The sequence below is a fragment of the uncultured Amnibacterium sp. genome (genome assembly GCF_964244015.1).
Lineage (GTDB): Bacteria > Actinomycetota > Actinomycetes > Actinomycetales > Microbacteriaceae > Amnibacterium.
Genome location: NZ_CAXTHO010000006.1, coordinates 1 through 46,328 on the forward strand (window position 1 = coordinate 1; position 46,328 = coordinate 46,328).

The 46,328-nt window shown below is 71.4% G+C and carries 44 protein-coding genes and 3 tRNA genes; 23 read left to right on the forward strand and 24 right to left on the reverse strand.

The genetic code is table 11. From position 1 onward, the window contains the following. The 5 genes from ACFE67_RS01400 to ACFE67_RS01420 form a co-directional block, all read left to right on the forward strand. Positions 1–1,668 (forward strand): DNA gyrase subunit B (locus tag ACFE67_RS01400; protein ID WP_375405083.1); only part of this gene is annotated, 1,668 nt, incomplete at its 5' end. 137 nt (positions 1,669–1,805) lie between these two features. Then, a complete protein-coding gene (gene gyrA / locus ACFE67_RS01405; RefSeq protein ID WP_375405084.1) occupies positions 1,806–4,319 on the forward strand; it encodes a DNA gyrase subunit A in 2,514 nt (837 codons plus the stop codon). Then, the gene (locus ACFE67_RS01410; protein WP_375405085.1) at positions 4,258–4,710 is read left to right on the forward strand and encodes a DUF3566 domain-containing protein; all 453 of its coding nucleotides are present in this window, start codon (positions 4,258–4,260) and stop codon (positions 4,708–4,710) included. Before gyrA ends, ACFE67_RS01410 begins: the two co-directional genes overlap by 62 nt. A 38-nt stretch (positions 4,711–4,748) precedes the next feature. Next, positions 4,749–4,822, forward strand: a tRNA-Ile gene (locus tag ACFE67_RS01415). A 167-nt stretch (positions 4,823–4,989) separates the two neighbouring features. Beyond that, positions 4,990–5,062, forward strand: a tRNA-Ala gene (locus ACFE67_RS01420). A 40-nt stretch (positions 5,063–5,102) separates the two neighbouring features. On the opposite strand, the gene ACFE67_RS01425 is transcribed toward ACFE67_RS01420, so the two are convergent. The 3 genes from ACFE67_RS01425 to ACFE67_RS01435 all read right to left on the reverse strand — a co-directional run bounded on the left by ACFE67_RS01425 (position 5,103) and on the right by ACFE67_RS01435 (position 10,083). Beyond that, positions 5,103–5,651 carry a hypothetical protein gene (locus ACFE67_RS01425; protein WP_375405086.1) on the reverse strand — a complete coding sequence of 183 codons (549 nt, stop codon included), beginning with the start codon at positions 5,649–5,651 and terminating at the stop codon, positions 5,103–5,105. A gap of 180 nt (positions 5,652–5,831) precedes the next feature. Continuing rightward, complete coding sequence (locus tag ACFE67_RS01430; RefSeq protein ID WP_375405087.1) at positions 5,832–9,236, reverse strand: bifunctional proline dehydrogenase/L-glutamate gamma-semialdehyde dehydrogenase; 3,405 nt, start codon at positions 9,234–9,236, stop codon at positions 5,832–5,834. Positions 9,237–9,426: 190 nt separating this feature from the next. Further along, positions 9,427–10,083 (reverse strand): hypothetical protein, encoded by a 657-nt coding sequence (locus ACFE67_RS01435; protein WP_375405088.1) that lies wholly within the window; start codon positions 10,081–10,083, stop codon positions 9,427–9,429. Between the two features lie 212 nt (positions 10,084–10,295). Between ACFE67_RS01435 and ACFE67_RS01440 the strand changes: the two genes are divergently transcribed. Together ACFE67_RS01440 and ACFE67_RS01445 are read left to right on the forward strand one after the other, a co-directional pair. Continuing rightward, positions 10,296–10,838 carry a peptidylprolyl isomerase gene (locus tag ACFE67_RS01440; RefSeq protein WP_375405089.1) on the forward strand — a complete coding sequence of 181 codons (543 nt, stop codon included), beginning with the start codon at positions 10,296–10,298 and terminating at the stop codon, positions 10,836–10,838. A 7-nt stretch (positions 10,839–10,845) separates the two neighbouring features. Then, positions 10,846–11,574 (forward strand): rhomboid family intramembrane serine protease, encoded by a 729-nt coding sequence (locus ACFE67_RS01445; protein WP_375405090.1) that lies wholly within the window; start codon positions 10,846–10,848, stop codon positions 11,572–11,574. A 110-nt stretch (positions 11,575–11,684) separates the two neighbouring features. Here ACFE67_RS01445 and ACFE67_RS01450 read toward each other — a convergent pair whose 3' ends face one another. Then, positions 11,685–11,933, reverse strand: coding sequence for a cell division protein CrgA (locus tag ACFE67_RS01450; protein ID WP_375405091.1), 249 nt, complete (start codon positions 11,931–11,933; stop codon positions 11,685–11,687). 62 nt (positions 11,934–11,995) lie between these two features. Between ACFE67_RS01450 and ACFE67_RS01455 the strand changes: the two genes are divergently transcribed. Then, complete coding sequence (locus ACFE67_RS01455; protein ID WP_375405092.1) at positions 11,996–12,634, forward strand: aminodeoxychorismate/anthranilate synthase component II; 639 nt, start codon at positions 11,996–11,998, stop codon at positions 12,632–12,634. A gap of 95 nt (positions 12,635–12,729) precedes the next feature. On the opposite strand, the gene pknB is transcribed toward ACFE67_RS01455, so the two are convergent. The 7 genes from pknB to ACFE67_RS01490 form a co-directional block, all read right to left on the reverse strand. After that, positions 12,730–14,517, reverse strand: coding sequence for a Stk1 family PASTA domain-containing Ser/Thr kinase (gene pknB / locus ACFE67_RS01460; protein ID WP_375405126.1), 1,788 nt, complete (start codon positions 14,515–14,517; stop codon positions 12,730–12,732). Between the two features lie 2 nt (positions 14,518–14,519). Then, on the reverse strand, positions 14,520–16,358 hold the full coding sequence (locus ACFE67_RS01465) for a serine/threonine protein kinase (RefSeq protein ID WP_375405093.1): 1,839 nt from the start codon (positions 16,356–16,358) through the stop codon (positions 14,520–14,522). Continuing rightward, complete coding sequence (locus ACFE67_RS01470; protein WP_375405094.1) at positions 16,355–17,821, reverse strand: peptidoglycan D,D-transpeptidase FtsI family protein; 1,467 nt, start codon at positions 17,819–17,821, stop codon at positions 16,355–16,357. The genes ACFE67_RS01465 and ACFE67_RS01470 overlap by 4 nt, the downstream gene beginning before the upstream one ends. 208 nt (positions 17,822–18,029) lie before the next feature. Continuing rightward, on the reverse strand, positions 18,030–19,427 hold the full coding sequence (locus ACFE67_RS01475) for an FtsW/RodA/SpoVE family cell cycle protein (RefSeq protein ID WP_375405095.1): 1,398 nt from the start codon (positions 19,425–19,427) through the stop codon (positions 18,030–18,032). Then, entirely contained in the window at positions 19,420–20,676 is a 1,257-nt protein-coding gene (locus tag ACFE67_RS01480; protein WP_375405096.1) for a PP2C family protein-serine/threonine phosphatase, read from the reverse strand. Before ACFE67_RS01480 ends, ACFE67_RS01475 begins: the two co-directional genes overlap by 8 nt. Further along, positions 20,669–21,190 (reverse strand): FHA domain-containing protein, encoded by a 522-nt coding sequence (locus ACFE67_RS01485; protein WP_375405097.1) that lies wholly within the window; start codon positions 21,188–21,190, stop codon positions 20,669–20,671. Before ACFE67_RS01485 ends, ACFE67_RS01480 begins: the two co-directional genes overlap by 8 nt. A 3-nt stretch (positions 21,191–21,193) precedes the next feature. Beyond that, positions 21,194–21,865: an FhaA domain-containing protein gene (locus ACFE67_RS01490; RefSeq protein ID WP_375405098.1), complete on the reverse strand. Its 672-nt coding sequence runs from the start codon at positions 21,863–21,865 to the stop codon at positions 21,194–21,196. A 190-nt stretch (positions 21,866–22,055) separates the two neighbouring features. Here ACFE67_RS01490 and ACFE67_RS01495 point away from each other — a divergent pair. Beyond that, positions 22,056–22,139: transfer RNA gene (locus ACFE67_RS01495), tRNA-Leu, on the forward strand. A gap of 111 nt (positions 22,140–22,250) precedes the next feature. On the opposite strand, the gene ACFE67_RS01500 is transcribed toward ACFE67_RS01495, so the two are convergent. From ACFE67_RS01500 to nucS, 9 genes are all read right to left on the reverse strand, one after another. Then, on the reverse strand, positions 22,251–22,472 hold the full coding sequence (locus tag ACFE67_RS01500; protein ID WP_375405099.1) for a hypothetical protein: 222 nt from the start codon (positions 22,470–22,472) through the stop codon (positions 22,251–22,253). Between the two features lie 46 nt (positions 22,473–22,518). After that, positions 22,519–22,728 (reverse strand): DUF2945 domain-containing protein, encoded by a 210-nt coding sequence (locus ACFE67_RS01505; RefSeq protein WP_375405100.1) that lies wholly within the window; start codon positions 22,726–22,728, stop codon positions 22,519–22,521. A 29-nt stretch (positions 22,729–22,757) separates the two neighbouring features. Further along, a complete protein-coding gene (locus ACFE67_RS01510) occupies positions 22,758–24,020 on the reverse strand; it encodes a protein kinase (RefSeq protein ID WP_375405101.1) in 1,263 nt (420 codons plus the stop codon). A 182-nt stretch (positions 24,021–24,202) separates the two neighbouring features. Beyond that, positions 24,203–25,315: a Fic family protein gene (locus tag ACFE67_RS01515; protein ID WP_375405102.1), complete on the reverse strand. Its 1,113-nt coding sequence runs from the start codon at positions 25,313–25,315 to the stop codon at positions 24,203–24,205. A gap of 128 nt (positions 25,316–25,443) precedes the next feature. Beyond that, complete coding sequence (locus ACFE67_RS01520; RefSeq protein ID WP_375405103.1) at positions 25,444–25,788, reverse strand: hypothetical protein; 345 nt, start codon at positions 25,786–25,788, stop codon at positions 25,444–25,446. After that, the gene (locus ACFE67_RS01525; RefSeq protein WP_375405104.1) at positions 25,788–26,075 is read right to left on the reverse strand and encodes a hypothetical protein; all 288 of its coding nucleotides are present in this window, start codon (positions 26,073–26,075) and stop codon (positions 25,788–25,790) included. The genes ACFE67_RS01520 and ACFE67_RS01525 overlap by 1 nt, the downstream gene beginning before the upstream one ends. 112 nt (positions 26,076–26,187) lie before the next feature. After that, positions 26,188–27,663, reverse strand: coding sequence for a glucose-6-phosphate dehydrogenase (zwf, locus tag ACFE67_RS01530; RefSeq protein WP_375405105.1), 1,476 nt, complete (start codon positions 27,661–27,663; stop codon positions 26,188–26,190). A gap of 19 nt (positions 27,664–27,682) precedes the next feature. After that, positions 27,683–28,354: an HAD hydrolase-like protein gene (locus ACFE67_RS01535; protein WP_375405106.1), complete on the reverse strand. Its 672-nt coding sequence runs from the start codon at positions 28,352–28,354 to the stop codon at positions 27,683–27,685. Between the two features lie 123 nt (positions 28,355–28,477). Then, a complete protein-coding gene (gene nucS / locus ACFE67_RS01540; RefSeq protein ID WP_375405107.1) occupies positions 28,478–29,173 on the reverse strand; it encodes an endonuclease NucS in 696 nt (231 codons plus the stop codon). A gap of 87 nt (positions 29,174–29,260) precedes the next feature. Here nucS and ACFE67_RS01545 point away from each other — a divergent pair, with 87 nt between their 5' ends. Next, positions 29,261–31,204 carry a M13 family metallopeptidase gene (locus ACFE67_RS01545; RefSeq protein WP_375405108.1) on the forward strand — a complete coding sequence of 648 codons (1,944 nt, stop codon included), beginning with the start codon at positions 29,261–29,263 and terminating at the stop codon, positions 31,202–31,204. Beyond that, complete coding sequence (locus ACFE67_RS01550) at positions 31,168–32,109, forward strand: serine hydrolase (RefSeq protein WP_375405109.1); 942 nt, start codon at positions 31,168–31,170, stop codon at positions 32,107–32,109. The genes ACFE67_RS01545 and ACFE67_RS01550 overlap by 37 nt, the downstream gene beginning before the upstream one ends. Positions 32,110–32,203: 94 nt before the next feature. Here ACFE67_RS01550 and ACFE67_RS01555 read toward each other — a convergent pair whose 3' ends face one another. Then, on the reverse strand, positions 32,204–32,506 hold the full coding sequence (locus ACFE67_RS01555) for a hypothetical protein (RefSeq protein ID WP_375405110.1): 303 nt from the start codon (positions 32,504–32,506) through the stop codon (positions 32,204–32,206). Positions 32,507–32,598: 92 nt separating this feature from the next. Continuing rightward, positions 32,599–33,882, reverse strand: a complete 1,284-nt coding sequence (locus tag ACFE67_RS01560) for a glutamyl-tRNA reductase (RefSeq protein ID WP_375405111.1) — start codon at positions 33,880–33,882, stop codon at positions 32,599–32,601. A 112-nt stretch (positions 33,883–33,994) separates the two neighbouring features. On the opposite strand from ACFE67_RS01560, the gene hemE reads away from it, so the two are divergent. From hemE to ACFE67_RS01615, 11 genes are all read left to right on the forward strand, one after another. Next, the gene (hemE, locus tag ACFE67_RS01565) at positions 33,995–35,017 is read left to right on the forward strand and encodes a uroporphyrinogen decarboxylase (protein ID WP_375405112.1); all 1,023 of its coding nucleotides are present in this window, start codon (positions 33,995–33,997) and stop codon (positions 35,015–35,017) included. Next, on the forward strand, positions 34,999–36,354 hold the full coding sequence (locus ACFE67_RS01570; protein WP_375405113.1) for a protoporphyrinogen/coproporphyrinogen oxidase: 1,356 nt from the start codon (positions 34,999–35,001) through the stop codon (positions 36,352–36,354). The genes hemE and ACFE67_RS01570 overlap by 19 nt, the downstream gene beginning before the upstream one ends. A 99-nt stretch (positions 36,355–36,453) precedes the next feature. Next, a complete protein-coding gene (locus ACFE67_RS01575; protein ID WP_375405114.1) occupies positions 36,454–36,732 on the forward strand; it encodes a hypothetical protein in 279 nt (92 codons plus the stop codon). A 5-nt stretch (positions 36,733–36,737) separates the two neighbouring features. Beyond that, positions 36,738–37,148, forward strand: coding sequence for a phage holin family protein (locus tag ACFE67_RS01580; protein ID WP_375405115.1), 411 nt, complete (start codon positions 36,738–36,740; stop codon positions 37,146–37,148). Beyond that, positions 37,138–37,401 (forward strand): DUF3618 domain-containing protein, encoded by a 264-nt coding sequence (locus tag ACFE67_RS01585; RefSeq protein WP_375405116.1) that lies wholly within the window; start codon positions 37,138–37,140, stop codon positions 37,399–37,401. The genes ACFE67_RS01580 and ACFE67_RS01585 overlap by 11 nt, the downstream gene beginning before the upstream one ends. Positions 37,402–37,589: 188 nt before the next feature. Then, a complete protein-coding gene (hemQ, locus tag ACFE67_RS01590) occupies positions 37,590–38,252 on the forward strand; it encodes a hydrogen peroxide-dependent heme synthase (protein WP_375405117.1) in 663 nt (220 codons plus the stop codon). After that, a complete protein-coding gene (locus ACFE67_RS01595) occupies positions 38,249–39,424 on the forward strand; it encodes a ferrochelatase (RefSeq protein WP_375405118.1) in 1,176 nt (391 codons plus the stop codon). The genes hemQ and ACFE67_RS01595 overlap by 4 nt, the downstream gene beginning before the upstream one ends. Beyond that, a complete protein-coding gene (gene hemC / locus ACFE67_RS01600) occupies positions 39,421–40,362 on the forward strand; it encodes a hydroxymethylbilane synthase (RefSeq protein WP_375405119.1) in 942 nt (313 codons plus the stop codon). The genes ACFE67_RS01595 and hemC overlap by 4 nt, the downstream gene beginning before the upstream one ends. Further along, the gene (locus tag ACFE67_RS01605) at positions 40,359–41,147 is read left to right on the forward strand and encodes a uroporphyrinogen-III synthase (protein ID WP_375405120.1); all 789 of its coding nucleotides are present in this window, start codon (positions 40,359–40,361) and stop codon (positions 41,145–41,147) included. The genes hemC and ACFE67_RS01605 overlap by 4 nt, the downstream gene beginning before the upstream one ends. Continuing rightward, positions 41,144–42,121, forward strand: coding sequence for a porphobilinogen synthase (gene hemB / locus ACFE67_RS01610; protein WP_375405121.1), 978 nt, complete (start codon positions 41,144–41,146; stop codon positions 42,119–42,121). Before ACFE67_RS01605 ends, hemB begins: the two co-directional genes overlap by 4 nt. After that, positions 42,103–43,515: a glutamate-1-semialdehyde 2,1-aminomutase gene (locus ACFE67_RS01615; RefSeq protein ID WP_375405122.1), complete on the forward strand. Its 1,413-nt coding sequence runs from the start codon at positions 42,103–42,105 to the stop codon at positions 43,513–43,515. The genes hemB and ACFE67_RS01615 overlap by 19 nt, the downstream gene beginning before the upstream one ends. A gap of 190 nt (positions 43,516–43,705) precedes the next feature. Here the strand turns inward: ACFE67_RS01615 and ACFE67_RS01620 are convergent, their stop codons facing one another. Continuing rightward, complete coding sequence (locus ACFE67_RS01620; protein ID WP_375405123.1) at positions 43,706–44,641, reverse strand: zinc-binding dehydrogenase; 936 nt, start codon at positions 44,639–44,641, stop codon at positions 43,706–43,708. Positions 44,642–44,643: 2 nt separating this feature from the next. Next, the gene (locus tag ACFE67_RS01625) at positions 44,644–45,132 is read right to left on the reverse strand and encodes a pyridoxamine 5'-phosphate oxidase family protein (RefSeq protein WP_375405124.1); all 489 of its coding nucleotides are present in this window, start codon (positions 45,130–45,132) and stop codon (positions 44,644–44,646) included. 100 nt (positions 45,133–45,232) lie between these two features. Between ACFE67_RS01625 and ACFE67_RS01630 the strand changes: the two genes are divergently transcribed. Next, positions 45,233–46,189 carry a DNA-3-methyladenine glycosylase family protein gene (locus ACFE67_RS01630; protein ID WP_375405125.1) on the forward strand — a complete coding sequence of 319 codons (957 nt, stop codon included), beginning with the start codon at positions 45,233–45,235 and terminating at the stop codon, positions 46,187–46,189. Positions 46,190–46,328 lie beyond the last annotated feature (139 nt).

Sequence of the window (46,328 nt, forward strand, 5' to 3'; positions counted from 1 at the left end):
GGCAAGTTCGGCGGCGGCGGGTACGCGGTCTCCGGCGGCCTGCACGGCGTCGGCAGCTCGGTCGTCAACGCCCTGTCCCACAAGCTCGACGTCGAGGTGCGCCGACAGGGCCACGTCTGGCGGCAGTCCTACACGGACGGCGTGCCCGACGCACCGCTCGTGGAGAACGAGGCCTCCGACAGCACCGGCACGACCCTCACCTTCTGGCCCAACGCCGACATCTTCGAGACGACGGAGTTCGACTACGAGACCCTCCGGACCCGGTTCCAGCAGACGGCGTTCCTGAACAAGGGTCTGACGATCGCGCTCACCGACGAGCGATCCACCGCACCGGTCGACGGCGAGACCGAGGCGCCGGAGGTGCGCGCGCACGTCTTCCGCTACGACCGCGGCCTCGTCGACTACGTCGAGTACCTGAACAAAGCCAGCGCCAAGAAGGCCGAGCCCGTCCACGACTCCGTGATCGCGTTCGAGTCGGAGGACAAGGAGCGGGTCATGGCGCTCGAGGTCGCCATGCAGTGGACCGGCTCCTACACGGAGAGCGTGCACACCTTCGCGAACACGATCAACACCCACGAGGGCGGCACGCACGAGGAGGGCTTCCGGGCCGCGCTGACCGGGCTCATCAACCGGTACGGCCGCGACAAGGGCTTCATCAAGGACAAGGACGAGAACCTGACGGGCGACGACGTCCGCGAGGGCCTCACCGCCGTCATCTCCATCAAGCTCGGCGAACCGCAGTTCGAAGGGCAGACGAAGACCAAGCTGGGCAACACCGAGGCGAAGCCGTTCGTGCAGCGCGTCGTGACGCAGGAGCTGACGCACTGGTTCGAGTCGAACCCGAACCAGGCGCGGGACATCGTGCGCAAGGGCATCCAGGCGATGACGGCCCGGCTCGCGGCGCGGAAGGCGCGCGACGCGACCCGGAAGACGGCGCTGGACCGCGCCTCCATGCCGGGCAAGCTCAAGGACTGCCAGACGCGGGACGCGTCGAAGGCGGAGATCTTCCTCGTCGAGGGGGACTCGGCCGGCGGCTCGGCCGTGCGCGGTCGGAACCCCGAGACGCAGGCGATCCTGCCGCTGCGCGGCAAGATCCTGAACGTCGAGAAGGCTCGGCTCGACAAGGCGCTCGGCAACGCCGAGGTGCAGGCGATGATCACGGCGTTCGGCTCCGGCATCGGCGAGGACTTCCTCCCCGAGAAGGTCCGTTACCACAAGATCGTGCTGATGGCGGATGCCGACGTCGACGGCCAGCACATCACGACGCTGCTGCTGACGCTGATCTTCCGGTTCATGCGGCCGCTGATCGAGCTCGGCTACGTCTACCTCGCGCAGCCGCCGCTGTACCGCCTGAAGTGGAGCAACGCGAAGCACGACTACGTGTTCAGCGACCGGGAGCGCGACGCGCTGCTCGCCGACGGCCTCGCCTCCGGCAAGCGCATCCCGAAGGAGAACGGCGTCCAGCGCTACAAGGGGCTCGGTGAGATGGACTTCACCGAGCTGTGGGAGACCACGATGGATCCCGAGACGCGGACCCTGCGCCAGATCACCCTCGAGGACGCCGCGGCTGCCGACGAGGTCTTCGCGACGCTGATGGGCGAGGACGTCGAGTCCCGCCGCAACTTCATCCTGCAGAACGCGAAGGACGTCCGCTTCCTCGACATCTAGCAGTCCTCCTCCTCCCGCTGGTCTCGAGGCCGCTTCGCGGCACCTCGACCGGCGGGAGGAGGACCAGACCCTCTTCCGCTGGTCGAGGTGCGAGCGCAGCGAGCCTCGAGACCAGCCTCACCGAATAGGACCCATCCATGGTTGACAACATCGAGCAGGTCGACCTGCAGCTCGAGATGCAGCGGTCGTACCTCGACTACGCGATGAGCGTGATCGTGGCGCGGGCGCTGCCCGAGGTGCGGGACGGTCTGAAGCCGGTGCACCGCCGCGTGATCTACGCGATGTACGACGGCGGCTACCGCCCCGACCGCGGTTTCTCGAAGTGCGCGCGCATCGTCGGCGACGTCATGGCGCAGTTCCACCCGCACGGCGACTCGGCCATCTACGACACGCTCGTCCGCCTCGTGCAGGACTGGAGCCTCCGCTACCCGCTCGCGCTCGGGCAGGGCAACTTCGGCTCGCCCGGCAACGACCCGGCGGCCGCACCGCGGTACACCGAGACCAAGATGGCGCCGCTCGCCATGGAGATGGTCCGGGACATCGACGAGGACACCGTCGACTTCCAGCCCAACTACGACGGCCGGACGCAGGAGCCGGTCGTGCTGCCGGCGCGGTTCCCGAACCTGCTGGTGAACGGCTCGGCCGGCATCGCGGTGGGCATGGCGACGAACATCCCGCCGCACAACCTCCGCGAGGTGTCCGCCGCCGCGCTGTGGGCGCTCGACCACCCCGACGCGACCCGCGAAGAGCTGCTCGCCGGGCTGATGGAGCACGTCAAGGGACCCGACTTCCCGACCCACGCCACGATCCTCGGTACCCGCGGCATCACCGACATGTACCGCACGGGCCGCGGGTCGATCACGATGCGCGGCGTCGTCAGCGTGGAGGAGCTGCAGGGTCGCACCTGCCTCGTCATCACCGAGCTGCCGTACCAGGTCAACCCCGACAACCTCGCCGACAAGATCGCGACGATGGTCAAGGAGGGGCGGATGTCCGGCATCGCCGACATCCAGGACCACACCTCCGGCCGCACCGGCCAGCGCCTCGTGATCGTGCTGAAGCGCGACGCAGTGGCGAAGGTGGTGCTGAACAACCTCTACAAGCACACCGAGCTGCAGCAGAACTTCGGTGCGAACATGCTCGCGCTGGTCGACGGTGTGCCCCGCACGCTCGCGCTCGACGGCTTCATCTCCGCCTGGATCGAGCACCAGCTGGAGGTCATCCAGCGCCGCACGGCCTACCGCCTCCGGAAGGCCGAGGCCGATGCGCACATCCTGCGCGGCTACCTCAAGGCCCTCGACATGCTCGACGAGGTCATCGCCCTCATCCGCCGGTCGCCGACGCCTGACGACGCCCGCACGGGTCTGATCGACCTGCTCGACGTCGACGAGGTGCAGGCGAACGCCATCCTCAGCCTGCAGCTGCGGCGCCTCGCCGCGCTGGAGCGGCAGCGGATCATCGACCAGGCGGCCGAGCTCGAGCGGCTGATCGCCGACTACAAGGACATCCTCGCGAAGGTCCCGCGTCAGCGCGCGATCGTGGCGGAGGAGCTGACCGAGATCGTCGACCGCTTCGGCGACGACCGCCGCACCCGGATCCTGCCGGGCTACGACGGCGAGATGAGCATCGAGGACCTCATCCCGGAGGAGGAGGTCGTCGTCACCGTCACCCGCGGCGGCTACATCAAGCGCACCCGGACCGACCAGTACCGGTCGCAGCGCCGAGGCGGGCGCGGCGTGCGCGGCGCTCAGCTGCGCGCCGACGACGTCGTCGAGCACCTGTTCGTCACCTCCACCCACCACTGGCTGCTCGTCTTCACGAACGCCGGCCGGGTGTACCGGGTGAAGACCTACGAGGTGCAGGAGAGCGCGCGCGACGCGAAGGGCCAGCACATCGCGAACCTGCTCGCGATGCAGCCCGACGAGCGGGTCGCCCAGATCCTCGACATCCGCGACTACACGGTCGCGCCCTACCTGGTGCTCGCCACCCGCAGCGGGCTGATGAAGAAGACGGCGCTCGCCGAGTACGACACCAACCGCACCGGCGGCATCATCGCGATCAACCTGCGTGACGACGACGAGCTGATCCAGGCGCTGCTCGTCGAGGACACCAGCGACGTACTGCTCGTGTCCCGCAAGGGGATGTCGATCCGGTTCACCGCCTCCGACGACGCCCTGCGACCGATGGGTCGCAGCACCTCCGGTGTCATCGGGATGCACTTCCGCGGCGACGACCAGCTGCTCGCGGCCCGAGTCGTCTCGGACGAGGGCTTCGTGTTCGTCGTCACCGAGGGCGGCTTCGCCAAGCGGACCGCCGTGGACCAGTACCGGCTGCAGGGCCGCGGCGGCCTCGGCATCAAGGTCGCGAAGCTGCAGGAGGCGAGGGGCGACCTGGCCGGCGCGCTGATCGTCGACGAGACCGACGAGGTGCTCGTCGTGCTCGAGAGCGGCAAGGTCGTCCGCTCGAACGTGGCGGACGTTCCTGCGAAGGGCCGCGACACGATGGGCGTGGTCTTCGCACGCTTCGCCGAGAGTGACAGAATCATCGCGATTGCCCGGAACAGCGAGACGACCGTGGAGGCGCACGCAGATGAGCTCGGTGAAGAGCCCCAGCCGCCCGTCGGAGACGGGCCAGAAGGGGAGCGTGGCTGACAAGCTGTCCGACCGCTCGCCCCGTCCGTCCGCGGCGAAGCAGGTACGGCTGAAGCTCGTCTACATCGATTTCTGGTCGGCCGTGAAGTTCTCCTTCCTCATCGCCGTCGCGATCGGGATCGTGATCTTCGTCGCGGTACTGCTGATCTGGACGGTGCTCGCCTCCACCGGCGTGTTCGACCAGATCTCGACCCTGCTGAAGGACGTCTCCGGCTCGGACACCCTCACCGTCAGCAACGTCATCTCGTTCGCGCAGGTGATGGGCTTCACCCTCGTCATCGCAGCACTCAACGTCGTCGTCGGCACGGTGCTCGGCGCGATCGCCTGCGTGCTCTACAACCTCTCCGTGAAGATCACCGGCGGCATCCTCGTCGGATTCAAGAACGGCTGACGCCTCTGATACCCTCGTCCGCGGCCTTCGGGCCGGAGGGGGCTATAGCTCAGGCGGTTAGAGCGCTTCGCTGATAACGAAGAGGTCCCAGGTTCAAGTCCTGGTAGCCCCACGTGCCTATGGTTTTGGATCCGCGGGCGGATCCAAAACTGTGCCGTACCGGCGCGCTGGACGCGCGCTCGGCTGACGGCGCTTCGCACGTCGGGAACGCTTCGCTTGATGGCGCTTCGCGCATGGGGCGCGCGCGTGGATCGCAGTTAAGCTTCTTCTGTTTCGTTCGGGGGCTTAGCTCAGTTGGTAGAGCACCTGCTTTGCAAGCAGGGGGTCAGGGGTTCGAATCCCCTAGTCTCCACTCGGTCTGAATCCCGAAGACCCGTCGTGTCGTAGGACGCTCAGGCGGTCGCGAGTTCCTTCCGTACCGCGTCTGCGGTTCGGTCGACCGATGACCGCGACAGTGTGAGCAGCGACAGCACCTCGGACTGACGGCGGTCGGAGGAGTCGTTCCAACGCACGAGGTCGTACGCGCGGGCGGCCGTGACGCCGGGCGGCGTGCTCCAGTCGCCGGACGGGCCTCCACCGTGCAGGACGTTCCACATCGTGCCGATCGCCCGCTGCGCGACCGGGCCGGTGATGCTGCCGGGCAGTGCTTCGATCGCGACCGCGGCGACGAGGCAGGCGCGCTCGGCCTGCTCGCCGTCGTGCGCGCGGAGTGTGCCGACGTGCAGCTGCACGCCCTGGTCGTCGATCGTCGTGAACCACGCGTCCTGCACCCAGCCCTGCGCGAGGCGGTCATGCGCCCGCAGCAGCAGAGCGTCGACCGCGTCGAGTCGTGCGAGTCGGGCACCCAGCCGATCGATGCGCTGCAGACGACGGCGGTCGCGCCACCGGGTCCGAAGTCCGACCGGGGAGACGACGGTCTGCTGGAGAAGCGAGTCGGGCATGGATGAAACCCCTATCGACGGCGAGCGATAGAGGGAATTTTTCTCATCGACCTGGACTGCGGCTGTGGATTCCGCTCGTCGGGGCGCGCGGAGTGGCAAAACCTCGACGACACCCCGCATTCGCGTCTCGCACCTCGGGGTGTCGCTGAAGTCTCCGGATCCGCGAAGGCTCCACGAGCCTCAGATCACGCCGTCGGTGAGGCCGTTCGGGGTGCCGAACCGGTGCGCGGTGATGCTGATGGACTGCTCGCGCAGGAACGGCAGCAGCTCGAGTCGGCCGGCCGTCGTCACCTCGCCGGGCCAGATCGCGAGATCCGGATCGCCGCCCGCCGCCTCCAGCAACTCGGAAGCGGAACCGCTCACGAGCCGCACGCGGCCGGTCAGCACCGGCTCGGCGTCGACCCGGTGCGGTACCGCCAGGTCGTCGAGCGCCCGCGACAGCGCCTCGGGCAGCGCTGCTGCAGCGACGACGGTGATCGGGGCACCCGCCCGCGTCGCGGCTGCGACGACTCGGAGGACGGCTCCCGGCTCGGCGTCGATCGCAGCGCGGACGGTGACGGGGACGGCGCGGTACCGGAGGAGGTTCCGCTCGACGCCGAGCCCTGCCAGTTCGCGGGTCGATCCGAACTCGTCCTGCCAGGCCGCCTGGTCGCTCGCCGCACCGGCGGACACGAACGAGCGCGCGTCGTCCCCGAACGCCGACGCGGTGCGGACGACACGGGCCACCTTCGGGTCGAGGCGTGCGGTCGCCGGCGCGGCGTCCTCGCTGCGCAGCCACGACCCGAACCCGATGAGGTAGCTCGGGCCGCCCGCCTTCGTCCCCGTACCGACGGACGAGCGCTTCCAGCCGCCGAACGGCTGCCGCCCGACGATCGCCCCCGTGGTACCGCGGTTCACAAAGAGGTTGCCCGCCTCGACGCCGTCGATCCAGCGACCGATCTCATCCGGTTCCAACGACTGCAGCCCCGCGGTGAGCCCGAATTCGACCTCGTTCTGGATCGCGATCGCCTCGTCGAGGTCGGTCGCCGTCATGATGCCGAGCACCGGGCCGAAGTACTCGGTCAGGTGGTAGGCGGAGCCGCGGCGGACCCCGGTGCGGATCCCGGGCGTCCACAGCCGGCCCTGCCGGTCGAGCTTCCTGGGCTCGAGCAGCCAGCGCTCCCCCGCGCCGAGGGTGGTCAGACCCTCCAGCAGCTTCCCGCCCGCCGGCTCGATGAGCGGACCCATGCGGGTCGTGGAGGTCCATGGCGCCCCGACCTCGAGTGAGCCGACCGCGTCCACCAGCTGACCGACGAACCGCTTCGACGTCGCGACCGGTCCGACCAGGATCGCCAGGCTGGCGGCGCTGCACTTCTGGCCCGCGTGGCCGAACGCGCTCACGACGAGATCCTTCACCGCGAGGTCGAGATCGGCGGAGGGGGTGATCACCATCGCGTTCTCCCCGCTCGTCTCGGCGAGGATCGGCAGGTCGTGGCGGAAGTCCCGGAACAGCCGAGCGGTCTCCCACGCCCCGGTCAGCACGACCAGGTCGATCGTCCGGTCGGCGACCAGCCGAGGGCCGAGGCCGCCTTCGTCGACCTGCACGAGGGTCAGCACGTCGGTCGGCACCCCGGCGGCCCAGAGCACCTCCGCCAGCACGGCCCCGCAGCGGCTCGCCGGCCCCGCGGGCTTCAGCACGACGCCGCTGCCGGCGGCCAGGGCGGCGAGCACGCCGCCTGCGGGGATCGCGACCGGGAAGTTCCAGGGAGGCGCCACGAGGGTGAGCGCGGCGGGCACGAACCGCGCCCCGCCGACCTGCTCGAGCTCGGTCGCCCGGCCGGCGTAGTACCGGGCGAAGTCGATCGCCTCGCTCACCTCCGGGTCCGCCTGATCCATCGTCTTCGCGGCCTCGCCGACCATCACCTCGACGAGGAGGCCCCGCGCCGCTTCGAGCGCGTCGCCCGCTCGTTCGAGGATCGCGGCGCGCTCGGCGGCCGGTCGCCGACCCCACTCGCGGCCCGCCGCGCGCGTCGTCGTCAGTAGCGAATCCAGCACCGCGGGATCGCTGACCGTGTGCTCGGCGAGTGTGCGGACACCCGCATCGGAGCGTGCCGCCCGATCGAGGATCGCCGTGGCCCATGCCCGGTGCGCGGGTACGGCGGGGTCCGTGTCCACCGCGTTCCGGAACGGCGATCCGGATCCGGTCGCCGTCGCGATGCGCGGCACGCGGTGCGTCAGCGGAACCGCGGTGCCGAGTCGCCCCATCGATTCCGCGAAGCGGTCGCGCTCGCGGATGAACAGGCGCTCGCTCGAGGCGAGGTCGAACACGCTGGACATGAAGTTGTCATCGCTCGCGCCCTCCTCCAGCCGACGGACGAGGTACGCGATCGCGACGTCGAACTCGTGCGGATGGAGGACGGGCGTGTACACCAGCAACCCGCCGACGTCCTTGCGGACCGCCTCCGCCTGCCCGGTGGCCATCCCCAGCAGCATCTCGAACTCGACCGCGTCGCGCACGCCGCGCTCGCCGGCGAGCAGCCAGGCGTGGGCGACGTCGAAGAGGTTGTGGCCGGCGACGCCGATCTGCACCGCGTCCGTGCGCTCCGGCCTCAGCGCCCACTCGAGGACGCGCTTGTAGTGGGTGTCGCTCTCGACCTTCTCGTGCCACGTGGCCAGCGGCCAGTCGTGGACGGCGGCCTCCACGCGCTCCATCGGCAGGTTCGCGCCCTTCACGAGCCGTACCTTCACGGGCGCGCCGCCGCGGGCCCGCCGGTCGGCACTCCATGCCTGCAGACGCATCATCGCGGGCAGCGCGTCCGGCAGATATGCCTGCAGGACGATGCCCGCGCGGTGGTCGAGGAACCGCGGGGCGTCCAGGATCCGCTGGAACACCGCGATGGTGAGGTCCAGGTCCTTGAACTCCTCCATGTCGAGGTTGATGAAGGTCCCGGTGCGCCGGGCGGCCTCGTACAGCGGCGTCAGCCTGCCGACTACGTCATCGACGGCCGCGTCGAAGGCCCATGGGGCGTGCGGAGCGACCGCGGCGGACACCTTGATGGAGACGTAGTCGACGTCCGGCCGCTCGATCAGCGCGAAGGTGCCCGCGAGGCGGCGGTCCGCCTCCTTCTGCCCCAGCACCGCTTCGCCGAGCAGGTTCAGGTTGAGCCGTACCCCTCGCGACCGGATCCGGGCGATCGTCCGGCCGAGCCGCGCAGGGGTGGCGTCGATCACCAGGTGGTCGACCATCCGCCGCAGCGCGATCCGCGCCAGGGGAACGACGACCCAGGGCAGGAGCGGCGCGGTGAGACCGCCGACGCGGACGGCGAGCCGGAGCGGCAGCGGGAGGAAGCGGGGGACGTCGGGCGCGAGCGAGGCCAGCCGACGAGCCGCCGCGCGCAGATCCTCCGGCCGCACGACGCCGTCGACGAAGCCGACCGTGAAGGCGAGTCCTTTCGGATCGCGGAGCACGCCGGCCAGGCGGGCCGCCGCCGCATCCGTGGGCGCGTCGGCGGCTTCCGCCAGCCATCGCCGGACCAGGGACTCGACCTGATCGATCGAGGAGGCCGGCCCCGTGGAGGAGCTGGGCGCGACCGCTGATCCGCTCATGCAGGCAGTATCCGTCTGACGATGCGTCGGGAACGGTGATGAACCGTCACGAGTACCGCTCCGACTGCTGAACGAGCCGGCGGAACACGGGACCCTCGCGGCGGCGCTGAACCCAGTCCGTCGTCCGTCGCGAGACGACGAGGAGGACAGGCCGCAACGGCCGGTCCCCCTCGTCAGGCTCTTCGAGTGGTCAGCTCGTGGTCTCGGTGTCCTCGTCGGCGACCCAGAGGTCGTCGTCCGCACGGAGCGTCTGCCACACGGCGTACCCGATCCCGACGAGCAACCCGACGCCCAGCAGGATGCCGAGCACCCCGCCGACGCCGATGCCCTGCTTCGTGCCGGTCGCCTTGGCGACCTGCTTCGACCCCTGCTTCGCGGCCACCGAGCCTGCCGCGGCGGCGGCCTTGAGCTTGACGCCCGCCTTCGCCTCCGACTTGTAGCCGGACTTCGTCACCGACGCGAGCTTGTCCGTCACCTTCGTGCCCTGCTTCGCGACGGTGTCAGGAAGACCGAGTCGTTCGCCCGCCTCCCCGGCTAGGGCGACCGCTGCCACAGCCGCACTCGAGACCGCGGGGATGAAGAGTCCGGACAGCGCGTCCTTGGTCGTCGATGCGGCGTAGGTTCCGGCAGCCTTTCCCGCCTTGCCCACCGCCGGAGCGACCTTCTCCGCGACCAGCGTCGTCGCGCCGGGAACGGCCTTGCTCAGGCCGTCCTTGGCGAAGCCCTGCACGTGGGGCAGCGCGTCGCGCCCGACGGAGTTCGCGCGCGTCAACAGCGCCTGCTGGTCGCTCCAGAGACGCTGAGCGTCCTTCTTCAACCGCTTCACCTGCTTCTTCGTCGAGACCATTCGCGCGCTCCTCTGCGTCATCGTGGGACGCCGACGAGAACGTCGACGCAGTGGTGATCATCCTTTCATCGAGTGCGCTGCGTACGACCTGACAGTCGCCGAACAGGCGGTGGGCGTCGCGGGATCGGCCGGCGGCTGGACGAGTGCTTGGACCCCGCTGAGCACGTGGTCCCCAGCGCGAGCAGACGGCGTGTCGATGCCAGACTTGCAGGATGCCCGACGTCACCGCGACCGCCGTCCTTCACACCACGCAGGGGGACATCACGGTCAACCTCTTCGGCCTGCACGCTCCCAAGACTGTAAGGAACTTCATCGGTCTCGCCACCGGCGAGCTGCCCTGGCGCAACCCCTCCACCGGTGCGGAGGAGACCGGTCCCCTCTACAAGGACCTCGTGTTCCACCGGATCATCCCGAACTTCATGATCCAGGGCGGCGACCCGCTCGGCACCGGAACGGGTGGACCCGGGTTCGAGTTCGACGACGAGATCGCGCCCGACCTGGACTTCCGCAAGCCGTACATCCTCGCGATGGCCAATGCCGGCAAGCGCGGCGGGCGGGGTACGAACGGCTCGCAGTTCTTCATCACCACCGCCGCGACCACCTGGCTGCAGGGCGCCCACACGATCTTCGGTGAGGTCGCGGACCAGGCGTCGCGCGATGTGGTCGACGCGCTGGGTGCCGTGCCCACGGACCGATCCGACCGGCCGGTCGAGCCCCAGGTGCTGACGAGCGTCGACATCCGCCAGGGCTCCTGAGGCGCCGGTGAGCGACGCCCGCGCCGACCTCCGACGCGTCTGGCGCAGGTCGGCGCGATACCGTCCGCAGACCGCGACGGGTTGGATCGCCGTCGTCACGATCGCGGCGTACGTGGTCCAGCTGGCGAGCGGCGCGAGGCTGGAGCAGGCCTGGCAGTACGCCGCCGCCTACTCGCTGCCCTCCACCGGCATCCCGTTCGAGCCGTGGCGGATGCTCACCTCCGCGCTGCTGCACCAGCCGATCTCGATTCCCGGATCGGTGATCGGCATCACCCACATCGCGTTCAACATGATCGCCCTCGTCTCCTTCGGGCGGGCACTCGAGCGGGTCATCGGCGCACCGCGGCTCGTCGCGATCTACGTGCTGGGCGCGCTCGGCGGGTCGGTCGGTGTGCTGTTCGCGTCGTTCTTCGGCCTGATCTCGGTCGGCACCGCCGTGTTCGGTGCCTCCGGCGCGGTGTTCGCCGTGCTCGGGGCGGTGGCCGTCGTGCAGCGGCGGCTCGGTATCGACGTGCGCTCACTCGTCGTGCTCATCGCGATCAACCTCGCGCTCGGCTTCGTCGTCAGCGGCATCGCCTGGCAGGCCCACGTCGGCGGCCTGATCGTCGGTGCGGCCACCGGATGGCTGTTCGTCGCGAACCGGGGTCCGCGCCGCGACCGTCGGGCCCGGTTCGGTGCCGCTGCGATCACCGCCGTGCTGCTCGCGCTGGCGCTCGTCCCGGCCGCCGTCGTCTGAGGGCGTCCACCCGGCGGGTCCCTCCTCCACGGCCCGTCCACGCAGTTATCCACAGGTTTGTGCACCGTGTGGAGAATCACAGGCGTGTGTTTCGCCGGTGTGCGAGGAGGTCAGCGCCACCAGAGCGTCATGAGGAACCCGACGAATGCGATGCCGAAGCCGATCAGGATGTTCCAGCTCGACTGCTCGGGGGCGAACGGGATGGGCAGCGTGCCGCTGGAGATGTAGAAGACGACGATCCAGAGCAGGCCGAGCAGCATGAACCCGAACATGATGGGCTTGAACCAGACGGGGTTGGCACCGTCGCGGGTGGCCAGGCGGTCCTCCCGACGCACGGGAGAGGTCTTCACACGGGCCATGGCCGACAGCGTACCGGCCGCACCGCTTCGAGGCGGGGTCCGCGGTGCGTAGGATCACGAGGATGACCAAGGTCCTCGTGGTGGACAACTACGACAGCTTCGTCTACACGCTGAACGGCTACCTCCGTCAGCTGGGCGCGCAGACGGACGTCGTCCGCAACGACACCGTGGCGGTCGACGAGCTGTCCGAGCGGATCCGCAGCTACGACGGCGTGCTCGTCTCCCCCGGTCCCGGCAAGCCGTCCGACGCGGGTGTGTCGATCCCGATCGTGCACGCGGCCGTCGCGGCCGGCGTGCCGCTGATCGGCGTGTGCCTCGGGCATCAGGCGATCGCGGAGGCGTTCGGCGGCGTCGTGACCAACGCCGAGGAGCTGATGCACGGCAAGACCTCTCGCGTGGTGCACGACGACAGCCCCATCTTCGAGGGTCTGCCCGACACCTTCACCGCGACCAGGTACCACTCCCTCGCCGTCGTCGATGGCACCGTGCCGCCCGAGCTCGCGGTCACGGCGCGGACTGAGGGCGGCGTGATCATGGCGCTGCAGCATCGCGACGCGCCGGTGTACGGCGTGCAGTTCCACCCGGAGTCCGTCATGACGGAGGGGGGCCACCGGATGCTCGCCAACTGGCTGGCCGTCGTCGGCGACCCGGACGCGGTACGGAAGGCCCAGGGGCTGAGCCCCCGCATCGCCCAGCAGTGATGGCTGCGCCGCCGCCGCTGCGGCGCAACTGCCATACCGACGGGCCTGAACGGCCCTTCGGCTGACGGCGGTGTACCGGCTGGGGCCTGCGTCGGCTACCCGGCGGTGGGGGAGTCGGTGGGGGTCGGCTCGCTCGGGTCGGTCGAGTCGCCCGCGCACTGCTGCAGGGTGACCGTGGAGCCCTGATCGACGGCGCCGGCCTTGTTGACCTGGTAGTAGACGATGTCGCTCGCCGCGCCGCAGCCGCTGGTCTGCTGCTGCACGTCGGCGGTGAGGCCGAGGCCCTTGAGGGTCGCCTCCGCGTCGGCGATGGACTGGCCGGTCAGATCGGGCAGCAGCACCTCGCCGTCCGAGACGACGAGGTCCACCGCGGTGCCGGTGTCGATCTCGTCGCCGGCCTTCTGCGACGCCGAGATGACCACGTCCGCCGGGACGTCCGTCGAGTGGGCCGTCGTGACGTCGCCGACCTTCAGATCGGCCTGGGCGAGTGCCTGCTGCGCGTCGTCCTTCGTCGCCCCGACGACGGTCGGCACCGTCGCCTGCGCCGTGCCCGTCGAGACCCACAGGCTGACCGCGTCGCCCTTGGTCAGCACGGTCCCACCGGTCGGGGTCGCTCGGATGACGACGCCCTTGGCGACCGAGCCGCTCGACTCCTGATGGAGCAGCGGGCGCAGGTCCAGATCGTGCAGCGTGCGCTCCGCGCTGGCCTGCGTCGAGCCCTGGAGGTTCTCGGGCACCGTGCGGTTGTCGGCGCCGAACCCGCCGGTGGCGAGCGAGACCACCCACAGCGCGACCGCGAGCACGATCGCCACGACGACGATGACGCCCGCCCAGATCCAGCCCGCCGGTGGGCGGCTGGAGGTGGACGACGGCCCGGGGTCGTCGAACGCGAGCTGCCGCACCGTCGACTCCGGCGTCGACTCGGCACCTCCGAAGAGGTCTCGCTGGATCTCCACGGTCGGGAGCCGCGCGGTCGGCGTGCGCCCCGCGAGCACGGCGTCGACGTCCTCGCGGAACTCCTCCGCGGACTGGTACCTGCGGGACTTGTCCTTCTCGAGCGCGCGGAGGACGACGGCGTCCATCGGCTCGGTGAGCGCGGGGTTGATCCGGCTCGGCACCTCCGGCCGTTCGGACACGTGCTGGTAGGCGACGGAGATCGCGCTGTCCCCGGTGAAGGGTGCGCGGCCGGTCAGCATCTCGAAGAGCACGACACCGGTCGAGTACAGGTCGCTGCGGAGGTCGACCGTCTCGCCCTTGGCCTGCTCGGGGGAGAAGTACTGCGCGGTCCCGAGGATCACGCTGGTCTGTGCGACGGTCGCCGACGAGTCGCTGATCGCACGGGCGATGCCGAAGTCCATGACCTTGATCTGGCCCGACCGGGTGACCATCACATTGCCGGGCTTGATGTCCCGGTGCACGACGCCGGCGCGGTGCGAGTACTCGAGCGCCGTCAGGATGCCGCCGATGATGTGGCCGGCCTCCTGGGCCGTCATCGGACCGTCCTTGATCAGGTCCTTCAGCAGCTTGCCGTCGACGAACTCCATCACGATGAACGGCAGCTGCGCCTCGCCGCCGCCGGACTCGAGCACCGTCTCCTCGCCCGCGTCGAAGACGCGCACGATCGTCGGGTGCGTCATCCGGGACGCGGCCTGCGCCTCCTTCCGGAACCGCATGCGGAAGGTCGGGTCGTTGGCGAGGGAGGACTTCAGCAGCTTGATCGCGACCTTGCGGCCGAGGCGCGTGTCCGTGCCGACGTGCACCTCCGCCATCCCGCCTCGGCCGATGAGCTGCTCGACGCGGTAGCGGCCCGCGAGCAGGCGCTCGCCGCCGGTCAGCGCGAGAATCGGCCCCGTGAGAGCGGTGGCCGGGCTGCCCTCCTCCATGCTCACTGCACCGATGCGGTGTCGGTCGGGACGGGGGTCTCCGCCGGCGCCGCGGGCGGCGCGGGCGTCTCAGGAGCGGACGACTCCACCGGCGCTTCGACCGTCACCTTCAGCGCGGCCGAGTCCGGGGTCTCGCTAGGCCCGCAGTTCGCCGAGTACCGGATGGTGATCGTGCCCGCGCTCGCGCCCGCGGTGATCTCGGTGCTCTGCACGGCCCCGAGGGCTCCGTCGTTGTCCAGCGGTACGACGGCGCCCGAGGCCTTGACCGTGTAGCCGGACAGCGAGCCGCCCGTGCCGGACTTGCAGGTGTACCGCGGCCACGTGACCGTGAATGTCTGATCTGTCGTCACGGTCTTCGTCGTCGTGGTCGGCGCGGATGACGGCTTGTCCGGCGTCGACGGGGCGCCGTAGTACCTGACGGTGACCGTGCCCCCGGTCTGCGTGTTCAGCGGATCGATCGAGATGACCTTGCCCGCGTCCGAGGAGTCGTTCGCCGGCTGCTCGTCGGGTACGACCGTGAGGTCGAGCGCCTCCAGCTGTGCCTGCACGACCGTGAACTGCTTGCCGGTGTACGTCTGCGGGTCGAGCAGGATCGGCGTCGCGGAGGCGGCGGAGCTCACGGCAGGCGCGCTGCTGGTGCTGGGCGACTTCGGCGGCACCCCCGAGCCGGGGTTGGACTTCTTCCCGGTGCTCATGACCAGGAACACGACCAGCAGCACCGCGAGCAGGACGATCAGGATGATCAGCGGGATCGTCCAGGCGCTGCGCTTGCGGGGCCCGTCGTCGTGCGGGCCGTCGCCGGTGCCGTACGGGCCGGTGACCGCCGGCGGACCCTGCTGAGAGGCGGGGTAGGCCGAGGTCGTCGAGGTCGGCGCGCCGCCGGGCACGCCCATCAGCATCGTGTCGAAGCCGGGCGCCGATGAGGGCAGCACCGTGGTCGACGACTCGGTCTGCATGGCCATCGTCGGCGCGGCGACCCCGGCGGGCAGCACCGCGGGTACCGCGGATGCCGCCGCGAGCACGTCGCCCCGGCGCAGCGCGGTCGCCGCGCGGGCGAGCAGCGCAGCGGTGGTCGGCCGGTCGGACGGGGCCTTCGCGATGCATGCGAACACGAGACGGCGGATCGGCTCGGGCACGGAGTGCGGCAGGTCGGGGGCGGTGTCGTTGATCTGCGCCATCGCGATCGCGACCTGCGACTCGCCGGTGAAAGGTCGATGGCCGGCCAGCGCCTCGTACGCGACGATGCCGAGCGAGTAGATGTCGGTGGCCGGTGACGCGGGCTGCCCGCTCGCCTGCTCCGGCGACAGGTACTGCACCGTCCCCATCACCTGGCCGGTCGCGGTCAGCGGCACCTGGTCGGTGATCCTGGCGATGCCGAAGTCGGTGATCTTCACCCGGCCGTCGGGCGTCACGAGCAGGTTGCCCGGCTTGATGTCGCGGTGCACGAGCCCCGCCGCGTGAGCGGCGTGCAGCGCCATCGCGGTCTGCGCGACCACGTCGAGCACGCGATCGGGCGGCATGGTGTGCGCCCGCTCGAGGATCGACGACAGGGGCTCGCCGGGGACGAGCTCCATCACGAGGAAGGCGGAGCCGTCCTCCTCGCCGTAGTCGTAGACGTTCGCGATGCCCTCGTGGTTCACGAGCGCCGCATGCCGGGCCTCGGCCCGGAAGCGCTCGAGGAACCCGGGGTCGCCGAGGTACTCGTCCTTCAGGATCTTGATGGCGACGGGTCGACCGATCACGAGGTCGGTGGCTTCCCACACCTCGCCCATCCCGCCGATCGCGATCCGCGACGACAGCTCGTAACGGCCCCCGAAAGTGAGCCCGGACACCGGTCTCATCCCTGCAGCACCGCCTCCATGACCTGCCTGGCGATCGGGGCGGCGACACGGTTGCCGTACCCCGACTGGCCCAGTCCCCCACCGTTCTCGATCACCACGGCCACGGCCACCTGCGGGTCGTCCGCAGGAGCGAATCCGGTGAACCAGAGCGTGTACGGATCATCCGCACCGTTCTGCGCGGTCCCCGTCTTCCCCGCAACCGTGACGCCGTCGATTCTTGCATTGGTCGCCGCCCCGCCGGCGACCGACGCCACCATCATCGCCTTCACCTGCGCTGCGGTGTCGGCGCTGACGGGGTTCCCGAGGGTCTCTGCACGGAACTGCTCCAGGTTCGCCAAGGAGGGCGACACCACCTTCTCGACGAGATTCGGCTTCATCTCCGCCCCACCGTTCCCGATCGCGGCCGCGACCATCGCCATCTGCATCGGCGTGGCCCGATCCTCGAACTGCCCGAATGCGGTCTGCGCGGTCTCCGCGCTGTTCAGATCGCCGTCAGCACGGCGGGCCGGATACGTGCTCGGCGTGACCGTGAGCGGGATGGACAGCTCCTTGTCGAAGCCGAACCGCTCGGCCTGCTCCCGCAGCGCGGCCGGCCCAAGCTTGGCGCCCAGCTGGGCCATCGGGATGTTGCAGGAGAGCTTCACCGCCGTCGCGATGGACGCCTTCTTGGACGACCCGCAGTACCCGCCGTCCGCGTTGCGGATCACCGTGCTGGTACCCGGGAGCGTGTACGCAGGAGGGTTCGAGAAGCTCGACGACGGGGTGTACTTGCCGCTCTCGAGCGCCGCGGACGCCGTGATCAGCTTGAACGTGGAGCCCGGGGGGTTCAGGTTCCCGGCGATCGCGCGGTTCACGAGCGGGTTCACGGTCTCCTCGGTCAGCGCGTCGTAGGCGCTGACACCGGTCGAGTGGTCCGCGATGAGGTTCGGGTCGTAGGACGGCTTCGACACCAGCGCCAGCACCTTGCCGGTCTTCGGCTGGATGGCCACCACGGCGCCGCGATAGCCCCCGAGGGCGTCGTACGCGGCCTTCTGGATCTTCCGCTCGATCGTCAGCTGCACGGAGGCGCCCTTCGGGTCCTGGTTCGTCACGATGTTCTGGAGGCGGTCGAGCACCTGATCGGACGACGTGCCGGCGAGCTGCGCGTTCAGCGCGCCCTCGATGCCGGTCGGGGCGCCGATCGGGTTGTAGTACCCGGTGACGGCGGCGTAGAGCGCGCCGTCGGTGTACCGGCGGTCGAACTGGAACGTGTCACCGGACTTCGGCGAGGTGACGATCGCCTTCCCGTCAGCGGTGAGGATCTGACCGCGCCGGATCTCGTACTGGTCGGCGCGGGCGCGCTGGTTCCGGGCGTCCGCGTCGAGGTTGTCGGTCTGGAACACCTGGATGACACTCGTCGCGACGAACAGCGCCGTGAACATCAGCAGCACGAGCGCGCTGATCCGCTTCAGCTCCCTGTTCATGGGCTCACGCTCGATTCATGGACACCCGCTCGGCGCGATGAGGACACCGTCTGCATGGCGCCGGAACGAGGCCGAAGGCCGACCGGCGCCTCATGGCGCCGAACTGCGCGGGCGCGAGGAGCGCAGCGACGAGCCTGCCCATGGCGTCGCGAGCGGGCCCCGGAGGGGTCCGTGAGCGGCGGCATCCGCGCGGAGACGAACAGGAGCATCAGATCACCGTCTTGGGGCCGCTGCGGATGGTGTTGGAGATGCGGAGGAGGAGGGCCGCGATCATCCAGTTCGCGACCAGCGACGAGCCGCCGGCGGCGAGGAACGGCGTCGTGAGACCGGTCTCGGGGATCACCCGCATCACGCCGCCGACCACGATGAACACCTGCAGCGCGAACACGAAGGCGAGGCCGACCGCGAGCAGCTTGCCGAAGTCGTCGGGGCCGGAGAACCCCACCCGGAACCCGCGGGAGACGAGCAGCAGGTAGAGGCTGAGGATCGCGAAGACCCCGACCAGGCCGAGCTCCTCGCCGAGCGAGGCGATGATGAAGTCGCTGTTCGCCGCCGGGGTGAAGTCGGGCCGCCCCTGGCCCAGCCCGGTGCCGAACAGCCCGCCGTGGGCCAGGCCGAAGACCCCGTTGACGACCTGGTAGCTGCCCTGCCGCGCGTCGTAGAGAGTCGGGTCGAACGCATCCAGCCAGTTGTCGATGCGCCCCTGGACATATGTGAGGATGCGCGTCGCGGCATATGCGCCGGCCGCCGCCATCACCAGGCCGATGACGATCCAGCTCGTGCGACCGGTCGCGACGTAGAGCATCGCGACGAACATGCCGAACAGCAGCAGACCGGTGCCGAGGTCGTGCTCTCCCACGATCACCCCGAGGGCCAGCAGCCACACCACGACGATCGGCCCGAGGTCCCGCGCCCTCGGCAGCCGGACGAAGAGGACCCGCCGCCCGACCATCGCCAGCGAGTCCCGCCTCGCGACGAGGAAGCCGGCGAAGAAGATCGCCAGGGTGATCTTCGCGATCTCGCCGGGCTGGAAGTTGAGGGGTGAGCCGGCCGGACCGATGTGCACCCACACGTAGGCGGCGGCACCGCGGAGGCGCAGGCCCGGCACCAGCGGCAGCACCAGCAGCACGATCGACGCGAGCATCGCGATGTACGTGTAGCGCTGCAGCATGCGGTGGTTGCGGACGACGAAGAGGATCACGATCGCGGCGCCGATACCGAGCGCGGTCCACAGGATCTGGCTCGATCCGTCGTCGGAGTCCAGCCTCACCCCGGTCGGGCTGAGGTCGATCCGGTAGATCTCCGCGATCCCGAGGCCGTTCACCGCCGTCGCGATCGGGAGGATGAACGGGTCCGCGTCCCGGGCGGCGAACCGCAGCACGACGTGCAGCGCGAGGGCGAGCACACCGACGCCGCCCGCGAGCTTGACGATGTCGAGGTCGAGGTGGCCGAGCGCGCCGAGCTGCACGAGCAGGATCGCGCCGGCCGCCACCGCGAGGGCCAGCAGCAGCAGCCCGAGCTCGATGTTCCTGAGCCGCGTGGACGGCCGCACGCCCGAGACGCGGTCCGCCTCCAGCCGGGACAGCGTCGTCGTCGCGTCAGCCACTGCCGTCGGTCCTCGCGTTGGCGACGACCGCGTCCGCCTCCGCGCGCGACGGCGTGGAGATGGTCTCCGCGATCTGCGAGCGGGTGAACGGGCTGAGCTCGGACCGGGTGACGTCGGTGACCTCCACGACGTGGCTCAGCCGGATCGGGCCGATGGTGCTCTGCACACCCTGGTAGATCGCGACGTTCCCGCCGTCGAAGCCGACGTAGTAGCGGGTCTGCGTGTACCGGTAGCCGAGCAGTGCGGCGCCGACGATGGCGCCGACCAGGAGTGCGACCGCGGCGAGCCAGATGCCCCGCCGCTTCCAGAGCCGCTTCCTGTCCTCCTTGATGAGGGCGTCGAGGTAGTCCTCCGACTCCGGCTGGAAGCTCGCCTCGGGCGCCGACGTCCTGATCGGGTGCAGCAGCAGCGCGGGGAGCCGGTTGTGCTGCCGGCTGGACGCCGCGAGCTCCGGGTCGAGACCGCTCGCCGCGGACCCGACGATCTGCGCGGCGGAGGGGCCGCTGCCGGGGCGGTCGATGTCGACGACGATCGCGGTCACGTTGTCCGGGGCGCCGTGCTCGAGCGCCTCGAGGACGAGCGCGTTCGCGGCGTCGACGGGGGTGCCGGGCCCGGACATCGCGATCAGGATCCGCTCGTGCGGCACGTAGCTGGTCAGCCCGTCGGAGCAGAGCATCCAGCGGTCGCCCGGCACCGTGCCGAGCACCGACGTGTCGATCTCGGGGGACTGGTCGATGTCGCCGAGCACCCGCATCAGCACGCTGCGCCTCGGGTGCACCGCGGCCTCCTCCGGCGTGATCCTGCCGGTCTCGACGAGTCGCTGCACGAAGGTGTGGTCGTTCGTGATCTGGGACAGCTCGCCGTCGCGCAGCAGATAGATGCGCGAGTCGCCGATGTGGGCGGTCGCGATCACGTCGCCGACGCGCACCAGCGCGCTGACGGTCGTGCCCATGCCGGTCAGCTCGGGCCGGTCCTCCACGGCGGCGCTGATCTCCTGGTTCGCCGAGAGCATCGCGGACTGCAGCGCGAACTCCGCCTCCTGGGGGGTGGCGAAGTCCAGCCCGTCCGTCTCCGCGATGCGTCGGACGGCGATCGCGGAGGCGATGTCGCCGCCGGCGTGCCCACCCATCCCGTCCGCGACGACGAACAGGGCGCTCCCCGCGTAGCCGGAGTCCTGGTTCTGCGAGCGGACCCGGCCGACGTGGCTGACGGCCGCGCCCGTGGTGATCGTCGCCACGCGGTCAGCCACGAAGCTCGAACGTGGTCGCGCCCACCTTCACCGGCACCCCGACGGGCACCTGGGTGGGGGTGTCGATCCGCGCGCCGTCGACGAAGGTGCCGTTGGTCGAGTCGAGGTCCTGGATCACCCAGTCCGACCCCCAGAGCAGCAGCCGGGCGTGGTGGGTGGAGGTGTAGTCGTCGCGGATCTGCAGGCCCGCGTCGCTGGCCCGCCCGATCATCAGCGGCTCGGCGCCGAGTGGGATCTCGAGGCCCGCCTTGCCACCGGAGGTGATCACGAGCACGGAGGCGGGACCGCGGGACACGGCCGCCCCGCCGGACCCGGGGGTCGCCAGGGAGGGGAGGGACTGCACGGCCGGTGGCGCGCTCACCGGCGCCGCCGCCGCGGGTGCCGACTCCTGCGGCACCCGGCGCACCCGACCGCCGAAGAGATCGCTGCGCAGCGCGTAGACGACGGCGAACACGAAGACCCAGAGCAGCGCGAGGAACGCGACGCGCAGCACGAGCAGGGTGAGCTCGCTCATGCCTCAGCTCCCCTGCGCCTTCGCCACCACGCGGAACACCATGCGGGTGCGACCGATCTGCAGCACCGATTCGTTCGGCAGCACTGCGCGGGTCAGCCGGGCGCCGTTCAGCGTCGACCCGTTCGTCGACCCGAGGTCGCGTGCCTCCGCGCGCCGGCCGTCCCACACGATCTCGAGGTGCTTGCGGCTGATCCCGGTGTCGTCGACGGTGATGTCCGCCTCCGACCCGCGGCCGATCACGGTGCGGGCGCCGAGCGGATGCCGCTTCCCGTCGAGCTCGAGGACCGGTGCCCAGGACACCTCGACCCGCTCGGAGGAGGAGCGCACGTCCAGCAGCCCGACGGTGATCGACGCGTCCGGCTCGAGCACGATCACGGGCGGCGACACCATCTGGTAGCGCTGCTGCGCGGCATAGGTCGTCAGCAGCTCGCCGAGCTCGTCGATCAGCCCGTCGCCCAGCGCGGTCATCGCGGTGTGATCCTCGGGACTCATGCGCACGACGAAGTGGTTGGGCACGAGCACCCGGTCGCGGGCGACCGGCGACGCATGGGTGTCGAGTTCTCTGCGGAGCGCGGCGGTGATCTCGACAGGGGCGATCCCCGACCGGAACGTGCGGGCGAACGCACCGTTCACGGCACGCTCCAAGCCGCGCTCGAAGCTGTCGAGAATGCCCACCCGCTGGAACCGTCCGTGATCGTGAATGCGTACGGAGGGCCCGCCCGCGAATGGCCCAGGGTAACGCGGGGCGCTCGGACGGGGTTCAGCGGCGTGCGCGCGCCGGGGTATCGCCGGTCTGTGCACCCGAGGCCGTACCCGCCTGCGTGCTAGGCTCCACGGGCCTTCGGCGCCCTCGGGAGCCGAGCACGCGCGAGTGGCGGAATAGGCAGACGCGCACGGTTCAGGTCCGTGTGCCCGAAAGGGCGTGGGGGTTCAACTCCCCCCTCGCGCACCGTCAGCGGGCCCCGACTCATCGAGTCGGGGCTCGCTTCGTCGTCGGACTGTGTTCATGGATCAGGGGATTTGGTCGACCGAATCCCCTGATCCGTGAACACGACGTCGGTCAGCGTCGGTTGACCCAGTCGGCGACCGAGCCGTGACCGTCCTGCAGCTCCCACGGGACGGGGTCGGCGAGCTCGACCGGCTCGGCTGGAGGCGCGTCGAACGGGCCCTCGCGGCGGGTGGCGCCGTAGACGTCGATCTGCGCAGCGTTCCTGAGGCTGGACGACATCGCGCTACCGGCCCGGATGCCGACCAGGGCCCGGAGGCGCGCGTTGAAGCTCACATCCTGATCCTGCCCGAATCCCGAGCGGTTCCGCGACCCTCGGCGTTCAGCCCTTCTCGAGCGCGTCCGGCTTGTGGACGGCCTCGCCGCCGGACTTCTCGCTCTTCACCAGATACTGCGGCTCGTCCTTCGACGCCTTAACATGTCGGCCGCCCGCGTCGGTCTCGGTCGTGATCTTCTTCTCGACCGTTCCCTCCGCCTCGCCGCCGTGCGACTTCCACGTCACGTGGTCGCCCTTCTTCACGTCATCAGCCATCCGGCGACCGTAGCCGCGGCTCCTGCGCGTCAGCGGAACGGGTGATACCCGTGGAGGCGCTCGCCGAAGCGGTCGAACCACCGCTTCGTCCGCTGCTCGAGCTTCGACGGGTCGGCGACGCCGGGGTCCTGCGTCGGCACGGACGCAGGAGCAGCGACGGGCGAGGTCGCAGTCGCGGTCACCGCGCGTGTGGTCACCGAGGGGGCCGGCGACGGCCTGTGCGTCGCTGTCGTGCTCGGGGACGGCGAACCGACGGTGACCGCAGCGGCATTCGGTCCGCCTCCGCCGGTCAGAGCGGTGAACCAGCCTCCGGCGGCGACGAGCGCCAGCAGCAGGCAGACGACGGCGAGCAGGTGCCGCCGCGGCCGCTGCCGAACCCGATCGGACGGGGCGAAGGAGGGCATCACCGCGGTCGGAGCGTCGCCCGCACTGCTCAGGTGCTGCGTCGGGAGGTCGGCCGCCGTGGACGACTCCGTGTCGTCGGGCAGGCGTGCGACCAGGCCCCGGAGCACGCCGACGGATGGCCGATCGGCGGGATCGACGGCGGTCATCGCGCTCAGCACCGTGCGCCAGGCCGGTGCCAGGTCGCGCGGAAGATCCGGCCCCCTGACCAGCCGCGCGGTCGCCGACTCCGCCGGGCCGCCGGGGAACGCGATGCTGCCGCTGATCGCCTCGATCGCGAGCAGCCCGAGCGCGTAGACGTCGGTCGCGGGTCCGATCTCCCTCCCGCGGACCTGCTCCGGACTGAGGTAGGCGGCGGTACCGACCACCTGGCCGGTCGAGGTCAGGTGGTCGGTGCGGATGTGCTGCGCGATCCCGAGGTCGACGAGCTTGACGTCCCACCTCCCGGATGTCGGCTCGGCGGTGAGCAGGACGTTGGCCGGCTTCATGTCCCGGTGCACGACGCCGGCGGTGTGCAGCGCGTCGAGCGCGGCCAGCAGTCCCGTCAGCACGCGGCGGACAGCGGCTCCGCGCATGGGCCCGTCCTGCCGGAGCACGGTCCGCAGGTCGGGGCCGTGCACCAGCTCCATCGCGAACCAGACGCTGTCGGTGCGGCGCAGCACGTCCTCGCCGGCATCGAGCACGGCGACGAGGTTCGGGTGATCGAGGTGGGCGAGATACTGCGCCTCGCGGCGCAGGCGCTCCTTCTCCACGCCGCCGGAGCGCACGATCTTGATCGCGACCTCGCGCTCGAACCGTTCGTCCCACGCGCGATGCACAGCCCCCATGCCGCCCGACCCGATCTCCGGACCGAGCCGATAGCGGCCGCCGAGCACCGGGATCGTCTGCATGACGGCGACCCTAAATGGGCCTCCGTGGTTCAGGAGGAGCGCCATACCGCTTCCGCCCATCCCACGCCGTCCGAGCCACGCCCGCGGCAGATGCTGGGGTGGCGCGCGCAACGTCATCGGCCGCTCAGGGCCCTCGGAACGCGGAGTGTGGAGCAGGGCCGGTCGCTCCCGCGGGCGTGCCGTCAGGGTGACGTCGTCGACCCGTTCTGGTCGTCCTCCGCGAAGAGGACGTCGAGCAGCCGATGATTGACGAAGAGCCGATCCCGGCCGACATGCAGTTCCTTCAGCACTCCTGCCGTCACCAGTGCGTCAAGCCATTTCGTCGCCGTCGGGCGGGAGACCCTGCAGCGCTCCCGAACGGTCCTGATCCGGAGGTACGGCTGCTCGAACAGGGCCGCGAGCAGATCCGCATCCACACCTCGCGGGAGCGTGGCAGCCATCTCGTCGTGGACCACGGCCTGCAGGGCGCGGATCCCGTCGATCTTCGCGAGGGTGAAGTCGGCGGTCTGACGCACGCCCTCGAGGATGTACAGCACCCAGCCCTGCCACGCGCCGTCGCGGGTCACTGCGAGGAGCAGGTCGTAGTACTGCTGCTTCGTCCGGATGATGTAGCGGGACAGGTACAGGATCGGCAGGGACAGCAGACCGGCTTGGACGAGCACCAGTACGTTCAGGATCCTGCCGGTACGGCCGTTCGCGTCGGCGAAGGGGTGGATCGCTTCGAATTGGTAGTGCGTCAACGCCATCACCACGAGCGGGTCCAGATCGGTCGCGGAGTGCAGGAATCGCTCCCACTCCGCAAGCTTCGTCACGATCACCTCCCGCCCCTCCGGCGGCGTGTACACACGTCGACCGTGCGGGCCACCGATGTACGTGCCCGATCCAGTCCGGTATCGCGTGTCGTGCCCTCGGACGCGGGAGCAGATCTCGGCGGCCGCCGCCGCGGAAAGCGGTCGCTCGATGACCGTCTCGAAGCCGGCGCGCAGCGCGCTGCGATATCGAAGCGCCTCACGGGTCGCCGGATCGGTGGCCTTCGCCTCGTTCTCCGCCCACCGGAAGAGTTCGTCCGTCGTCGTGACGATGTTCTCGATCTCGGAGCTGGCTTGCGCTTCGAGCAACGGGATCGTGTTGATCAGCACGGACGGGTCAGGCAGCGTCCGTGCCGCCTCGTCGAGACGCGCCAGCGCGGCCCGTGCGGCCACCGTCGCCTTCAGGATCGTCTTCGTCTCGATCTCCACCTGCGGTGGAAGGCTCGAAAGCGAGTTGTACGGTGCCTCGGGGTCCCATTCGGTCACGTCTGCTCCGTTGTAAAGTAATCGCCGCAAACTTTACAATGACGACGGGGGTTGTCAACAACGTTGGCGTCGGACGCCGGCCGGCATCGCATCGCGCGGTCGCGCGGCGTCGGTCGGCACGACGGCGATCAGTCGGCGGTCGGGCTTCGTCCGAGGTTCTGCGCGGCGCGGAGGTACGCGTCGAGTCCCTCACGCCTCCCGACCGCGACGGGCTGAACGGGCACCACCTGCAGTTCGCTCGATCGGAGCCGGTACACCAGCCGGAACCGTGGCTTCGTACCCCCTCGGGGATCGAAGTAAACCTTGAAGCAGTCGGAGAGATCGCCCGTGGACGCGCGACGTTCGAGCGGTACCCCGTGGACCTTGCCGTCCCGGATCGACTGGGCGAGCAGCAACGCCATGCGCCGTGTGCTGTCGTCGGGCAGTGCGTCCATGTCCGCCTGGAAGCCGGCCGGGGGACGATCGAACCGCATCACTCGAAGGTGGAAGGGTCGAGCCCGAACTCCCGCGCATAGTCGGCCATCGTCTTCTCACCCTCGCCGGCCGACAGCCGGCTGGTGACCTCGGGAGCGATGGCGATGTCCTCCAACAGGCCCTCGAGTCGTTCCAGGAGCTCGGCGGGCACGATCGCCGCGACCGGCTTGCGATGCGATCCGAACAAGACGGGTTCGAATGCGAGACCGACCCGCTCGATCTCGTCGGCGAGCCCGGGAAGGGCCGTGCGGGCCTCGGTGCTCGTGAGAACTTTCGGGCTGACCATGAGGAAAGCGTACCAGAACACGTACGTCTTTACGTACGACGACTGGAACGGTCCCTCTCGACACGTCGTTCTCCTCCTGCGGATCCGCGAAAAGGTCCGGATCCGCGAACACTCAGCTGCTGTGCGATTCGCGCCAGACGCGCTCGAAGGGGAGGCGCCAGGCGTACGGCGCGATCAGCTGGTGGATCGCGTTCGGTCCCCAGCTGCCGACGGCGTACGGACGTACCGGCGTCGGGTCGTCCAGCAGCGGCTGGCTGACCTCCCACAGGCGCTCGATGCCCTCGGCGGAGGTGAACAGCGTGTGGTCCCCGCGCATCGCGTCGAGGATCAGGCGCTCGTACGCCTCCAGCACGTCGCCCGCGTTCGCGGTGTCCTGCATCGCGAACTGCATCGACATCTTGTCGAGGCGCATGCCGGGTCCCGGGCGCTTGCCGTAGAACGACAGCGACATCTTGGAGGCGTCGGCGAGGTCGAACGTGAGGTGGTCTGGGCCCTTCGCGCCGATGCCCGACCCGGCCGGGAACATCGACTGCGGCGGCTCCTTGAACGCGATCGAGACGATGCGCTGCCCCTCCGCCAGCTTCTTGCCGGTGCGGAGGTAGAACGGCACGCCGGCCCAGCGCCAGTTGTCGATCTCGCACTTCAGGGCGACGAACGTCTCGGTCTCGCTCTCGGGCGAGACGCCGGGGATGTCCTTGTAGCCGACGTACTGGCCGCGGACCACCGACTCGGGATCGATCGCCTTCATCGAGTTGAACACCTTGTTCTTCTCGAGGCTGATCGCCTTCGGCTCCAGCGCCGTCGGCGCCTCCATCGCCACGAACGCGAGGATCTGGAACAGGTGCGTGACCACCATGTCGCGGTAGGCGCCGGTCGCCTCGTAGAAGGAGGCGCGCTGCTCGAGCCCGAGGGTCTCGGGTACGTCGATCTGGATCTGCGAGATGAAGTTGCGGTTCCAGATGGGCTCGAACAGGCCGTTGCCGAACCGGATCGCGAGGATGTTCTGCGCCGGCTCCTTGCCGAGGAAGTGGTCGATCCGGAAGATCTGGCTCTCCTGGAAGGTGTCGTGGAGGCGGCGGTTCAGCTCCACGGCGCTCGCGAGATCCGTGCCGAACGGCTTCTCCATGATGATCCGGGAGCCCTCGACGAGACCCGCGTCGCGGATCGTCTCGACTGCGGCGAGGGCGGCCTTCGGCGGCACGGACAGGTAGTGGATGCGCCGGGCGGAGGGGCCGAGGCGTCCGGCGGCGGCGGCGACGGCCTGCGCGAGGGCCTTCGGACCCGCCTTGCTCGGCACGTAGTGCAGCTTCTCGGCGAAGTTCTTCCACTCGTCGTCGCTGAGGTGACGGCGGTCGAACTCGTCGAGCGCGGCCTTGGCTTGCTCGCGGTAGCTCTCGTCGTCGAGGTCCTCGAGGGAGGTGCCGACGATCTCGATGTCGGGGGCGAGCGACGACAGGACCAGGTTCGCCATCCCCGGGAGGAGCTTGCGCTTGGCCAGATCACCCGCCGCGCCGAAGAGGATCACGACGTGCGGGGCCGTGGACTGGGCGGCCTTCTGGTACTGCCGCTCCACCTGGGTGAGGGTCATGCGGGAGATTCTTCCCCACTCACGGCCGGTGGAGGGAACCCGCCGCGACGAGCGCGGGCAGGTCGGCGGGCGATGCCGCCACCGCGATGGCGCCGGCGGCCTCCTCCGGTGCCCCGTATCCCCACCCTGCGACGATCGTCGGGATGCCGTGGGCGGCCGCGCCCTCGACGTCGTGGAAGCGGTCGCCGATCATCACCGGGCGCGCGGTGTCGACGCCGGCGGCGGTGAGCAGCTCGAGGGCGCGGGTGATCACATCCGCCTTCGCGCTGCGCGTCTCGTCGTCGGAGGCGCCGGCGAGCACCGTGAACAGCGGGGCGAACCCGAAGTGCTCGAGGATGCTGGTCGCGACCGATTCCGGTTTGGAGGTGGCGACGGCGAGCGGCGCCGAGCGCCTCAGCTCGACCAGCGCCTCCCGCACGCCCGCGTAGGGCTCCGCTTCGAAGGCGCCGTTCGCCCGGTAGAGCTCGCGGTATCGGTCGAGCACGGTCACGGCTGCGTCGTCCTCCAGCCCCACGACGTCCCGGAGGCCGTCGAGGATCGGCGGGCCGACGAACTCGACCAGCCGCGAGGGCGACGGCACCGGGTACCCGAGCTCCTCCAGCGCCATCGACAGCGTGCGGGTGATCCCGAAGGCGGAATCCATGATCGTCCCGTCGAGATCGACGAGGACGACCGTGAAGGGGATGCTCATGACGCCGCCGATCGGAGGGGTGGGCTCAAGAACCGTAGCGGGATGTCCGTTTTGAAGGAACTTCCGTGCACTCCGCGCAGAAACTCCTTCAAAACGGAATGCTCTTGGCGTGGCGTAATGAACTCAGAACAGCCTTGCGGGGCCGCCCTCGACGCCGCGCATGCTGTCGTAGTCGAGCACCACGCAGCGGATGCCCCGGTCCTCGGCCAGGGTGCGGGCCTGGGGCTTGATCTCCTGCGCGGCGAACACGCCGCTCACCGGCGCGAGGTGCGGGTCGCGGTTCATCAGCTCGAGGTACCGCGTCAGCTGCTCGACGCCGTCGATGTCGCCGCGGCGCTTGATCTCGACGGCGATCGAGATGCCGCCCGAGTCCTTCGCCAGGATGTCGACGGGTCCGATCGCGGTCATGTGCTCGCGGCGGACCAGGGTGTGACCCGTGCCGAGCAGGTCGATCTGCTCCGCCAGGAGGCGCTGCAGGTCCGCCTCCACGCCGTCCTTCACGAGGCCCGGGTCGACGCCGAGCTCGATCGTCTCGTCGACGAGCAGCTCGTGGATCCGGATGATCAGCACGTCACCCGTCTTCGCGTGCGCCACCCGCCAGATCTGCTGCACGCCGGAGGCGGCCAGCGTCTCATCAGGCTCCTCCACCGACAGCGAGCACGGCGGGCTCATCCAGTTCAGGGGCTTGTAGGAGCCGCCGTCGGCATGCACGAGCACACTGCCGTCGGCCTTCAGCATCAGCACCCTGCGCGCCGGGTCCAGGTGCGCCGACAGCCGCCCCGCGTAATCGACCGAGCACTCCGCCACCACGAGTCGCACGGGCCGAGAGCCTACGGAACCCGCGCGATCGAGGCGGTGCGCGCGCGTCCCCCGCTCGTGGGGGACCGGCACTTCTAGACTCGCCGCGTGTCCGAACCCGAAGGCGCGGTCGTTCCCGCGCGCATCCAGGACGACCTCTACCGATCCGTGAACGGGGCGTGGCTCGCGACCGCGGAGATCCCGCCCGACCGGGCCCGCTCGGGCGCGTTCCTCGACCTGGTCGACGGCGCCGAGATCGCCGTGCGCAGCATCATCGAGCTCGCCCAGCAGGCGGAGCCCGGCACCGAGGCGCGCAAGATCGGCGATCTGTACACCTCGTTCATGGACGAGGCGCGGGTGGAGGCGCTCGGCGCGGCCCCGCTCGAGGAACCGCTCGGTCTCGTGGCGGCGGCGGACTCGGTGGCGACCGTGCTCGCGGTGCTCGGCACGCTCGAGCGGCGCGGCGGGGGCAGCCTGTTCCGGCTCTTCGTCGACAACGACCCGGGCGACCCCGGCCGCTACCTCGTCTTCTTCGAGCAGGGCGGCCTCGGCCTGCCCGACGAGCGGTACTACCGGGAGGACGACTTCGCGACCTACCGCGACGCGTACCGCACCTTCCTCGTCGCGATCTTCGGCCTGGCCGGTCTCGACGAGCCCGAGGTCCGCGCGGACCGCGTGCTCGCGCTCGAGACCGAGATCGCGCTGACGCATTGGGACGCGGTCGCGACGCGGGACGTGCAGGCGACCTACAACCCCGCCTCCTGGGCGGACCTCGTCGCGGGTGCCGGCGACGGCGGCGCGCTGCTCGACGCCTGGGCGGCCGGCCTGGACGCTCCCGTGGGGGCTCTCGACACGGTGGTCGTGCGCGAGCCGAGCTTCGTCTCCGGCGTGCTCGGGCTGCTCACGGCCGATCGGCTCGACGCATGGCGCGACTGGCTCGCCGTCCGCGTGATCCGCCCGCTCGCCCCCTACCTCTCCTCCGCGTTCGTCGACGCGCAGTTCGCCTTCACCGGCACCGCGCTCACGGGCGCCCAGGAGCTGCGGGCCCGCTGGAAGCGCGGCGTCGGCGTCACGGAGGGCGCGATGGGGGAGGCGGTCGGCCGCCTCTACGTGGACGAGCACTTCCCGCCGGTCGCGAAGGTGCGGATGGACGTGCTGGTCGCGAACCTGGTCGCCGCCTACCGCGACTCGATCACCTCCCTCGAGTGGATGAGCGACGAGACGCGGCAGCGCGCCCTCGAGAAGCTCGGGAAGTTCACCCCGAAGATCGGCTACCCGTCCGTCTGGCGGGACTACTCGAACCTCGAGATCAGCGCCGACGATCTGGTCGGCAACGTCCGGGCGTCGAGCGCGTTCGAGTTCGATCGCGAGCTCGGCAAGATCGGCCGGCCGGTCGACCGCGACGAGTGGTTCATGACCCCGCAGACCGTGAACGCGTACTACAACCCGGGCATGAACGAGATCGTGTTCCCCGCGGCGATCCTGCAGCTGCCGTTCTTCGACCCCGACCGTGACGACGCGGCGAACTACGGCGGTATCGGCGCGGTGATCGGTCACGAGATCGGCCACGGGTTCGACGACCAGGGATCGCAGTTCGACGGCGACGGCCGCCTCGAGAACTGGTGGACCGAGGCGGACCGGGTCGCGTTCGAGGAGCGCACGAAGGCGCTGATCGCGCAGTACGACGCGCTCGTGCCGCAGGGGCTCACCGATCACGTCAACGGCGCCCTCACCATCGGCGAGAACATCGGCGACCTCGGCGGCCTCACGATCGCCTGGAAGGCCTACGTGCTCTCGCTGGACGGTGCCGAGCCCCCCGTGATCGACGGGCAGACGGGTGCGCAGCGCTTCTTCATCGCCTGGGCCACCGTGTGGCGGGAGAAGCGGCGCGAGGCCGAGGCGAAGCGCCTCCTGACCATCGACCCGCACTCCCCGCCGGAGTTCCGCTGCAACCAGATCGTGAAGAACCTGGACGAGTTCGCGGCGGCGTTCGACCTCACCGAGACGGATGCCCTGTGGCTGGATCCGACGAGCCGGGTCACGATCTGGTGACCGCCGCTCCGGCCCCGTCCAGGAGGACCCGGCCGAAGGGCGGCGACGAGCAGGCCAGGCACCGGGGCGACGCGGTGCGCGCGGACTTCACGGACGGCTTCACCGCGCTCGCGCACCTGGCGCTCGACGGCGCCCAGGTGTCCGCGCGGGTGATCGACCTGCTGTCCGGCAAGGCGCTGTTCTCCGTCGACGACCACGTCGTGCTGCCGACCGCGAGCGTCGGCAAGGTGCTGCTGCTCCTCGAGATCGCGGCGCGTCTCGAGGAGCAGGTCAACACCCGCTTCGACCTGTTGGACCGCGCACCGGAGGACCTGGTGTCCGACGCCGGGGTCTGGCAGTACCTGCACGCGCCGAGCCTGCCGCTCAGCGACCTCGCGGCGCTGGTCGCGGCGACGAGCGACAACCTCGCCACGAACGTGCTGCTGCGCGCCGTCGGCCTGGACGCCGTGCGGGCGCGCGCCGAGTCGCTGGGGCTGAAGCGGACCGCGCTGCTCGACCGGGTCAGGGACCGTCGCGGGCCGGACGACGCCCCCCAGCTGTCCGTCGGCTCGGCCGCGGAGCTGACCACGCTGTTCGCCCGCATCGCACGCGGCGAGGCCGTGAGCCGCGCGGTCTCCTCCCGCGTCTCCGACTGGCTCGCGCTGAACGCCGACCTGTCGCTGGTCTCCTCCGCGTTCGCGCTCGATCCGCTGTCGCACGTGCGCAGCGACCACGGCCTCAGCCTGCTGAACAAGACCGGTTCGGCCAAGGGCGTGCGCAGCGAGGCCGGCGTGCTGCGGGGCCCGCGCGCCTCCGTCGCCTACACCGTCACCATCGCGTTCGATGACGCGGCGCACACCCGCCGGCTCGCGGTGCTGCAGGCGATGCGCACGATCGGCATCGGCGTCCTCGAGTACGTCTGCTGACGCCGGAGCACGACAGCAGGACTGTGGCGCTTCAGCAGGACGGAAACAGCGCTTCGGTCCTGCCAGGCGTGCTGAGTCCTGCTGTTGAACTCGGTTACGCGACGTGTCCGCGGGCGAGCGGGCGCTGGACCGTCTCGACCCAGCCGCCGCGGCCCATGAAGGGGGCGTGGATGCGGGTGCCGGAGAGCAGCTGCTCGAGATCCCGCTCGAGGGCGGGGACCTCGGCGGGCTCGGGCAGCTCGTCGACCACGCGGAGGAACTCCACGACGAGGTGGTCCGGCTGCGCGACGTCGCGACCCGCGAGACGGGTGCTGTACCCGCGCCTCCACACCTCGCGCTGCACTCGGTTGGAGTCGGCGAACGGGATGCTGCGTGGAATCACGACGCGATACGTCATGTCCGGAGGATACGCAGATGTTTCGGCGGAGTTACGTCGAATCGCACGTCTCTCGAGAGATTCATGAGAACCGTGCTATCCGGATTCGGCCCTCAGCCGGCGAGCGTCGTGTCCGTCCGCGTCGCCGCCTGCTCGTCGGAGGTGGCCGGCACGATGCCGTAGAGCGTCTCCACCGCGTCGGCGAAGCGCTCGGCCTGACCTGCGGAGGCGAGGTCCCGGGCCCTGGCCGACGGGGTGTGGACCAGCACGCCGGCCAGATGGCGCATCGCCCGCTCGACCGCCTCGGTCGACTCCCCACGGCGCCGCAGCCGCTCGAGCTCCCGGTCGACGAGGTCGAACACGTGGGCTCGGTATGCGACGACCGCGGGACTGGCCGCGGTCGCCCGCTGGTCCGCCCCGTACTCCTCCACAGCCTCCGCGATGAGGGCGCGGGCGTCGTCGGTCGCCTGCAGCTCGGGCAGCGGCGCGTGCAGGCCGATGGTCTCCAGGTCGAGCAGCGCGACGTCCGGCAGCAGCCCGACGTCCGGCTCGATGTTGCGCGGCATCCCGAGGTCCACCACGAGCTGGCGCGCGGGCTCCGCGACCACGGCACGGGCACGCCGCAGCATGTCGGCGTCGAGTATGGGCGCCGAGGCGATGCTGCACGAGATCACGAGGTCCGCGAGCGCGAGCCGGTACGGCAGCTCCGCGCGGGTGACCGCGACGACGCCCTCCCGCTGGGCGAAGCGCACCGCGCGGCCGCTCGGGGAGTACACCGCGATCTCCTCCACCCCGCGTTCGCGGAGCGCGGCGAGCGTCGCGCGCGCGTACGTGCCGGTGCCGATCAGCAGCACCCCCGTGGTGGGCCAGTCGGTGAACCGGCTGCCGGCGAGATCGAGGGCGAGCCGGACGATGTTCCTGCCGGCCGTGCCGACCATCGTGTGCTGCTGCACCGCGCTGGAGGTGCGGGAGGCGCGCTGGAAGAGGCGCTCGAGTGCGGGCGTCGTCGTCCCGAGGCTGCGCGCCGTCTCGAGCGCCCGGGAGACCTGCCCTGCGATCTCCGCTTCGCCGACGACGAGCGACTCGAGCCCGCTCGAGACCGCGAACAGATGTCCGGCGACCTCCAGCTCCTCCCGGTGCACGGCCGCGCCGGCGAGCAGGTCGCGGTCGACCCCGGCGGTCGACGTCGCGAAGTCGATCAGCGCCTCGATGCTCGCCGGGTCGCCATCGGTGTCGAGGTAGGCCTCGAAGCGGTTGCAGGTCGCCAGCAGCACCCCGCCCCGCACCTCCGGTCGCTGCTGCGCGAAGCGGGCGAGCGAGTCCGCCGAGACCGTGGCCAGCCGCTCCAGGACCTCGAACCCCGCGCTGCGGTAGTCGGCGGTCAGAGCGGTGATCACGAGCGGAGATTCTACTAGCCGTCGAATCCTGCCCGGTCGGCGTCGCGCGCAGACCGTCAGGTCGTGCGCATCCGCCGGGGGTGTCGAGCGCGACCTGGCAGGATTCCGCTCCGTGCCTGAGCAACCCGCCCTCCTGCAGGCCTTCGGCGGCGTGCGACCCGAGCGCCTCCCCGTCTGGTTCATGCGCCAGGCGGGGCGCTCGCTCCCCGAGTACCGCGCGACCCGCGCGGGCACCGCGATGCTCGACGCCTGCCTCACGCCCGACCTCGCGGCCGAGATCACGCTGCAGCCCGTTCGCCGTCACGGGGTCGATGCGGCGATCCTCTTCAGCGACATCGTCGTGCCGCTGAAGCTCGCGGGCGTCGACGTCGACATCGTGCCCGGGCGAGGCCCGGTGTTCGCGAGGCCGGTCCGTGACGCCGCCGACCTCGCGGATCTCGTCGCCCACGACCTGTCGGAGGAGCCGCTCGCGCCGATCGAGGCCGCCGTCACCCGGACCGTCGCGGCACTCGGCGACGTGCCGCTCATCGGGTTCGCGGGCGCGCCGTTCACCCTCGCGGCCTACGTGGTCGAGGGTGGCCCGTCCAAGGACCAGCTGCGCGCCAGGACGCTGATGCATGCGGACCCCGCCGCATGGCGGACGCTGACGGAGTACCTGGCCGAGATCTCGGGCGCGTTCCTCGCGGCGCAGGTGCGGGCGGGCGCCGCGGCGGTGCAGCTGTTCGACTCGTGGGCGGGCGCCCTGTCGGAGGCGGACTACCGCGCCGATGTGCTCCCGGCCTCCGCTGCGGCGCTTGCGCAGGCGGGGACGGCGGTGCCCCGCGTGCACTTCGGCACAGGGACCGCCCACCTCCTGCCCGCGATGCGGGATGCGGGCGCCGATGTGATCGGGGTCGACCACCGCATCCCGCTCGATGCCGCCTCCGCCGCGCTCGGCGGCAGCACGCCGCTGCAGGGCAACATCGACCCGGCGCTGCTCGACGCGCCGTGGCCGGTTCTCGAGCGGCACCTCGAGCAGGTGGTCGCGGCGGGCGAGGCGGCGCCGTCGCACGTGCTGAACCTGGGGCACGGCGTTCCGCCGACGACCGATCCCGGCGTGCTGACCCGCATCGTCGAGTGGGCGCACACCCGCTGATGCGGGCCGTCGTGATCGGCGGAGGCGTCGCCGGGCTGGTCGCCGCGCGCCGGCTCGCCCTCGCCGGTGCGAGCGTCGTCCTGCTCGAGGCGTCCGACCGGCTCGGCGGCCGCGTCGCGTCGACCGAGATCGGCGGGGTGCCGGTGGACAGCGGCGCGGAGAGCTTCGCCGTGCGCGGCGGCGTGGTGCGGGCGCTCGTGGAGCAGCTGGGGCTCGGCGGCGACGTGCGGGATCCGGCCGGGTCCGCGTGGGTGGCGCTCGCCGACCGCACGGTCCCCCTGCCGGCGGGCGGGCTGCTCGGTATCCCGTCGTCACCGCTCGCGACGGACGTGCGCCGGGTCATCGACACGGCCGGTTCCGTCCGGGCCTACCGGGACCGCGTGCTGCCGGTGCTGAAGGTGGGGCGGTACGAGCGGCTCGGCCCGCTCGTCCGCAGCCGGATGGGCGAGCTGGTGCTCGAGCGCCTCGTCGCACCCGTGGTGCAGAACGTCTACGGCGTGGATCCCGACGACGTCCCGATCGACGCGATCGCACCCGGGCTGAACGCGGAGATCACCCGGACGGGCTCCCTGTCCGGCGCGGTCCTCCGGCTGCGCACCGCGGCCCCGCCCGGCGCCGCGGCACAGGGCCTGGTCGGCGGGGTCCATCGGCTCGTCGCGGCGCTCACCGACGCGGTGCGCGGCCTCGGCGTCGACGTCCGGACCGGCACGGAAGCGCTCGGCATCCACCCCGCGCCGTTCGGAGGCGGGATCACCGTGACGACCGCTCGGGAGGACCTCGCGGCCGATCGCGTCGTGCTCGCCGTCGACGGCGCCGCCGCGCTCGGCCTGCTCGCCGACGCCGCACCGGACCTCGCCACGATGCCCCGCCCCGCCGTCGCCGACAGCAGGGCGGTGCTGCTGCGGATCGACGACCGCCGTCTGGACCCCGCGCCGCGGGGCACCGGCGTGCTGCGCGCTGCCGGCCGTGCGGGTGTGCAGGCGAGCGCGCTCACCCACCTCACGGCGAAGTGGCCGTGGCTGGGCGAACGCGCCGGATCGGGTCACCACCTGGTCCGGGTCGCCTACCGCGGCGCCGCTCCCGTCTCGGACGCGGTGGTGCTCGCCGATGCGTCCGCACTGCTCGGCCTCGAGGGACTGAAGCCCGCCGATCGTGCCGATGCCCTGTGGTCGGATACGGCGCCGGCACTCGCCCCGGAGACGCTCGCGATCCGGGCCGCCCTCGCGGGGGCCGAGCTGCCGCAGGGCCTGGTCGTCGCAGGATCGTGGGTCGCAGGGACGGGCTTGGCATCGGTCGTGGCGTCGGCCGAGCGCGCAGCCACGCATGGAGGCTCCTGATTATTCATCGTGAAGTTCCTGGGCACACAGTCGCCGGTCGATAGTGTGACCGCCAGCCCTTTCCGAGGAGAGAGGGACTTCCGAGCAAAGAGGTGAACCATGCAGGGTCGAGTCCTTTTCGTCGCCGGTGCAGCGATCGGCTACGTCCTCGGCGCGCGCGCCGGGCGTCGCCGCTACGACCAGATCAAGGCCACCGCTGATCGGGTCTGGAACGACAAGAACGTCCAGAAGAGCGTGAACGACGTCGTCGGCACGGTGCAGGGCTTCGTCAAGGACAAGGCGCCCGAGGTGCAGGGCGCGGTCGTCGGGCAGGCGAAGAAGGTCGTGGCGAGGGTCAAGAAGTCCGATGACGACGGCGTGCCGTCGCCGTCGATCTGACGCCGATGGCGGACGACAAGAAGGACGGCCGCAAGTCCGTATTCGGTCTGATCGGCGACCTGCCCGGCATCATCAGCACGCTGATCCGCGACGAGATCGAGCAGATCAAGCGCGAGGCGATCACCCGGCTGAAGAGCGCGGGCATCGGCATCGCCCTGTTCGCGGTCGCGGCGGTCTTCCTCTACTTTGCGGTGTTCCCGCTGATCGCGGCCGCCGTGCTGGGCATCGGCGAGGCGCTGCCGTACTGGCTCGCCGCGCTCATCGTGGGCGTGTTCCTGCTCATCATCGCGGTCGTGTTCGCTCTCATCGGGCTCTCCCGGGTGAAGAAGGGCGTTCCTCCGGTACCGAAGGAGACGATCGACAGCGTGAAAGACGACGTGAAGGCGTTCAAGGGGGTCCAGCAGTATGACCGATGACAAGGAACGCGCGCTTTCGGAGATCCGATCCGACATCGAGGCCACCCGCCAGCGGCTCGCGGAGACGCTCGACGCCATCGAGGACCGCCTGGACGTGCCGAAGCGGGTCAGGACCGCGCTGCAGGACGCGATGGATCGCCTCGACGCGCTGCGTCAGGAGCGCCCCGAGGTCGTCTACGGCGTCCTCGCCGGCATCGCCGCGCTGCTCGCGTCGGTCACCGCGCTGATCGTCCGGGCCGCCACCCGCAAGTGACACCGCTCTCCTCCGGGGTCGATGGACCCCGGAGGAGAGCGCTGTGCGCAGGCACCGATCCGCACTGAGGCACACTGTTCTCGGGCCGCGCAGTGGCGCCTCCGGAGGTGCGAACCGTGCGCCGCCCGTCGCGCGGGTCGCAGCAGCCCGCATACGACGCCTGCACTGCTGCCAGCAAGGACTGCGCGATGACGAACGGCGGCTGGGCCCTCTGGGCCGTGTTCCGCAGAGCGACCTCGGGCCAGGTGCCCGGAGACGTGTCCGCCGACCACCTGAAGACCGTGATCGCCGACCTCGAGGGGCAGGGCGTCACGACGCGCGGCGTGTACGACGTGTCGGGCCTCCGCTCGGACGCCGACGTCATGTTCTGGCTGCACGGTGACGACGCGGCTGCGCTGCAGAGCGCGCTGCGCCGGATCCGCAGAACCGCGCTCATCGCCCCCCTTCTGCCGACCTGGAGCGCGCTCGGCGTGCACCGGGATGCGGAGTTCTCGACGAGCCACGTGCCCGGGTTCCTGCGCGGTGAGCGGGCTCGCGACTGGCTGTCGGTCTATCCGTTCGTCCGCGGGTACGACTGGTACGTGCTGCCGGAGGAGGACCGCAGGCGCATGCTCGCCGACCACGGCAGGAAGGGTGCGGCCTTCACCTCGGTCGTCGCCAACACCGTGGCCGCGTTCGCGCTCGGCGACTACGAGTGGATCCTCCCGATGGAGTCCGATTCGCTGACCGATCTGGTCGACATGATGCGCGCGCTCCGGGCGACGGAGGCGCGTCTGCACGTGAACGAGGAGACCCCGTTCTTCACCGGCCGCCGAATCGGCCTCGACGAGCTGCCCGAGGTGCTGTCATGACCATCGTCAACCTGAACGCCGTCCGGAACGCGAGCGAGCCCGCTTCCTCCGGACCGGAGTACGTGACCGAACCCGTCGACTACGACGGGATCCTGCTCGCGAGCTTCGGCGGGCCCGAGGGGCAGGACGACGTCATCCCGTTCCTCCGCAACGTCACGCGGGGCCGCGGCATCCCGGACGAGCGCCTCGAGGAGGTCGCCCACCACTACCGGCACTTCGGTGGCGTGTCCCCCATCAACGCGCAGAACCGCGCGCTGAAGGCGGCGCTCGAGACCGAGCTGGCCGCACGAGGCGTGGACCTGCCGGTCTACTGGGGCAACCGGAACTGGGGCCCCTACCTGGCGGACACGCTGCGCGAGGCGGCCGAAGCCGGGTCGACGCGCCTGATCGCGGTCGCCACCAGCGCGTACAGCTCCTACTCCTCCTGCCGCCAGTACCGGGAGGACTTCGCGCGCGAGCTCGACGCCACCGGGCTCGCCGACACGATGGTGATCGACAAGGTGGGGCAGTACTTCGACCACCCCGGGTTCGTGGGGCCGTTCGTCGCCGGTGTCGAGGACGGGCTGCGCGAGCTCGAGCAGCGCGTGCCGGGTATCGACCTCGCCACGCAGGCGCACGTGCTGTTCTGCACGCACTCGATCCCGACGGGCGACGCCGATCGAAGCGGTCCCGCCGCCCGCGGCTTCGGCGAGGGCGGCGCCTACGCGGCTCAGCACCGCGCCGTCGCGGAGGTCGTGATGGCGCGCGCCGGGCGCGACGTGCCCTGGGATCTCGTCTTCCAGTCCCGCAGCGGCCCGCCGACCCAGCCGTGGCTCGAGCCCGACGTGAACGACGCGCTGCGGCAGCTCGCCGCCGACGGCATCCGGGCGGTGCTCCTCGTGCCGCTCGGCTTCGTCTCCGACCACATGGAGGTCATGTGGGATCTCGACGAGGAGGCGACGGAGACGGCGCAGGAGCTCGGGATCGTCTCCGTGCGCACCCCGACCCCCGGCGTCGACCCGGCGTACGTCGCCGGGCTCGTCGACCTCGTCCTCGAGCGCGTGCACGGGACGCCTCCCTCCGCCCGCACGCGCGAGACGGGCCTCGGGCCCTGGTACGACGTCTGCCGGCGCGGTTGCTGTGAGAACGCGCGCCTGGGCTTCCGGCCCGCGGTAGCGGGTCTTCTCCCGTGACGGTGCGGCTCGGCACCAGGGGGAGCGCGCTCGCGCTCGCCCAGGCCGGGCTCGTCCGCGACGCCATCGCGATGCTCGGCGAGCACTGCGAGCTGGTCACGGTGACCACCGTCGGCGACGTCTCGAAGGCGTCGCTCGCGCAGATCGGCGGCACCGGCGTCTTCGCCGGTGCCCTGCGCACGGCCCTCACGGCCGGCGACGTCGACCTCGTCGTGCACTCCCTGAAGGACCTGCCCATCGCTCCCGCCCCCGGGCTCGTCGTCGCGGGGATCCCGCAGCGGGAGGACGCCCGCGACGCGCTCTGCGCCCGGGACGGGCTCGGACTCCAAGCGCTGCCTCCCGGTGCCGTGGTCGGCACCGGGTCGCCCAGACGGGTCGCGCAGCTGCTCGACCGACGACCCGATCTGCAGGTCGTCGACCTCAGGGGCAACGTCGACACCCGCCTCCGCCAGGTCCGGGACGGGCACCTCGATGCGGTCGTGCTGTCCCGGGCGGGGCTGGCGCGACTCGGCCGGCTCGACGCGGTGACGGAGGTGCTGCCGCTCGACGCCTGGCCCACCGCAGCCGGCCAGGGTGCGCTCGCGCTCGAGGTGCGGGAGGCGGACGCGGACCCCGCGACGGGCCTGGGCAGGATCGTCGAGGCGCTGACCGACCCAGCGGCCGCCGACGGCGCGATCGCCGAGCGCCGCGTGCTCGGGCTGCTCGAAGCGGGCTGCGCGGCACCGATCGGCGTCGCCAGCGAGGTCGGCGCGACGCACGCCGTGCTGTGGGCGAGCGTGCACCGGCCCGGCGGCCGCGAGCGGCTCGACCGCCGTCGCGCGGTCGACTACCCCGCTGGGGGCCGAGCGGCTGCCCTCATCGCCGCCGCCGAGGACCTGACGAGGGAGCTGCTCGACGCCGGTGCGGCGCGGCTCGCACCGCTCGGAGCGGCGTCGTGACGACGACGAAGCCGCTGCGCGGGTGGCGCGTGCTCGTGCCCCGCGGGGGTCCGTGGGGTCACGGCGTCGCAGCCGAGCTGCGGTCCCGCGGCGCGGTCCCGGTCGTCGCCCCCTCCATCAACTTCGCCGGCACCGCCGACGAGCCGGCGCTGAACGAGGCGGTCGCGCGCCTCGCGGCCGGCGAGTACGACTGGATGTCGGTCACGAGCGCCACCACGGTCGACGTGCTCGCCGCGCACCGGGTCGAGATCCCCGAACGCACCCGCATCGCCGCTGTGGGCGAGACCACCGCGGCGGCGCTCGGCGCGGCGGGATACGGCGTCGACTTCGTGCCGCGCCGGGACAACTCGGCGAGCGGGCTGCTCGCGGAGTGGTCCGAGGCGACCGATGGCATCGTGCCCCTGCGGATCCTCGCGCTGCGCAGCGACATCGCGAAGCCCGTGCTCACCGACGGGCTCCGGGCCGCCGGGCACGACGTCGACTCCGTCATCGCCTACCGCACCGTCGGCGTGCCGATCGCGCCGGACACGGTCGCCGCGGTCGCGTCCGGACAGTTCGACGCCATCCTGATCACCTCGGGCAGCGTCGCGAACCAGATCTCCGTGCAGATCGGCCTCGTGCCGTCGCGGACCGTGATCGCGTGCATCGGACCCCGGACCGCCGTCGACGCCGAGGCCGCCGGCCTCCGCGTCGATCTCGTCGCCCGCTCGCGCAGCAGCGAATCGCTCATCGACACCCTCGAAGAGCTCGCCGCGCACCGATCGGTGCAGGGACCGCTGCAATGACCCAGGTGATCCGGCCCCGACGCCTCCGGCAGACGTCCGCGGTCCGTCGACTCGTCGCCGAGACCCGCCTGGATCCCGCCCAGCTGGTGCTGCCGATGTTCGTGCGCGAGGGCCTCGCCGAGCCGAGGGCGATCGAGTCGATGCCCGGCGTGCAGCACCACTCGATCGACAGCCTGCGCCGCGCGGTCACCGCCGCGGCGGAGACCGGCGTCGGCGGGGTGATGCTCTACGGCGTTCCCGAGACCCGCGACGCGGTCGGCTCGGGCGGCACCGACCCGGACGGCATCCTGAACGTCGCCACCCGCGCGGTGGCGGAGGAGGTCGGCGACGCGCTGGTCGTGCAGACCGACCTGTGCCTCGACGAGTTCACGGACCACGGCCACTGCGGCGTGCTGGCGGCCGACGGCTCGGTCGACAACGACGCGACCCTCCTCCGCTACCAGGAGATGGCGCTGGCGCAGGCCGCCGCCGGATCGCGGATGCTCGGGCTGTCCGGGATGATGGACGGCCAGGTCGCGGCGGTGCGCGCGGCGCTCGACGGCGCCGGCCGGGCGGACGTGCTGGTGCTGGCCTACTCGGCGAAGTACGCCTCGTCGCTGTACGGGCCGTTCCGAGACGCGGTCGAGTCGACGCTGCAGGGCGACCGCCGGACCTACCAGCTCGACCCGGCGAACCGGCGGGAGGGGCGCCGGGAGGCCGTCCTCGACATCGAGGAGGGCGCGGACGTCGTGATGGTCAAGCCCGCGTCGTTCTACCTCGACGTGCTGGCCGACGTCGCGGCCGCAAGCCCCGTGCCGGTGTGGGCGTACCAGGTGTCGGGCGAGTACGCGATGATCGAGGCCGCCGCCGCCAACGGCTGGATCGACCGCGATCGCACGATCCTCGAGTCCATCACCGCGATCCGCCGCGCCGGAGCCGACGCGGTGCTCACCTACTGGGCTGCGGAGGTGGCGGGATGGCTGCGGACCCGGTGACCTCGACCGCGGGGGCGCATCTCGCGGACGCGCCGGATGCGGAAGGCGCGGTGGCGCCGGTGCAGGAGGCGTTCGACGGCAACGCGCGCCTCTTCGAGCGCGCGCAGCGGCGGATCCCCGGCGGCGTCAACTCCCCCGTCCGCGCCTACCGGTCCGTCGGCGGCGCGCCCCGCTTCATCCGGCGCGCCTCCGGTCCCTACGTCTACGACGCGGAGGACCGGGAGTACGTCGACCTCGTCGCGAGCTGGGGTCCCGCGCTGCTCGGGCACGGCAACCCCGCCGTGGTGGCGGCGGTGAAGGCGGCGGCGGATCGCGGGCTGTCCTTCGGCGCCCCGACGGAGGGCGAGGTGGAGCTGGCCGAGCTCGTGCACGAGCGCGTGCACCGCGACGGCCGCTCCCCGATCGAGCGCCTCCGGCTCGTGTCGACCGGCACCGAGGCGACGATGACCGCGGTGCGGCTCGCGCGCGGCGCGACCGACCGGCCGCTGATCGTGAAGTTCGCCGGGCACTACCACGGGCACTCCGACGGCCTGCTCGCGGATGCCGGGTCGGGCGTCGCGACGCTCGCGCTGCCCTCCTCCGCCGGCGTGCCCGCCGAGATCGCCGCGCAGACGCTCGTGCTGCCGTACAACGACGAGTCCGCGCTGCGCCTGGCGTTCGAGCGCCACCCCGGCCGGATCGCCGCGGTGATCACGGAGGCGGCGGCCGCGAACATGGGCGTCGTCGCTCCGGACGCCGGGTTCAACCGCGTGCTCGTCGACGTCGCGCACGCGCACGGCGCCCTCGTCATCCTGGACGAGGTGCTGACCGGCTTCCGCGTGCACGCGGGCGGCTGGTGGGCGCTCGACCCCGCCGGCGCCGTCGACGTCGACCTGATCGCCTTCGGCAAGGTCATCGGCGGAGGGCTGCCGCTCGCGGCCCTCGGCGGCCGTGCCTCGGTGATGGATCTGCTCGCCCCCCTCGGTCCCGTCTACCAGGCGGGCACCCTCTCCGGGAACCCGCTCGCCGTGGCTGCGGGCCTCGCCACCCTGCGTGCGGCCGACGACGCCGTCTACGCGCGCGTCGATGCCGCGGCGGACCGGGTCGTCGCCGCGGTCACCGGCGCGCTGTCGGAGGCGGGCGTGCAGCACGCGATCGGCCGGGCGGGCAACCTGTTCAGCGTCGCGTTCGGGCTGACCGCCCCGCCGCGCGATTACGACGAGGTCCGGGCGCAGGAGGCGTGGCGGCACGCGCCGTTCTTCCACGCGCTGCTGGAGCAGGGCGTCAGCCTGCCGCCGTCGGTCTTCGAGGCGTGGTTCCTGACCGCCGCGCACGACGACCGGGCGCTGAGCCGCGTGGAGGAGGCCCTCCCCGCGGCCGCCCGAGCCGCGGCCGCCGCGACCCCTCGTGCCTGACGCGGACTTGCCACTCGACGCCCTTCTGAACGCCGATTCGGGGCATCCAGTGGCAAGTCCGCGTTACCGGGTGGGCGCCTCCGGGCTCCCCCTCCGCACCAGCAGGAGGCGCCGTCGCCGCCGCCCGTGAGCGCGTGCTCGACGAGCGCGAACCGGTCGGCGGTCGTGGGCACGACCCGCACCTGGGCGCTCACCGCTCGAGGTCGACCACGACGCGGCCCCGCACCCGGCCGGCGAGCACGTCGGCGGCGGCGGCCGGCGCCTCCTGGAGCGTCACCGTGCGCTCGATCAGCCGGTCGACGACGTCACCGTCGATCCGGGCCGCGAGCAGGTCCCAGGCCTCGGTCCGGACGGATGGGAGCAGATCGACCGAGAAGATCCCGGCGAGCGTGACGCCGCGCAGGATGAACGGCAGCACCGTGCCGGGCAGGTCGGGGGAGCCGGCGAGCCCGCACGCGGCGACGATCCCGCCCGGGACCGTCTGCGCGATCGCGTTCACGAGGGCCCCGCCGCCCACCGAGTCGACGACGCCAGCCCACCGCGCCGACTGCAGCGGACGACCCGGTTCCGCGGGGAGGCGGTCGACGACCTCCGTGGCGCCGAGCCCTCGGAGGTGGTCGCCGATCGTCGCCGCGCGGCCGGTCGCGGCGTGCACCTCCACGCCGGCGGCCGCCAGCAGGGCGATCGTGAACCCGCCGACCCCTCCGCCGGCGCCGGTCACGAGGACCGGGCCGCCGGGCGGGCCCGCGCGCTCCAGCGCGAGGACGGCGAGCGCGGCGGTGACGCCGGCCGTCCCGATCGCGGCGGCCTGCCTCGGTGAGAACACGTCCGGCACCCGCACGGCGGTCGACGCGTCGATGGCGGTCCGTTCGGCGAGGCCGCCGTCCCGCCGCTCACCGAGCCCGGTCCCTGTCACGACGAGCACCTCGCCGTCGGCGCCGCGGCCGACCACGTCGATGCCCGGCACCAGCGGGAGCGCCCGGAGCACGCCGGGGCGCCCGGCCAGGGCGAGGGCGTCCTTGTAGTTGAGCGACGACCACATCCCGGTGAGGACCGTGCCCTCCGGATCGGGGTGCTCCGCGAGGGAGGCGGGGACGCCCTTCTCGGTCGCGACCAGGGCGCGCATGCTCAGGAGTCGAGGTCCACGATCCGCGCCTCGCCGACGCTCGGACGGCCTCCTGTCACCGCGGCCTTCACGTACTTCAGCAGCACGAGCGGCTTCGGGTCGTCGCTCGCCCAGTACTCCGCCGTGTGGGCGGTGACCTTGAGCAGTGCGACCTTCGGGTCGGCCCTGCCCTGCTCGAACCACGCCTGCGCTCCGGTGTCCCAGAGCTCGTCGATCTTCGCGGCATCCGTGACGATCTCCGCCTCGCCGGCGAGCGACACCCACCCCTTGCCCGACTCGAGCGCGACGTTGACCTGCGGGTTCGAGCGGATCTCGTCCGTCTTGTGGGACGGGTCCTCGGTGAAGAACCAGAGGTCGCCGTCGAACTCGCGCTCCTTCACCGCCATCGGGCGGCTCACGAGGTGCCCCTCCTCGTTCACGGTCGTGATGATCCCGATCCGGGCCTTGCCGATGAGTACCTGGAGCTGCTCGAGCTCGTCTGTCGTCGCCATTCGCCGGACGCTAGTCGGGGAGCCTCGACAGTCGCTGGACCGGTCGACGGGGATCCGCACCGACGTCGAACGACACCGCTGTGGTTCTTATGCTGTTCCCGTGCGGGGGACAGCGATCCCGGCGGCCCACGGGTCGCCGGCGGTGCGGACCGTCTACGCGCCCGCCGAGCCGGTCGAGCTGCTCGCCACGGTCCGGGTGCTGCGACGCGGCGCGGGCGACCCCACCTTCCGGCGGGAGATCGACTGTCCCGTCGTCTGGAGGACCGTCAGGACGCCGGCAGGCGGTGCGACGCTGCGGCTCGCCCAGCACGCCGACGGCTCGGTCCACGCCTACGCCTGGGGCGACGGCGCCGAGTGGGCGATCGACGGCGTGCCCGAGCTGCTCGGCGCGGGCGACGACTGGAGCGGGCTCGACGTCGCGGCCGTGCCGCTGCTCGCCGAGACGCATCGGCGGCACCCCGGCCTGCGACTCACCCGGTGCCGGCAGGTCGTCGAGATGCTCGTCGCCGCGATCCTCGAGCAGAAGGTCGCGACCGTCGACGCGCATCGCGCGTGGGCCTGGCTGATCCGGCGCCACGGCGAGGCGGCGCCCGGACCCGCGCCGGACGGCATGCGGGTGCCGCCGCCCGTGCAGACCTGGCGGCGCATCCCCTCCTGGGACTGGCATCGCGCCGGTGTCGACCCGAAGCGGTCCGCCGCGGTGATGGCGGCGACCGCGGTGGGACCCGGCCTCGAGCGCACCCTCGCGCTCGGCCGCGGTGGTGCGGAGGTCGCGAAGCGGCTCAGGAGCGTGCCGGGCGTCGGCATCTGGACCTCGGCCGAGACGACCCAGCGCTCGCACGGCGACCCGGACGCGCCGAGCTTCGGCGACCTGCACCTGCCCGGCATCGTCGGCACCGCGCTGATCGGCGAGAAGGTCGACGACGCGGGGATGCTCGAGCTGCTCGAGCCCTGGCGCGGCGACCGGCAGCGGGTGATGCGCCTGATCGTCGCCTCGGGCGTCGCCGTCCCCCGCCGCGCCCAGCGCCTGGCCCCGCAGGATCACCGCTTCCACTGACTTTTCGCGGATCAGGCCCGTTTCGCGACGCGCCGCATCAGGCGCGCCCTCGAACGGCGTGGCGTCGAAACCAGCCTGAACGGCGAAAAGTGGTCAGACGGCGGGGCGGGTCGGGGAGGTGAGCTGCGCCGGAGGGAGG

What these genes read in the sequence shown, in the direction of transcription:
- ACFE67_RS01535 (WP_375405106.1), bottom strand. Translation starts at nt 28,354, where the DNA reads ATGAGCATCCCCTTCACGGTCGTCCTCGTCGATCTCGACGGGACGATC.
- ACFE67_RS01510 (WP_375405101.1), bottom strand. Translation starts at nt 24,020, where the DNA reads ATGCAGACGATCCCGGTGCTCGGCGGCCGCTATCGGCTCGGTCCGGAG.
- ACFE67_RS01450 (WP_375405091.1), bottom strand. Translation starts at nt 11,933, where the DNA reads ATGGCCCGTGTGAAGACCTCTCCCGTGCGTCGGGAGGACCGCCTGGCC.
- ACFE67_RS01520 (WP_375405103.1), bottom strand. Translation starts at nt 25,788, where the DNA reads ATGCGGTTCGATCGTCCCCCGGCCGGCTTCCAGGCGGACATGGACGCA.
- hemB (WP_375405121.1), top strand. Translation starts at nt 41,144, where the DNA reads ATGACCCAGGTGATCCGGCCCCGACGCCTCCGGCAGACGTCCGCGGTC.
- ACFE67_RS01595 (WP_375405118.1), top strand. Translation starts at nt 38,249, where the DNA reads ATGACCATCGTCAACCTGAACGCCGTCCGGAACGCGAGCGAGCCCGCT.
- ACFE67_RS01525 (WP_375405104.1), bottom strand. Translation starts at nt 26,075, where the DNA reads ATGGTCAGCCCGAAAGTTCTCACGAGCACCGAGGCCCGCACGGCCCTT.
- ACFE67_RS01585 (WP_375405116.1), top strand. Translation starts at nt 37,138, where the DNA reads ATGACCGATGACAAGGAACGCGCGCTTTCGGAGATCCGATCCGACATC.
- ACFE67_RS01505 (WP_375405100.1), bottom strand. Translation starts at nt 22,728, where the DNA reads ATGGCTGATGACGTGAAGAAGGGCGACCACGTGACGTGGAAGTCGCAC.
- ACFE67_RS01465 (WP_375405093.1), bottom strand. Translation starts at nt 16,358, where the DNA reads ATGAGACCGGTGTCCGGGCTCACTTTCGGGGGCCGTTACGAGCTGTCG.
- ACFE67_RS01455 (WP_375405092.1), top strand. Translation starts at nt 11,996, where the DNA reads ATGACCAAGGTCCTCGTGGTGGACAACTACGACAGCTTCGTCTACACG.
- gyrA (WP_375405084.1), top strand. Translation starts at nt 1,806, where the DNA reads ATGGTTGACAACATCGAGCAGGTCGACCTGCAGCTCGAGATGCAGCGG.
- ACFE67_RS01615 (WP_375405122.1), top strand. Translation starts at nt 42,103, where the DNA reads ATGGCTGCGGACCCGGTGACCTCGACCGCGGGGGCGCATCTCGCGGAC.
- ACFE67_RS01580 (WP_375405115.1), top strand. Translation starts at nt 36,738, where the DNA reads ATGGCGGACGACAAGAAGGACGGCCGCAAGTCCGTATTCGGTCTGATC.
- ACFE67_RS01575 (WP_375405114.1), top strand. Translation starts at nt 36,454, where the DNA reads ATGCAGGGTCGAGTCCTTTTCGTCGCCGGTGCAGCGATCGGCTACGTC.
- ACFE67_RS01485 (WP_375405097.1), bottom strand. Translation starts at nt 21,190, where the DNA reads ATGAGCGAGCTCACCCTGCTCGTGCTGCGCGTCGCGTTCCTCGCGCTG.
- ACFE67_RS01625 (WP_375405124.1), bottom strand. Translation starts at nt 45,132, where the DNA reads ATGGCGACGACAGACGAGCTCGAGCAGCTCCAGGTACTCATCGGCAAG.
- ACFE67_RS01430 (WP_375405087.1), bottom strand. Translation starts at nt 9,236, where the DNA reads ATGAGCGGATCAGCGGTCGCGCCCAGCTCCTCCACGGGGCCGGCCTCC.
- ACFE67_RS01555 (WP_375405110.1), bottom strand. Translation starts at nt 32,506, where the DNA reads ATGACGTATCGCGTCGTGATTCCACGCAGCATCCCGTTCGCCGACTCC.
- zwf (WP_375405105.1), bottom strand. Translation starts at nt 27,663, where the DNA reads ATGACCCTCACCCAGGTGGAGCGGCAGTACCAGAAGGCCGCCCAGTCC.
- ACFE67_RS01470 (WP_375405094.1), bottom strand. Translation starts at nt 17,821, where the DNA reads ATGAACAGGGAGCTGAAGCGGATCAGCGCGCTCGTGCTGCTGATGTTC.
- pknB (WP_375405126.1), bottom strand. Translation starts at nt 14,517, where the DNA reads ATGGAGGAGGGCAGCCCGGCCACCGCTCTCACGGGGCCGATTCTCGCG.
- ACFE67_RS01410 (WP_375405085.1), top strand. Translation starts at nt 4,258, where the DNA reads ATGAGCTCGGTGAAGAGCCCCAGCCGCCCGTCGGAGACGGGCCAGAAG.
- ACFE67_RS01620 (WP_375405123.1), bottom strand. Translation starts at nt 44,641, where the DNA reads ATGCGCGCCCTGGTCGCGACCGAGAAGGGCGTCCCCGCCTCCCTCGCG.
- ACFE67_RS01435 (WP_375405088.1), bottom strand. Translation starts at nt 10,083, where the DNA reads ATGGTCTCGACGAAGAAGCAGGTGAAGCGGTTGAAGAAGGACGCTCAG.
- ACFE67_RS01425 (WP_375405086.1), bottom strand. Translation starts at nt 5,651, where the DNA reads ATGCCCGACTCGCTTCTCCAGCAGACCGTCGTCTCCCCGGTCGGACTT.
- ACFE67_RS01440 (WP_375405089.1), top strand. Translation starts at nt 10,296, where the DNA reads ATGCCCGACGTCACCGCGACCGCCGTCCTTCACACCACGCAGGGGGAC.
- hemQ (WP_375405117.1), top strand. Translation starts at nt 37,590, where the DNA reads ATGACGAACGGCGGCTGGGCCCTCTGGGCCGTGTTCCGCAGAGCGACC.